This is a genomic window from Cupriavidus necator, assembly GCF_040578825.1.
GTDB classification, from domain to species: Bacteria; Pseudomonadota; Gammaproteobacteria; order Burkholderiales; family Burkholderiaceae; genus Cupriavidus; species Cupriavidus necator_E.
This window is the reverse complement of record NZ_JBEFLI010000032.1, coordinates 1-56,086: the sequence shown is the minus strand read 5'-3', so window position 1 is coordinate 56,086 and position 56,086 is coordinate 1. Positions and strand designations below refer to the sequence as shown.

Annotated in this window: 51 protein-coding genes, 1 tRNA gene and 2 pseudogenes; 26 read left to right on the top strand and 28 right to left on the bottom strand. The window is 66.9% G+C overall.

Going from position 1 to position 56,086, the window contains the following annotated elements; translation table 11 throughout:
• Positions 1 to 195: 195 nt before the first annotated feature.
• The 7 genes from AB1I47_RS17345 to AB1I47_RS17315 all read right to left on the bottom strand — a co-directional run bounded on the left by AB1I47_RS17345 (position 196) and on the right by AB1I47_RS17315 (position 8,025).
• Positions 196 to 1,185, bottom strand: a complete 990-nt coding sequence (locus tag AB1I47_RS17345; protein WP_354684974.1) for an L-threonylcarbamoyladenylate synthase — start codon at positions 1,183 to 1,185, stop codon at positions 196 to 198.
• A gap of 30 nt (positions 1,186 to 1,215) precedes the next feature.
• Positions 1,216 to 2,460 (bottom strand): 5-(carboxyamino)imidazole ribonucleotide synthase, encoded by a 1,245-nt coding sequence (locus AB1I47_RS17340; RefSeq protein ID WP_354684973.1) that lies wholly within the window; start codon positions 2,458 to 2,460, stop codon positions 1,216 to 1,218.
• Positions 2,461 to 2,489: 29 nt separating this feature from the next.
• Positions 2,490 to 2,951, bottom strand: coding sequence for a 5-(carboxyamino)imidazole ribonucleotide mutase (gene purE / locus AB1I47_RS17335; protein WP_407935853.1), 462 nt, complete (start codon positions 2,949 to 2,951; stop codon positions 2,490 to 2,492).
• A 194-nt stretch (positions 2,952 to 3,145) separates the two neighbouring features.
• The gene (locus tag AB1I47_RS17330; protein WP_354684971.1) at positions 3,146 to 4,054 is read right to left on the bottom strand and encodes a phosphoribosylaminoimidazolesuccinocarboxamide synthase; all 909 of its coding nucleotides are present in this window, start codon (positions 4,052 to 4,054) and stop codon (positions 3,146 to 3,148) included.
• A 103-nt stretch (positions 4,055 to 4,157) separates the two neighbouring features.
• Positions 4,158 to 5,222, bottom strand: a complete 1,065-nt coding sequence (gene fba / locus AB1I47_RS17325) for a class II fructose-bisphosphate aldolase (RefSeq protein WP_354684970.1) — start codon at positions 5,220 to 5,222, stop codon at positions 4,158 to 4,160.
• A gap of 64 nt (positions 5,223 to 5,286) precedes the next feature.
• Positions 5,287 to 6,723 carry a pyruvate kinase gene (gene pyk, locus AB1I47_RS17320; protein ID WP_354684969.1) on the bottom strand — a complete coding sequence of 479 codons (1,437 nt, stop codon included), beginning with the start codon at positions 6,721 to 6,723 and terminating at the stop codon, positions 5,287 to 5,289.
• Between the two features lie 105 nt (positions 6,724 to 6,828).
• Complete coding sequence (locus tag AB1I47_RS17315; RefSeq protein ID WP_354684968.1) at positions 6,829 to 8,025, bottom strand: phosphoglycerate kinase; 1,197 nt, start codon at positions 8,023 to 8,025, stop codon at positions 6,829 to 6,831.
• A gap of 362 nt (positions 8,026 to 8,387) precedes the next feature.
• On the opposite strand from AB1I47_RS17315, the gene AB1I47_RS17310 reads away from it, so the two are divergent.
• Positions 8,388 to 8,678, top strand: a complete 291-nt coding sequence (locus AB1I47_RS17310) for a hypothetical protein (protein ID WP_354684967.1) — start codon at positions 8,388 to 8,390, stop codon at positions 8,676 to 8,678.
• Positions 8,679 to 8,788: 110 nt separating this feature from the next.
• Positions 8,789 to 9,940, top strand: coding sequence for a helix-turn-helix transcriptional regulator (locus tag AB1I47_RS17305; protein WP_354684966.1), 1,152 nt, complete (start codon positions 8,789 to 8,791; stop codon positions 9,938 to 9,940).
• 33 nt (positions 9,941 to 9,973) lie between these two features.
• Here AB1I47_RS17305 and AB1I47_RS17300 read toward each other — a convergent pair whose 3' ends face one another.
• Complete coding sequence (locus AB1I47_RS17300) at positions 9,974 to 10,996, bottom strand: Bug family tripartite tricarboxylate transporter substrate binding protein (RefSeq protein ID WP_354684965.1); 1,023 nt, start codon at positions 10,994 to 10,996, stop codon at positions 9,974 to 9,976.
• Positions 10,997 to 11,150: 154 nt separating this feature from the next.
• On the bottom strand, positions 11,151 to 14,150 hold the full coding sequence (locus AB1I47_RS17295; RefSeq protein WP_354684964.1) for a DEAD/DEAH box helicase: 3,000 nt from the start codon (positions 14,148 to 14,150) through the stop codon (positions 11,151 to 11,153).
• Between the two features lie 220 nt (positions 14,151 to 14,370).
• Between AB1I47_RS17295 and AB1I47_RS17290 the strand changes: the two genes are divergently transcribed.
• The 6 genes from AB1I47_RS17290 (at position 14,371) to AB1I47_RS17265 (ending at position 18,991) form a co-directional block, all read left to right on the top strand.
• The gene (locus AB1I47_RS17290; RefSeq protein ID WP_354684963.1) at positions 14,371 to 15,291 is read left to right on the top strand and encodes a branched-chain amino acid transaminase; all 921 of its coding nucleotides are present in this window, start codon (positions 14,371 to 14,373) and stop codon (positions 15,289 to 15,291) included.
• Between the two features lie 94 nt (positions 15,292 to 15,385).
• Entirely contained in the window at positions 15,386 to 15,580 is a 195-nt protein-coding gene (locus AB1I47_RS17285; RefSeq protein ID WP_354684962.1) for a zinc-finger domain-containing protein, read from the top strand.
• Between the two features lie 112 nt (positions 15,581 to 15,692).
• Positions 15,693 to 16,727, top strand: a complete 1,035-nt coding sequence (waaF, locus tag AB1I47_RS17280) for a lipopolysaccharide heptosyltransferase II (RefSeq protein WP_354684961.1) — start codon at positions 15,693 to 15,695, stop codon at positions 16,725 to 16,727.
• A 21-nt stretch (positions 16,728 to 16,748) separates the two neighbouring features.
• Positions 16,749 to 17,189, top strand: a complete 441-nt coding sequence (locus AB1I47_RS17275; RefSeq protein WP_354684960.1) for a YybH family protein — start codon at positions 16,749 to 16,751, stop codon at positions 17,187 to 17,189.
• 67 nt (positions 17,190 to 17,256) lie between these two features.
• Complete coding sequence (locus AB1I47_RS17270) at positions 17,257 to 18,345, top strand: YheT family hydrolase (RefSeq protein ID WP_354684959.1); 1,089 nt, start codon at positions 17,257 to 17,259, stop codon at positions 18,343 to 18,345.
• Positions 18,346 to 18,391: 46 nt separating this feature from the next.
• Positions 18,392 to 18,991, top strand: coding sequence for a DUF2946 family protein (locus AB1I47_RS17265; protein WP_354684958.1), 600 nt, complete (start codon positions 18,392 to 18,394; stop codon positions 18,989 to 18,991).
• A 62-nt stretch (positions 18,992 to 19,053) separates the two neighbouring features.
• Here AB1I47_RS17265 and AB1I47_RS17260 read toward each other — a convergent pair whose 3' ends face one another.
• Complete coding sequence (locus AB1I47_RS17260) at positions 19,054 to 20,922, bottom strand: beta-barrel assembly-enhancing protease (protein WP_354684957.1); 1,869 nt, start codon at positions 20,920 to 20,922, stop codon at positions 19,054 to 19,056.
• 95 nt (positions 20,923 to 21,017) lie between these two features.
• Between AB1I47_RS17260 and moaC the strand changes: the two genes are divergently transcribed.
• The 4 genes and pseudogenes from moaC (at position 21,018) to AB1I47_RS17240 (ending at position 23,087) form a co-directional block, all read left to right on the top strand.
• Positions 21,018 to 21,503: a cyclic pyranopterin monophosphate synthase MoaC gene (moaC, locus tag AB1I47_RS17255; protein ID WP_354684956.1), complete on the top strand. Its 486-nt coding sequence runs from the start codon at positions 21,018 to 21,020 to the stop codon at positions 21,501 to 21,503.
• A 46-nt stretch (positions 21,504 to 21,549) separates the two neighbouring features.
• A pseudogene (locus AB1I47_RS17250) lies at positions 21,550 to 21,860 on the top strand (nitric oxide dioxygenase); the annotation flags it as partial.
• A gap of 249 nt (positions 21,861 to 22,109) precedes the next feature.
• Positions 22,110 to 22,556: a hypothetical protein gene (locus AB1I47_RS17245; protein WP_354684955.1), complete on the top strand. Its 447-nt coding sequence runs from the start codon at positions 22,110 to 22,112 to the stop codon at positions 22,554 to 22,556.
• A gap of 15 nt (positions 22,557 to 22,571) precedes the next feature.
• Complete coding sequence (locus tag AB1I47_RS17240) at positions 22,572 to 23,087, top strand: hypothetical protein (RefSeq protein WP_354684954.1); 516 nt, start codon at positions 22,572 to 22,574, stop codon at positions 23,085 to 23,087.
• Here the strand turns inward: AB1I47_RS17240 and AB1I47_RS17235 are convergent.
• The 8 genes from AB1I47_RS17235 to recA all read right to left on the bottom strand — a co-directional run bounded on the left by AB1I47_RS17235 (position 23,084) and on the right by recA (position 31,907).
• Complete coding sequence (locus AB1I47_RS17235) at positions 23,084 to 24,892, bottom strand: PglL family O-oligosaccharyltransferase (protein WP_354684953.1); 1,809 nt, start codon at positions 24,890 to 24,892, stop codon at positions 23,084 to 23,086. The genes AB1I47_RS17240 and AB1I47_RS17235 overlap by 4 nt on opposite strands.
• Positions 24,893 to 24,988: 96 nt before the next feature.
• Positions 24,989 to 25,495, bottom strand: coding sequence for a pilin (locus AB1I47_RS17230; RefSeq protein ID WP_354684952.1), 507 nt, complete (start codon positions 25,493 to 25,495; stop codon positions 24,989 to 24,991).
• Positions 25,496 to 26,037: 542 nt separating this feature from the next.
• Positions 26,038 to 26,733: a TerC family protein gene (locus AB1I47_RS17225; RefSeq protein ID WP_354684951.1), complete on the bottom strand. Its 696-nt coding sequence runs from the start codon at positions 26,731 to 26,733 to the stop codon at positions 26,038 to 26,040.
• A gap of 234 nt (positions 26,734 to 26,967) precedes the next feature.
• A complete protein-coding gene (sucD, locus tag AB1I47_RS17220; RefSeq protein WP_354684950.1) occupies positions 26,968 to 27,849 on the bottom strand; it encodes a succinate--CoA ligase subunit alpha in 882 nt (293 codons plus the stop codon).
• A gap of 99 nt (positions 27,850 to 27,948) precedes the next feature.
• The gene (sucC, locus tag AB1I47_RS17215) at positions 27,949 to 29,115 is read right to left on the bottom strand and encodes an ADP-forming succinate--CoA ligase subunit beta (RefSeq protein WP_354684949.1); all 1,167 of its coding nucleotides are present in this window, start codon (positions 29,113 to 29,115) and stop codon (positions 27,949 to 27,951) included.
• Positions 29,116 to 29,204: 89 nt separating this feature from the next.
• Positions 29,205 to 29,900, bottom strand: coding sequence for a DUF2889 domain-containing protein (locus tag AB1I47_RS17210; RefSeq protein ID WP_354684948.1), 696 nt, complete (start codon positions 29,898 to 29,900; stop codon positions 29,205 to 29,207).
• A 362-nt stretch (positions 29,901 to 30,262) separates the two neighbouring features.
• The gene (gene recX, locus AB1I47_RS17205; protein WP_354684947.1) at positions 30,263 to 30,736 is read right to left on the bottom strand and encodes a recombination regulator RecX; all 474 of its coding nucleotides are present in this window, start codon (positions 30,734 to 30,736) and stop codon (positions 30,263 to 30,265) included.
• 115 nt (positions 30,737 to 30,851) lie between these two features.
• Positions 30,852 to 31,907 carry a recombinase RecA gene (gene recA, locus AB1I47_RS17200; RefSeq protein ID WP_354684946.1) on the bottom strand — a complete coding sequence of 352 codons (1,056 nt, stop codon included), beginning with the start codon at positions 31,905 to 31,907 and terminating at the stop codon, positions 30,852 to 30,854.
• Positions 31,908 to 32,170: 263 nt separating this feature from the next.
• Between recA and AB1I47_RS17195 the strand changes: the two genes are divergently transcribed.
• The 14 genes from AB1I47_RS17195 to AB1I47_RS17130 all read left to right on the top strand — a co-directional run bounded on the left by AB1I47_RS17195 (position 32,171) and on the right by AB1I47_RS17130 (position 46,554).
• Positions 32,171 to 32,860 carry a response regulator transcription factor gene (locus tag AB1I47_RS17195; RefSeq protein WP_354684945.1) on the top strand — a complete coding sequence of 230 codons (690 nt, stop codon included), beginning with the start codon at positions 32,171 to 32,173 and terminating at the stop codon, positions 32,858 to 32,860.
• An 82-nt stretch (positions 32,861 to 32,942) separates the two neighbouring features.
• Positions 32,943 to 34,496, top strand: coding sequence for a sensor histidine kinase (locus tag AB1I47_RS17190; protein WP_354684944.1), 1,554 nt, complete (start codon positions 32,943 to 32,945; stop codon positions 34,494 to 34,496).
• Positions 34,493 to 34,834 (top strand): DUF4212 domain-containing protein, encoded by a 342-nt coding sequence (locus AB1I47_RS17185; protein WP_354684943.1) that lies wholly within the window; start codon positions 34,493 to 34,495, stop codon positions 34,832 to 34,834. Before AB1I47_RS17190 ends, AB1I47_RS17185 begins: the two co-directional genes overlap by 4 nt.
• A gap of 244 nt (positions 34,835 to 35,078) precedes the next feature.
• Complete coding sequence (locus AB1I47_RS17180) at positions 35,079 to 36,776, top strand: MFS transporter (RefSeq protein ID WP_354684942.1); 1,698 nt, start codon at positions 35,079 to 35,081, stop codon at positions 36,774 to 36,776.
• Between the two features lie 132 nt (positions 36,777 to 36,908).
• A tRNA-Met gene (locus AB1I47_RS17175) sits at positions 36,909 to 36,985 on the top strand.
• A 365-nt stretch (positions 36,986 to 37,350) separates the two neighbouring features.
• The gene (locus AB1I47_RS17170) at positions 37,351 to 39,555 is read left to right on the top strand and encodes a type VI secretion system Vgr family protein (RefSeq protein WP_354684941.1); all 2,205 of its coding nucleotides are present in this window, start codon (positions 37,351 to 37,353) and stop codon (positions 39,553 to 39,555) included.
• Positions 39,552 to 40,061, top strand: a complete 510-nt coding sequence (locus AB1I47_RS17165; RefSeq protein WP_354684940.1) for a DUF6484 domain-containing protein — start codon at positions 39,552 to 39,554, stop codon at positions 40,059 to 40,061. Before AB1I47_RS17170 ends, AB1I47_RS17165 begins: the two co-directional genes overlap by 4 nt.
• A 7-nt stretch (positions 40,062 to 40,068) precedes the next feature.
• Positions 40,069 to 41,220: a DUF2169 family type VI secretion system accessory protein gene (locus AB1I47_RS17160; protein ID WP_354684939.1), complete on the top strand. Its 1,152-nt coding sequence runs from the start codon at positions 40,069 to 40,071 to the stop codon at positions 41,218 to 41,220.
• Positions 41,217 to 42,302, top strand: coding sequence for a hypothetical protein (locus AB1I47_RS17155; protein ID WP_354684938.1), 1,086 nt, complete (start codon positions 41,217 to 41,219; stop codon positions 42,300 to 42,302). The genes AB1I47_RS17160 and AB1I47_RS17155 overlap by 4 nt, the downstream gene beginning before the upstream one ends.
• Positions 42,303 to 42,313: 11 nt before the next feature.
• Positions 42,314 to 42,700 carry a DUF4150 domain-containing protein gene (locus AB1I47_RS17150; RefSeq protein WP_354684937.1) on the top strand — a complete coding sequence of 129 codons (387 nt, stop codon included), beginning with the start codon at positions 42,314 to 42,316 and terminating at the stop codon, positions 42,698 to 42,700.
• A gap of 34 nt (positions 42,701 to 42,734) precedes the next feature.
• Positions 42,735 to 43,862, top strand: coding sequence for an HNH/endonuclease VII fold toxin-2 domain-containing protein (locus AB1I47_RS17145; RefSeq protein WP_354684936.1), 1,128 nt, complete (start codon positions 42,735 to 42,737; stop codon positions 43,860 to 43,862).
• 15 nt (positions 43,863 to 43,877) lie between these two features.
• Positions 43,878 to 44,867 (top strand): hypothetical protein, encoded by a 990-nt coding sequence (locus AB1I47_RS17140; protein WP_354684935.1) that lies wholly within the window; start codon positions 43,878 to 43,880, stop codon positions 44,865 to 44,867.
• On the top strand, positions 44,864 to 46,156 hold the full coding sequence (locus AB1I47_RS17135; RefSeq protein ID WP_354684934.1) for a HEAT repeat domain-containing protein: 1,293 nt from the start codon (positions 44,864 to 44,866) through the stop codon (positions 46,154 to 46,156). Before AB1I47_RS17140 ends, AB1I47_RS17135 begins: the two co-directional genes overlap by 4 nt.
• Before the next feature lie 2 nt (positions 46,157 to 46,158).
• A complete protein-coding gene (locus AB1I47_RS17130) occupies positions 46,159 to 46,554 on the top strand; it encodes a thioredoxin domain-containing protein (RefSeq protein ID WP_354684933.1) in 396 nt (131 codons plus the stop codon).
• A gap of 91 nt (positions 46,555 to 46,645) precedes the next feature.
• Here the strand turns inward: AB1I47_RS17130 and AB1I47_RS17125 are convergent, their stop codons facing one another.
• From AB1I47_RS17125 to AB1I47_RS17080, 10 genes and pseudogenes are all read right to left on the bottom strand, one after another.
• Positions 46,646 to 47,386 (bottom strand): GntR family transcriptional regulator, encoded by a 741-nt coding sequence (locus AB1I47_RS17125; RefSeq protein ID WP_354684932.1) that lies wholly within the window; start codon positions 47,384 to 47,386, stop codon positions 46,646 to 46,648.
• 101 nt (positions 47,387 to 47,487) lie between these two features.
• Positions 47,488 to 48,527: pseudogene (locus AB1I47_RS17120) on the bottom strand (Bug family tripartite tricarboxylate transporter substrate binding protein).
• A gap of 66 nt (positions 48,528 to 48,593) precedes the next feature.
• On the bottom strand, positions 48,594 to 49,610 hold the full coding sequence (locus tag AB1I47_RS17115) for an Ldh family oxidoreductase (RefSeq protein ID WP_354684990.1): 1,017 nt from the start codon (positions 49,608 to 49,610) through the stop codon (positions 48,594 to 48,596).
• Positions 49,610 to 50,542, bottom strand: a complete 933-nt coding sequence (locus AB1I47_RS17110) for a hydroxyacid dehydrogenase (protein WP_354684989.1) — start codon at positions 50,540 to 50,542, stop codon at positions 49,610 to 49,612. Before AB1I47_RS17110 ends, AB1I47_RS17115 begins: the two co-directional genes overlap by 1 nt.
• The gene (locus AB1I47_RS17105) at positions 50,542 to 51,717 is read right to left on the bottom strand and encodes a UxaA family hydrolase (RefSeq protein ID WP_354684931.1); all 1,176 of its coding nucleotides are present in this window, start codon (positions 51,715 to 51,717) and stop codon (positions 50,542 to 50,544) included. The genes AB1I47_RS17110 and AB1I47_RS17105 overlap by 1 nt, the downstream gene beginning before the upstream one ends.
• Before the next feature lie 52 nt (positions 51,718 to 51,769).
• Positions 51,770 to 52,051 carry a UxaA family hydrolase gene (locus tag AB1I47_RS17100; RefSeq protein WP_354684930.1) on the bottom strand — a complete coding sequence of 94 codons (282 nt, stop codon included), beginning with the start codon at positions 52,049 to 52,051 and terminating at the stop codon, positions 51,770 to 51,772.
• 373 nt (positions 52,052 to 52,424) lie between these two features.
• Complete coding sequence (gene mepK / locus AB1I47_RS17095; protein ID WP_354684929.1) at positions 52,425 to 52,994, bottom strand: peptidoglycan L,D-endopeptidase MepK; 570 nt, start codon at positions 52,992 to 52,994, stop codon at positions 52,425 to 52,427.
• Between the two features lie 31 nt (positions 52,995 to 53,025).
• Complete coding sequence (locus tag AB1I47_RS17090) at positions 53,026 to 54,729, bottom strand: L,D-transpeptidase family protein (RefSeq protein ID WP_407935852.1); 1,704 nt, start codon at positions 54,727 to 54,729, stop codon at positions 53,026 to 53,028.
• A gap of 154 nt (positions 54,730 to 54,883) precedes the next feature.
• The gene (locus tag AB1I47_RS17085; RefSeq protein WP_354684927.1) at positions 54,884 to 55,510 is read right to left on the bottom strand and encodes a response regulator transcription factor; all 627 of its coding nucleotides are present in this window, start codon (positions 55,508 to 55,510) and stop codon (positions 54,884 to 54,886) included.
• A gap of 176 nt (positions 55,511 to 55,686) precedes the next feature.
• On the bottom strand, positions 55,687 to 56,086 hold a 400-nt coding region (locus AB1I47_RS17080), incomplete at its 5' end, for a carboxymuconolactone decarboxylase family protein (RefSeq protein WP_354684926.1).

The window sequence follows — 56,086 nt, the reverse complement described above, 5'->3', positions numbered from 1 at the left end:
CCTCATCGCAAGGGATGTGCTGGTTGCTGTGCGACAGTTCGCCCGTGAGATATCCGACGTCTGCCCAAAAGGATCGTTGCTTCGAATCAACTTTTGGCCGCCTTCCCATGCGATTGGGAATTTTCCTGTGGTCAGCTGCCGGGCTGGCTCGCAGAGCGCTGGGGCACGGTGGTGCAGGCGGCAGAGGGCGCAGCCTTAGCCGCCAAACGCCGCCGCCGCCCTCTCCAACCGATCCCGCACCCCCGCCCAATCCTGCCCTTCAGGCAACGTCTCGAACACCAACTGCGAAAAACCCTGCTTGTCGAGCTTGCGCAGCAACCGGTACAGCTCCTGCGCATACGCGGCAGCATCGGCCGGCGCCTGCACCCACGTGCAGCGCTGATCGGCCAGCGGCGCGCGTCCTACCCATGCCACGCGCGCATCGGCCGGCAGGGCGACCAGCCGCGCGGCGGCGGCTTGCGCATCCGCCAGCAACAAGGGCGTGTGCGGCGCATAATGGGCCTTCAGGGTACCTGAAGCGCGCGGCGCGGCGGCATCGGGCGGCAACGGCGCCTCGCCCAGTACCTGCGCCAGCATCCCCACCGTGACGGCACCGGGTCGCAGCAAGACCGGCCCGACGCCGGCGCTCAGGCGCGACAGGTCGACGATGGTCGATTCGATCCCGACCTCGACCCCATCGCCTTCCAGCACATAGACCGCGTCGCCGAATTCATCCCGCACATGCTGCGCGGTGGTCGGGCTCACCTGCCCGAACTTGTTCGCCGAAGGCGCCGCAACTCCGCCGCGCCCACGCTTGAAGCGCGCCAGCAGCGCCTGCGCCACCGGATGCGACGGGCACCGCAAGCCAATGCTGTCCTGCCCTCCCGCCACCGCGGCATCGATATGCGCAGCACGCTTCAAAATCAGAGTGAGCGGCCCCGGCCAGAACGCATCGATCAGTTTCTGCGCGGCTTCCGGCACCTCGTCGGTCCAGTAGCTGATATCCGCGCCATCGACCACATGCACGATCACCGGGTGGTTGGACGGCCGTCCCTTCAGCGCGAAGATGCGGCCGACCGCCTCGGGATTCTCGGCGTCGGCGCCCAGTCCGTAGACCGTCTCGGTGGGGAAAGCGACCAGTTGTCCCGCCTCGAGCAGGCGGACGGCTTCATCGAGTTCAGCAGCCGTGGGCGTGCGCAGCGACATCGTGTTCCTTGCGTGGAATCAGAGCGGATATCAGAGCGGGATATGCAGCGCCTGCGCGGCCGCGGCAAAGGCTGCATCGGCCGCCTCGGCATGCTCGCCGATGCAGTTGACGTGGCCCATCTTGCGCGACGGACGCGCGTCGTTCTTGCCGTACAGGTGCAGCTTGGCGCCGGGCTGCGCCACCACCTCGTCCCACGCCGGCGTGCGTTCCAGCCCGAACTCGAACCAGACATCGCCCAGCAGGTTCAGCATCTTGCCGGCCGAATGCTGGCGCGTGTTGCCCAGCGGCAGCCGCGCCATCGCGCGCACCTGCTGCTCGAACTGGCTGGTCTCGCACACGTCCATGGTGATATGGCCGGAGTTGTGCGGGCGCGGCGCCATCTCGTTGGCGACCAGCGAGCCGTCGGTCAGCACGAAGAACTCGATGCACAGCACGCCCACATAACCCATCTCGGTGGCGATGGCCGCCGCGGCGGCACGGGCGCGGTTGGCGATCTCGGGCGAGACGCTGGTCGACGGCATCACCGTCGAGAACAGGATGCCGTCGCGATGCACGTTCTCCGCCAGCGGCCAGGTGGCCGTGGAACCGTCCGCGGCACGCGCGGCCAGCACCGAGACTTCATAGGCCAGCGGCAGCATCTGCTCCAGCACGCACGGCACGTGCTGCATGGCCTTCCACGCGGCGCGCACGTCGTCGCGCGTCTTCACGCGCGCCTGGCCCTTGCCGTCGTAGCCCATGCGCGCGGTTTTCAGGATGCCGGGCAGCACGTGGTCGGGCAGCTGGTCGACATCGGCGTCGTGCTGGATCACCCAGTGCGGGGCCGGCGGCACGCCGGTGCGCTCGGCGCAGGCGGCGAAGAACTTCTTCTCGCCGATGCGGTTCTGCGCGATCGACACGCAGTAGCCGCGCGGCGCGACAAAGGCGCCGAGCTGCTCGAGCCGGTCCAGCGACAGCGACGGCACGTTCTCGAACTCGGTGCTCACCGCCTGGCACAGCTTGCCCATCTCGGCCAGCGCGGCCTCGTCGGTGTACTGCGCGCAGATATGCTTGTCGGCCACCGCACCGGCCGGGCTGTCCTGGTCGGGATCGAGCACGCACACGCGATAGCCCATGGCCTGCGCCGCATGCGTGAACATGCGGCCGAGCTGGCCGCCGCCCAGCATGCCGAGCCACGCACCGGGCAGGATGGGCGCGTCGGGACGGTCGACACCGAATTCGGCGCGCGATTCCGGCGTGTGGGCTTCGGAGAGGTAGGGATGGATATCGGTGGGCATTGCTCGGTTCCGTGGGATGTCCGGAGAGATTACAGCGGCAGCGTCATCGCTCGCGCGGCTTCGGTCTGCTTCGCGCGGAAGGCTTCCAGCGCGTTGGCCAGCGCGTCATCGGTGGTCGCCAGCGTGGCGATCGCGTGCAGCGCGGCATTGGCCGCGCCCGCCTCGCCGATGGCGAAGGTGGCGACCGGCACGCCCTTGGGCATCTGCACGATCGACAGCAGCGAGTCCTCGCCGCGCAGGTACTTCGACGGCACCGGCACGCCGAACACCGGCACGATGGTCTTGGCGGCGATCATGCCCGGCAGGTGCGCGGCACCGCCGGCGCCGGCGATGATGGCGCGGATGCCGCGGCTGCGCGCGCTCTCGGCATAGCGGAACATGTCGTCGGCCATGCGGTGCGCGGACACCACCTGGGCCTCGAATGGCACGCCGAAATCCTTCAGCATGGCCACCGCGTGCTGCATCACGTCCCAGTCGGAACTGCTGCCCATCACGACGCCGACCAGCGGGTTTTGCGTATTACTCACTTCAAGATCCTTCTTGTTTGCTCCCCTCTCCCGCCTGCGGGAGAGGGGCCGGGGGAGAGGGCCGGCGCGTCCTGACACGTGGCGCCTTGCTAAACCACCCCTCGCCCCGGCCCTCCCCCCTGAGGGGAGAGGGAGAACACCGTCTGGGAGTCAAAAAATTACTTCAGTTCTTCGCCCGTCAGACGCGTCAGCGCCTCACGATACTTCGCCGCCGTCTTCTCGATCACGTCATCCGGCAGTTTCGGCGCGGGCGCGGTCTTCGGCCACGGCTTGCCGTCGATGCGCACGGCTTCCAGCCAGTCGCGCACGAACTGCTTGTCGAACGACGGCGGGTTGGTGCCCACCTGGTACGAATCGGCCGGCCAGAAGCGCGACGAATCGGCGGTCAGCACCTCGTCCATCAGCGTCAGCACGCCATTGTCGTCCAGGCCGAACTCGAACTTGGTGTCGGCGATGATGATGCCGCGCGTGGCGGCGAACTCGGCCGCTTCCTTGTACAGGCGGATCGAGATCTCGCGCATCTGGCGCGCCAGCGCGATGCCGATGCGGCCCTCGACCTCGGCGAACGAGATGTTCTCGTCGTGCTCGCCCATCTCGGCCTTGGCGGCCGGGGTGAAGATCGGCTCGGGCAGTTTCTGCGCGTTCTGCAGGCCCGGCGGCAGCTCAATGCCGCACACCTTGCCGGTGGCCTGGTAATCCTTCCAGCCGCTGCCGGCGAGGTAGCCGCGCACCACGGCTTCGACCAGGATGGGCTGCAGGCGCTTGACCACCACGGCGCGGCCCTTTACCTGCTCCACTTCCTCCGCCGCGACCACGGTTTCCGGCGCGATGCCGGTCTCGTGGTTCGGCACGATATGCGCGAGCTTCCTGAACCAGAAGCTCGCCATCTGGTTCAGCACGCGGCCCTTGTCGGGGATCGGCTCGCCCAGGATGACGTCGAAGGCCGACAGGCGGTCGGTGGTGACGATCAGCAGCTTGTCATCGCCGACGGCATAGTTGTCGCGCACCTTGCCGTGGCCCAGCAGCGGCAGCGATTGGATGGAGGACTGGTAGAGAGCGTTGGACATGATGGTTCCGATAAAACGGCGAAGCCGCCGGGCGCAAAATGCGTGCCGCGGCGGCCGGAACTGCAATCCGCCTTCCGCTTGCGAGGAAGGCGGACAAGGGACATTACTGCACGACCTGCGCCAGCTTGCCCGACTTGTACTGCTGCGCGACGTCGGTCAGCGAAACCGGCTTGATCTTGCTGGCCTGGCCTTCGCAGCCGAACGCGATGTAGCGCGCCTTGCACACCTGCTTGGCCGCTTCGCGGGCCGGCTTCAGGTATTCGCGCGGGTCGAACTTGCTCGGGTTCTCGGCGAAGAAGCGGCGGATCGCGCCGGTCATGGCCAGGCGGATGTCGGTGTCGATGTTGATCTTGCGCACGCCGTACTTGATCGCTTCCTGGATTTCCTCGACCGGCACGCCGTAGGTTTCCTTCATGTCGCCGCCGAACTTGCGGATCTCTTCCAGCAGCTCTTGCGGAACGGACGACGAGCCGTGCATCACCAGGTGGGTGTTGGGGATGCGGGCGTGGATTTCCTTGATGCGGCTGATCGCCAGGATATCGCCGGTGGGCTTGCGGGTGAACTTGTAGGCGCCGTGCGAGGTGCCGATGGCAATCGCCAGCGCGTCGAGCTGGGTGGCCTTGACGAAGTCGGCGGCCTGCTCCGGATCGGTCAGCAGCATCGAGTGGTCCAGCACGCCTGCGGCGCCGATGCCGTCTTCTTCGCCAGCTTCACCGGTTTCCAGCGAGCCCAGGCAGCCCAGTTCGCCTTCGACGGTCACGCCCACGGCGTGGGCCAGCTGCACCACCTTGCGGGTCACGTCGATGTTGTAGTCGTATTCGGCCGGGGTCTTGCCGTCTTCGCGCAGCGAGCCGTCCATCATCACCGACGAGAAGCCCAGGTCGATCGCGCCTTGGCAGATCGCCGGCGACTGGCCGTGGTCCTGGTGCATCACCACCGGAATATGGGGATAAGCCTCTACCGCGGCTTCGATCAGGTGGCGCAGGAAGTGTTCGCCGGCGTATTTGCGCGCGCCGGCCGAGGCTTGCATGATCACCGGCGCGTTGACCTCGTCGGCGGCCTGCATGATGGCCTGCACTTGTTCGAGGTTGTTGACGTTGAAGGCCGGCAGGCCGTAGCTGTTCTCGGCCGCGTGGTCCAGCAGCTGGCGCATCGATACGAGTGGCATGTCTAACTCCTAAATAAAAATGGGGTGTCTCTGCGTATTCTTCGGTCGGCGCTTGGTGCCCGAATCAGCTTCCTACCCTGACGATCTTCAGGGTATTGGTACCGCCCGGCTGGCCCATCGGCTCGCCGATGGTCAGCACGATGAAATCGCCCCGCTGCACCACGCCCTGCGCCAGCAGCAGTTCTTCGGCCTGCTCCAGCGCGGTATCGCGGTCGGCGCTGGACTGCAGCGGCAGCGGCACCACGTTGCGGTAGAGCTGCATCTTGCGCTGCGAGGCCAGGTTGGGCGTCATCGCGTAGATCGGCACATGGATGCGGTGGCGGCTCATCCACAACGCGGTGGCGCCGGAATCCGTCAGCGCGGCAATCGCCTTCACCTGCAAATGATAGGCGGTGAACAGCGCACCCATCGCCACGGACTGGTCGATGCGGGAAAAGGTCTGGTTCAGGAAGTCGGTGTCGAGCTGCACCACCTCCGACTTCTCGGCCTCGATGCAGACCGCGGCCATCGCCTCCACCGTCTCCACCGGATAGCGCCCGGCGGCGGTCTCGGCCGACAGCATCACGGCGTCGGTCCCGTCCAGCACGGCGTTGGCCACGTCGGAAACCTCGGCGCGTGTCGGCACCGGGTTGACGATCATGCTTTCCATCATCTGCGTGGCGGTGATGGTCAGCTTGTTGGCCTCGCGCGCCAGCTTGATCATGCGCTTCTGCAGCGCCGGCACCGCGGCATTGCCGACTTCCACGGCGAGGTCGCCACGGGCCACCATGATGCCGTCGGAGGCCTGCAGGATTTCTTCCAGCACGCCCGGGTGGATGGCCTCGGCGCGCTCGATCTTGGCGATCATGCGGGCCTTGTGGCCATGCGGCTGGCCGGCCACGGCGGCCAGCTGGCGCGCCATTTCCATGTCGGTGGCGTTCTTGGGAAAGCTCACCGCAACGTAGTCCGCGCCCAGGGCCATGGCGGTCTTGATGTCGTCCATGTCCTTGGCCGTCAGCGCCGGCGCCGACAGCCCGCCGCCCTGGCGGTTGATGCCCTTGTTGTTGGACAGCTCGCCGCCGACGCGCACGGTGGTGAAGATCTCGGTGCCGAACACGCGGTCCACCACCAGCACGATCAGGCCGTCATTGAGCAGCAGCAGGTCGCCCGGGCCGACATCGCGCGGCAGGTCCTGGTAGTCCAGGCCGGCGCGCTCCTCGTTGCCGAGCTTGCAACTGGAATCGAGGACGAAGGGCTCGCCCGCCTTCAGCGTGATCTTGCCGTGCTCGAACTTGCCGACGCGGATCTTGGGACCCTGCAGGTCGGCCATGATGGCCACCTCGCGCCCGCACGCCTGCGCCGCCTCGCGCACCAGCCGGGCGCGGTCGATATGGTCCTGCGCGGTGCCGTGCGAGAAATTCAGCCGCACCACGTCGACGCCCGCCGCGATCATGCGCGTGAGCACCTCCAGCGAGCTGGAGGCGGGGCCGATGGTGGCGACGATCTTGGTAGAACGGGTCATGCGCGACAATTCCTTGTTCAGAGCTCGATGGCCCGGGGACCCGGCAGCGTGCCGGGGCCGGCTGGTGCGTCAAACAGCGGCGTCAATCCGCAGCGTCAAGCCGCGTCAGCCAGCGGCGCGCTGTTCCAGCACTTCGAACGCGGGCAGCTTCTTGCCTTCCAGGAACTCCAGGAACGCGCCGCCGCCGGTGGAGATATAGCCCACGCGGTCGGCAATGCCGTACTTGGCGATGGCAGCCAGCGTGTCGCCGCCACCGGCGATCGAGAACGCGCTCGAATCGGCGATGGCTTCGGCGAGCACCTTGGTGCCGTTGCCGAACTGGTCGAACTCGAACACGCCCACCGGGCCGTTCCAGACGATGGTGCCGGCGGCCTTCAGTTGATCGGCCAGCTGCGCGGCGGTCTTCGGACCGATATCGAGGATCATGTCGTCGTCGGCGACGTCCTTGACGTCCTTGACCGTGGCCGTGGCGGTAGCGCTGAATTCCCTGGCGCACACCACGTCGACCGGGATCGGCACCGACGCGCCGCGCCTGGCCATGATGTCGATGATCGCCTTGGCGTCGCCGACCAGGTCGGCTTCGGCCAGCGACTTGCCGATCTTCAGCCCGGCGGCCAGCATGAAGGTATTGGCGATGCCGCCGCCCACGATCAGGTTGTCGACCTTGTCGGCCAGCGACTTCAGGATGGTCAGCTTGGTCGAGACCTTCGAGCCGGCCACGATCGCCACCAGCGGACGCGCCGGCTGCCCCAGCGCCTTGCCCAGCGCGTCGATCTCGGCGGCCAGCAGCGGGCCGGCGCAGGCGATCGGCGCGTATTTGGCGATGCCGTGGGTGGTGGCTTCGGCGCGGTGGGCGGTGCCGAACGCGTCATTGACGTAGACGTCGCAGAGCTTAGCCATCTTCTGCGCCAGTTCGTCGCTGTTCTTCTTCTCGCCCTTGTTCACGCGGCAGTTTTCCAGCAGCACTACCTGGCCGGGCGCCACCTCGACGCCGTCGACCCAGTTCTGCACCAGCGTCACCGGCTTGCCCAGCAGCTCGGACAGGCGCGTGGCGATCGGCGCCAGCGAATCCTCGGGCTTGAACTCGCCCTCGGTCGGGCGGCCCAGGTGCGACGTCACCATCACCGCGGCGCCAGCGGCCAGGCAGGCTTCGATCGCCGGTACCGAGGCGCGGATGCGGGTGTCCTCGGTGATATCGCCAGCGTCGTTCTGCGGCACGTTCAGGTCGGCACGGATGAACACCCGCTTGCCGGAGATTTTGCCTTGGGAAATCAGATCGGAAAGACGCAGGACAGTGGTCATGGCGGTGGATGGCGCGAGATTTCGCTGAAATTCGGGGAAACGGGCATTTTACCTGATCACGGTCAACGCTTTGACGATTCCGGCCCAAGGTATCGCATCATGTGCCGCTGCCGGCACAGCCCGGACGGGCGCATGCGGGCCGTGGACGCGGCATCCCTCCGAAGTAGGGGCCGGGCAATGTCCCCGTCTTCCCCCAAGTGCGGTAATGTATCCAAACGTCTGCTAGACCAGACACGTAGCACAGCCAGAGCCGTCCGATAGCGGCCGAACAATAAGCGGAAATAAGAAAAAACATCCCGGTGTGTGCGGGGGCGCACGGCCGGGGCCGCGCATTTTTTGTCGCGAATGCAGGGGGTAGTCAGATGAAAGAAGCCGACATCCACGGAGCCATCCGTGGCTGGTACGAGGGCATTTCCGATCCCGTTGCCGGGCAGCAGCGCCCGGGCACCCTGATGGAACTGGCAGGCATCGCCCATGCCTCGATGATGGTTCGCGTCCCCATACGCGACCACCTGCGGGACCACGTCACCGTCAACCGCATCGCCAACCCGGCCACCCGCCCGGTCAACGGCCAGCGCCTGCCCGAAGCCAGGCAGCAGCTGTTCCGCCACCAAACGGCGCGTTCACAGTTCCAAGCCGCGCCGCACACCTGAACCCGCTGGGGGGGCGTCCCCACGCCACGCCGGCCGGCGCAAGCCCGGCGGCCGGCTCTCGGCCACACGCATAAAGTACCAAAAGTACAAAAAGTAGAAGAAGGCAAGCCATGAGCGATACAGAGAGGCATATGCACGACACCATTCGCGCACTGTATGAGGGCATCTTCGATGCCGAGGCCTGGCAGCGCAGCCTGAGCGCGCTGTGCCAGGTCAGCGACAGCGTCCACGCCGCGCTGGTGGTGCTCGACACCGTCAATGAGCGCGTGCTGGTCAACCAGGTAGTCAATCCCGTGCCGGAGGAAGTGGCCGCCTACCACGAGTACTACGAAGCCCTCGACCCGGCACTGCCGTTCGCGCCGCGCATGCCGGTGGGAAGCTGGTATATCGATTCGCGCGAACTGGGCACGCAAACCATGCGCCATTCGCCCTTCTACGGCGAGTTCTTCCGCCAGTTCGGACTGGCGTCGCTGATGGCCTGCCTGGTCGAGCGCAAGCCCCACTATGAAGTGTTCCTGTCGCTGCAGCGGCCGCACGGGCGCAGCCTCTATCAGCCGGAGGATGCGCGCGCGCTCGACTGGGCCATCCCGCACGTGCGCCACGCCATGGCGCTGCGCGACCGCATCCACCAGGTCTCGGCGCTGGCGCACGCCTCCACCCAGATGATGGAGCGGCTGCCCTTTGGCATGATCGTGTTCCGCGACGACGGCAAGGCGCTGCTGGCGAACAGCATCGGCGAAGCCTGGGTGCGCCGGCTGCTGCCGGCGGTGTCGATCGAGACCAGCGCCGCGGCACTGTCGTCCGGGCCGTTGCGGCAGGACGAGTGGCGCCTGTCGCGCCCGTTTGCGGAGGCACTGCGCGCCGCCTGCGATCCGGCCAGCCTGCAGCCGGCGCAGGCGCTGCGCGCGGTCGATGGCGGTGGCCGCCAGGCACAGGTCATCCTGATGCCGCTGCCGCCGGCCCATCATCTCGCCATGGACTGGCAGCGCCCGAGCGTGATGGTGGCGATCCATGAACCCGGCATCGCGCCGGTGACGCTGCCGGCCGTGCTGCGCGATCTCTACGGGCTCACGCCCGCGGAGACGCGGCTGGCGATGCAGTTGTCAACGGGGATCGGGTTGCCGGAGGCGTGCGAGCTGATCGGCATCCGGCGCGAGACCGGGCGCACGCAGCTGAAGGCGATCTTCACCAAGACCGGGACCGGCACGCAGGCGCAGCTCGCGCATTTGCTGACGCGGCTGGGGGTGAGGCCGGAAGCTTGAGGGGGCGCGCGTGGCGCGCCCCGCGCTGACCGGTCAGTCGATCGAAGCGCCTACGTTCTTGACCACGCCCGCCCACTTCTGGCGGTCGGCCTTCACCGTGGCCCTGAACTGGTCTACCGACTCGATGCGCGGCGTGTTGCCGGCGTCGACCAGCTTCTGCCGGATCGCCGGCGTTTCCAGCGCCACCTTTACCGCGTCATTGATCTTGCGCGCGATCTTCGGATCCAGGCCCTTGGGACCGAAGAAACCGAACCAGATGGTGCTGTTGAAGCCCGGCACGCCGCTCTCGGCGATGGTCGGCACGTCGGGAATCACCTGCACGCGCTGTCTGGTGGTCACGCCCAGCAGCCGCACCTTGCCGGCGCGGTACTGCGGCAGCACGCTCTGCACCTGGTTGAAGATGCAGCAGACCTCGCCCTTCACCACCGCCTGCAGCGCATCCGGGCCGCCCTTGTAGGGCACGTGGACCATGTCGAGGCCGGCGCGCGCGTTGAACTCGGCAAACGCCAGGTGCGTGCCGGTGCCGTTGCCGGTCGACGCAAAGTTGTACTTGCCCGGGTTGGCCTTGACCTTCTCGATGAATTCCCTGACCGACTTCACGTCGATCACGGCCGGGTTGACGGTCAGTACGTTCGAGACCTCGACCAGCGGCGCGATCGGCGTGAAATCGGCCTCGGCGTCGAACGGCAGGTTCTTGTACAGCGCCGGGTTGATGCCATGCGTGGCGGCGGTGCCCAGCAACAGCGTGTAGCCGTCCGGCTTGGCATGCGCCACCACTTCGGAGGCGACATTGCCGCCGGCGCCCGGCCGGTAGTCATAGATGATGGTGGTCTTGAGCGACTTCTGCAGCGATTCCTGCAGCGTGCGGCCGACGATGTCGACGCCCGAACCGGCGGTGAAGCCCATCAGGATCGTCACCGGCTGCGTCGGCCATTCGCCCTGCGCGTGGGCCGGCGCGCTCACGGCAGCGGCGGCGCACAGCGCGGCCAGGCCGGCGCCCAGGCGGAAAGCGGAACGGAAGGACAAGCGCGGGAGCAGGCGGGACGAGATAGGCATGGGGGCACCGTCGGAGAAAGTCAGGACTGAACATGGGCCGGCCGGGATCTGAGCCCCGGGCCAACGTCACAAGATAGCAAGGTTCCTGCCAAAACCAAACGACCGAGTTCGCTTGAAGGTATGCCGTGCCGGCATATGCCTGCCCTGCGCACCATCAGCGCCGCAGCAGCCCCACCAGCTCGTCGATATCGGGCAGCGCCGCGCCGGTGCCCGCCGCAGCTTCGTCATCCGCCTCCAGCAGCCCGTCGGCCAGCGCGCGCTTGTCGCGGTGCAGGTCGACGATGCGCTCCTCGATGGTGCCGGCATGGATCAGCCGGTACACCGTCACGGGGCGCTGCTGGCCGATGCGGTGCGCGCGGCCCATGGCCTGGTCTTCGGCGGCGGGGTTCCACCACGGGTCGGCGATGATCACGTAGTCGGCCGCGGTCAGGTTCAGGCCGAAGCCGCCGGCCTTCAGGCTGATCAGGAACACGTCGCCCTCGCCCGCCTGGAATGCCGCCACGCGGCGCGTGCGCTCGGCCGCGGGGGTGGCGCCGTCCAGGTACTGGAAGGCCAGCCCGGCGCCCTCCAGCCCGCGGCGCAGCAGTTGCAGGAAATCGACAAACTGGCTGAACACCAGCGTCTTGTGGCCGCTGGCCGCGAGTTCGCCAGCCAATTCGACAAAGGCGAGCAGCTTGGCCCCCTCGCTCAGTTGGCCGCTGAGCTCCGGCGTCACCAGCCGCGGATCGCAGGCGGCGCGCCGCAGCCGCATCAGCTGCGCCAGCACGTGGATGCGCGCCTGCGCCTGGTGCTGGGCCTGCGCCAGCGCGCGCGCCCGCGCCCCGGCCGGCGCGCCGCGGGTAGCCTTGCGCGCGGCTTCCACCCGCGCCAGCGCGGATTCGGCCTCGGTCTGCGCCTGGCGGCGCAGCGCCTCGTAGTGCGCCGCCTCGACCGGTTCGGGCTCGACCCGGATCACCAGCTCCGTGCGCGGCGGCAGTTCGTCCAGCACCTGCGCCTTGGTCCGGCGCAGCACGAACGGCGCGATCATGCGGCGCAGCCGCAGGCGTGCCTCGCGCACGCCGCCACGCTCGATCGGGTTGGCGAAGTGTTCGTTGAAGCGGGCCAGCGAGCCCAGCAAACCCGGATTGCAGAAGCGCATCACCGACCATAGCTCGGCCAGCCGGTTTTCCACCGGCGTGCCGGTCAGCGCCATGCGAAAACCCGACGGCAGCTCGTACATCGCCTGCGCGCGCCGCGTGACCGCGTTCTTGAATGCCTGCGCCTCGTCGGCGACCACGGTGTGCCACTCGCGCGCGCAGAAGTCCTTGCGCGCCTGCTGCAGCAGCGTGTACGAAACGATCACCAGATCATGCGGGCCCGCCTGCGCCAGCAGGGCTTCGCGCTCGCCTTCCGCGTACACATGGACGTTGAGCGTGGGCGCGAAGCGGCGCGCTTCGGCGGCCCAGTTGCCGCAGACCGAGGTCGGCGCGATCACCAGCGCGGCGCCGCCGCCGGCACGGGCCACCATCACCGCCAGTGCCTGCAGGGTCTTGCCCAGGCCCATATCGTCGGCGAGGCAGGCACCGAGGCCGGAAGCGGCCAGCGTCATGGCCCAGCGGTAGCCGGCCTCCTGGTAGGGGCGCAGCTCGGCCGCCAGCGTCGGCGGTAGCGCGATCTCGGTCTCGCGCGCGGCGCGCAACCGCGCGATGCGCTGGCGGAAATGCGCGTCGGGGTCGATGCCGGCGCCGGCAAGCACATCGTCCAGCCACGGCGTGGCCATCTGCGGCACGCGGATGCCGTCAGGAACGCGTTCGCCGACGCCCGCCAGGTCCCGCAGCCGGCCCCGCAGCGTACGCGTCAGCGCCACGTAGACACCCTGCCCCATCGGCACGAAGCGTCCGGCGTGGCTGCCGGTCCAGTCGATCAGCTTCCCCAGCTCCAGCACCAGCCCCTCCGCCACGCGCAGCTCGCCGGCCAGCCGGTACCACGCGCCGCGGCTCTCGATCTGCACGCCGAGCTGCGGCAGGTCGGCCGGCAGCACGCGGATCTCCTTGCCGCGCGGCCATTCGACCGCCTGCACCGCGGGCAGCCCGGGCAGCGCCTCGACCACCGCGAGCGCGTCTTCCGGGTCGTCCAGCGTCCAGCTGTACTCGCCGCCCGGCGGCGACTGGGTCACCAGCACCGGCAGCGCGGCGAAGACTTCGGCCACGCTGGCCAGCTCGGCCTCCAGGTCGCGCTGCGTCGCGAGCGTCTCGCCGCGCACCGCGGCCATCAGGCGCTCGCGCCCCGCGCCGGGTGCGAGCCGCGGGCCGAGCGGGCCCAGCGGCGTCACCACCAGCCGCAGCGAGATGCCGCGGCCTACCGGCGCCACCTCGGCGCGCAGCCGCGTCTCGGCCTCCACCGTGCGCGTGCCGCCGGCCTGGTCGGCATGGATCTGGAAGTGCCTGGCCAGGGCGCGCAGCGTCCGGTCGAGCTGGGCCTGGCCGTCCTCGGGGATGGCCAGGCCATCGCCGATCAGCCGCGCCGCGTCGAACTGCGCCGGCGTGAAGCGGATCACGCGCAGCCGGTGCGGCCCGTCGCGCACCACCGTAAGCTGGCGCAGCGCCTCGGCCTCCTGGCGCGCGGCGGCGGGCAGCAAGGCCTCCATTGCCGGCGCCACGCGCACTGGCGGGAAGATGCGCAGCACGTAGCGGCCGGCGCTGTGCACGGCCTCCAGCGCGGGCGCGTCCTCCACCACCTCCAGCGTCTGCGTCGGCGCGTGCGCCAGCACCACACCGGGGTGCCCAACCAGCGCCATCGCCGCGGCAGCGCGATCGATCACATAGCGCCGGTTGTGGGACTGGTCGCGGCGGATGGCGCGGGCCACGCGGGCATCCCACGGCTCGAGCCGGTCGTCTTCGGCCACGCGCGCCAGCGGCACCGGCTTAGGCTTGCCCCAGCCGCGCGCGCCGCGCACCTGCTCGAGCGGCTCGATCGTGCCCGGCGCGCCGTCGGCATCCAGCGTCAGCGCCCATAGCAGCCGCCGCCCGCCTTCGGCCGCGGCCGCGGGCTCCGCGCCGGCGAGGGCGCGCAGCGCTTCCAGCGCCTGCTGCCAGCCGGGGCCGGAGGCGGGGCTGGTGCCGCGACCGTCGGGCGCCGGCGAGGATTCAGGGCCGGGATGTGGGGTTAAAGGCACGGGGTTAAAGGCACGGGGTCAAAGGCACGCCGGGTCAGGGACGGAAGAGCAGGCGCGATGGCGTGAACGGTAAGGCTGCGGCAAAAATTGGCGTCCACCATGCGGCAACCGCCCGGAAAAGAGGATTCTAGACCGCCGCGGGCCTTCCCCGCTTTGTGAGCCATGCCGCCGCGGCTTACAATGTTGTTTTTGCTACTTTGACGGCGCAAGGAGAACAGACATGTCGATGGCGGATCGCGACGGCAAGATTTGGATGGACGGCAAGCTGATCGAATGGCGCGACGCCAAGATCCACGTGCTGACGCATACGCTGCACTACGGCATGGGTGTGTTCGAGGGCGTGCGCGCCTACAAGACCCCCGAAGGCACCGCGATCTTCCGCCTGAAGGAGCACACCCGCCGTCTGTTCAATTCCGCCAAGATCTTCCAGATGGCGATGCCGTTCGACGAAGCCACGCTCGAGGCCGCCCAGCGCGAGGTCGTGCGCGCCAACAACCTGGAATCCTGCTATATCCGCCCGCTCGTGTGGATCGGCTCGGAAAAGCTGGGCGTGTCGGCCAAGGGCAACACCATCCACGTGGCGATCGCGGCCTGGCCGTGGGGCGCCTACCTGGGCGAGGAAGGCATGGAGCGCGGCATCCGCGTGAAGACCTCGTCGTTCACCCGCCACCACGTCAACGTGTCGCTGGTGCGCGCCAAGGCGAGCGGCTACTACATCAACTCGATCCTGGCCAACCAGGAAGCCACCGGGCTGGGCTACGACGAAGCGTTGCTGCTGGATACCGAAGGCTATGTCAGCGAAGGCTCGGGCGAGAACGTCTTTATCGTGCGCAACGGCGTGATCTATACCCCGGACCTGGCCTCGTGCCTGGACGGCATCACCCGCGACGCCACGCTGACGATCGCGCGCGACCTCGGCATCGAGGTGCGGGAAAAGCGCATCACCCGCGACGAGATGTACTGCGCCGACGAGGCCTTCTTCACCGGCACCGCCGCCGAAGTGACGCCGATCCGCGAACTGGACGACCGCATCATCGGCGAAGGCCGCCGCGGCCCGGTGACCAAGCAGATCCAGGACGCGTTCTTTGCCGCCGTGGGCGGCAAAGAAGAGAAGTACAAGAAGTGGCTGACGCTGGTCTGAGCACCTGCGGCCAGCGCTTTCGCGCCATGCGCCCGCAATTGCGGGCGCGGCACACCCCGTTTCACGGACAATAAGCTTCACTCCCTGCAACACCATGACGCAAACCGCCACCATCATCGAAATCGGCGCCGAAGACATTCCGCTGCACTGCCCCACCGCCAACACGCCGACATGGAACTACCATCCGCGCGTGTTCCTGGACGTGGCAGACACCGGCGAGGCCAAGTGCCCCTACTGCGGTACCGTCTACAAGCTCAAGCCGGGCACCGTGCTGAAGGGCCACCACTGACCCGAGCCGCCCGTTTTCGCACGACCCCGACGCTCCGGGCCGCCCGCAGGCGCCCCGGAGCGTCGGCGTTCCCGGCGTCCGCGCCGGCGTGCCGGCTCCAAGCGCCCCGCCCATGAAGAAAGCCCTCGTCATCGCCCCCAACTGGATCGGCGACGCCCTGATGGCGCAGCCGCTGTTCGCGCTGCTCAAGGCGCGCCATCCGCGCCTGGTCATCGACGCCCTCGCGCCCAAGTGGGTGGCGCCGGTGCTCGCGCGCATGCCCGAGATCGGCCGCGTGTTCCCGTCCGACCTCGCGCACGGCAAGCTGCAGCTGTCCGCACGGCTGATGTTCGCGCAGCAGCTCAAGAACGAAGGCTACGACCTCGCCTACGTGCTGCCGAACTCGCTCAAGTCGGCGCTGATCCCGTGGCTGGCCGGCATCCCGCTGCGCATCGGCTACCGCGGCGAAGCGCGCTTCGGCATGCTCAATATCCGCCACGCCAACCCGCCGCGCGACAAGCGCCCGCCGATGGTGGAGCACTACGCCCGCCTGGCGCTCAAGCCCGGCGCGCGCCTGCCTGAAAACATCCCGGAACCGCGCCTGCGCGTCGACCCCGCGCGCATGGCGGCCACCGCCGAGCGCTTCGGCATCGCCCCGCACGCGCGCGTGATCGCGTTCTGCCCGGGGGCCGAGTACGGCCCGGCCAAGCGTTGGCCGGCCAGCCATTTTGCCCAGCTCGCGCAGATGCTGCGGCGCTCCTACCCGTACGCGCAGATGATCACGCTGGGCTCGGCCAAGGATGCCGAGATCGCCAGCGAGATCGTCAGTGAAGCCCCGTTCGTGCGCAACCTGTGCGGCCAGACCTCGCTCGATGATGCCGTTGACCTGCTGGCGCTGTCCGAGGCCGCGGTCTGCAACGACTCCGGCCTGATGCACGTTACCGCGGCGCTGAACCGGCCCCAGGTATCGGTGTTCGGCTCGAGCGATCCGCGCCACACCCCGCCTCTGTCACAGGCTGCGAGTATCATGTGGCTGCAGCTCGAGTGCAGTCCGTGCTTCAAGCGCGAGTGCCCGCTGGGCCACCTGCGCTGCCTGAAAGAGATCGAACCAGAAATGGTGTTCGTCGAACTCCGCAAGCTGCTGCACCGGCCACGGCCGCAGCACTGACTTACCCCTGACACTGCCACCATGCCTCGTTTTGCCCGCCTGTTCGATTCCGCCGAAGACATCGTCGAAGCCTTTCGCGAGGCGCTAAAGCTGCGCGATGCCGAAGGCGCGCTGCGCCTGTGGCTGGACGAGGACTCGATCACCTGCGTGCTGCCCGACGGCCAGCGCCTGATCGGCCACGAGCAGCTGCGCCAGGCGTTCGCGCAGTTGCTGGAAGAGCAGCCGGTGCTGGTCGATGCGATCGAGACCAGCAGCCATGCCTCGATGGCGGTGTCGATCTTCGACGTGACCGAGGCGCTGCGCTTCGGCGGCGACCGGGTCGAGGCCGACCTGTACGTGCACACCACCTATGTGCTGATGCAGAACCACGAAGGCTGGCGCCTGGCGCATATCCACTGCAGCCCGGCCAACGCCGTGCAGGTTGCCGCGGTGGCGGCCGCACCGGGGCAGGCGCTGCACTGAAGCCGCATGGCCGCTTAGCGTCGCTTAGTGGCCTGCTGCTGCAATACCAGGCAAATTCCGAGCCGGCATGACGCAGCTTCCGCAACACCGCCTGCCGCATCCCGTGCAGGCGGACTCTCCCTCCCCCACGCCGGGGCATGCCTACGGCGACGGCCTGCTGATGCCCTGGTGGCTGCGCGGCGGCCATGCCCAGACCATCATCCCCGCCCGCTTCACCCGGCGTCCGCCGCGCGTCACCTTCCGCCGCGAGCGCTGGGACACCCCCGACCGCGACTTTATCGACCTGGACTGGACCACGCACGCGGTGCAGCCGGACACGCCGCTGGTGGTGATGTTCCATGGCCTGGAAGGCGATTCCGGCAGCCATTACGCGCAGGCGCTGATGCATGCGCTGTCATTGCGCGGCTGGCAGGGCGTGATCCCGCATTTCCGCGGCTGCTCGGGCGAGTTGAACCTGGCACCGCGCATGTACCATTCGGGCGATTCCGCCGAGGTCCGCTGGGTGCTGCAGCGTATGTCCCGGCACCACTGCGCCAACGGGCGCAAACTGCTGGTGGTGGGCATCTCGCTGGGCGGCAATGCGCTGCTGCGCTTGCTGGGCGAGGACGGCGGCGGCGCCAGCCATGTGCACGCGGCGGCGGCGATCTCGGCGCCGCTGGACCTGGCCGCCGGCGGCGCCGCGCTGTCCGTGGGCTTCAACATGGTCTATACGCGCATGTTCCTGCAGACGCTCAAGCGCAAGTCGCTGGCCAAGCTGGAGCAGTTTCCCGGCCTGTTCGACCGCGACGCCATGCTGGCCAGCCGCGACCTGTACGCGTTCGACAACGTGGTCACCGCGCCGCTGCACGGCTTTGCCGATACCTACGACTACTGGCGCCGCGCCGCCAGCAAACCCGTGCTGCGCGAGATCGCGGTGCCGACGCTGGTGCTCAACGCGCGCAACGATCCCTTCCTGCCCGGGCGGTACCTGCCCGGCCCGGCCGAGGTCAGCCCGCAGGTGTGGCTGGAGCAGCCCGAGCACGGCGGCCATGTCGGCTTCATGACCCCGCACGACGGCTGGCGGCGCCACCTGCCGCTGCTGCCCGACGGCCGCTTTGGCGGCCATATCGAATGGCTGCCGGCACGGATCCTGCGCTTTTTCGACAGCATGATGTGAGCGCGAGGCGGCGTGGCAAGCCACCCGCCCGCAGAGGAGACCCAACATGGACGACATCGTCAGGCAAGCGATGGCACGCTGGCCCAACGTGCCCAATGCCTATGGCTGGCTGGCGCTGGACCGCCGCGGCCAGTGGCGGCTGCGCAATGAGTATGCGCAAGCGCACGGGCTGTCGGGCGACCCGATCCGCCATGAGGCGCTGATCGGCTTTATCGAACGCAACTACCTGCGCGACGAGCGCGGTGCATGGTTCTTCCAGAACGGGCCGCAGCGGGTGTTCGTGTCGCTGGCGTATGCGCCGTGGATCGTGCGCCTGCATGAAGGCGCGCTGCGCACCACGACGCAGCAGGCCTTTGCGCTGGAAAGCTGCTACGCCGACGAGCATGGCAACGTGGTGCTGGCCGGTACCGTGGCAGGCATGGCCGAAGGCGCCCCGCCGGTGGTGCAGGCCGCGCTGCTGCACGACCATGACCTGGAACTGTTCAGCGGCGCCAGCACCTGGCACGGCGACGCCTGCGGTACCGACCTTGGGCTGTTCCACTACGCGGGGCGCGACATCCCGATCGAGCCGATCGCCGAGAGCGAGGTGCCCAAGCGCTTCGGGTTCGTGCGCCAGCCGGCGCCGCCGGCGGACCCCGCGGTCTGAGGACAGCGTGAGGACTGCCTGAGAACTGCCTGAGAACTGCCTGAGGACAGTCCGGCCCGCCGTCAGTTCGGCATGCCCTTGTTGTCCTGCTTGTCCTCGCGGTACTGGCGCTCGAGCTGGTGCAGCCGCGCGTCGACCTCGGACAGCGTATAGAAGTCGCCGTCGCCGGCCTTGCGCGCGATCTGCAGCTGTTCGATGGCGGCCTGGTAGGCACCGTCCATCGCATACTTCTCGGCCAGCGCCTGGTGCTGCTGCAGCCGCTTGCCCTGGCCCGCGTAGGCGCGCGCCAGCATCTCCCACCATTCGCTGCGGCTGGTCTCCTGGCGCGTGCGTTCGCGCAGGAAGCGCACCGCCTCGTCATAGCGGCCGGAGCCGACCAGCGTATCGGCATAGGCGACCGACACCGCGTGCGACAGGGGGAAGGCCTTCATCGACGCGCTGGCCTGGCTCAGCGCATCGGGCACGCGGCCCTGCGCGCGCGCCAGTTCCACCGCCATCACGTCCAGCATCGGGCTGCCGGAGCTGGCGCCGGGGATATTGCCGTACAGCCGCCGCGCTTCGGCCAGCTCCTGTTCGGCGGCGGGATAGCGGCCCAGCCGCTGCTCGGCGAAGGCAAGGCCGTAGTGCAGCGCCGGCGCCCGCACCGCCGACGCGCCCTGCAACTGCGCGCGCAGCGCGTTGCGCAGGGCCTGCAGGTCGCTCGGCGACGCTTCCTGGATCACGCGCGCGCGCATCCGCGCGAACTCGTACTCCGGTGTATTGGCGACCTTGCGCGCGCTGACACGCCTGACGCGGTCCTGCATGTCGGCGATCCGCTCCGAGGTCAGCGGGTGGGTGCGCACATACGACGGCACGGAGTTTTCCGCGGTGCCGGCCACGCGCTGCAGCCGCATGAAGAAGTCCGGCATGCCCTGCGGATCGAAGCCCGCCGCGGTCATGATCTGGAAGCCGACGCGGTCGGCCTCGCGCTCGGCGCCACGTGAGAACGACAGCTGGTTGGCAATGGCCGCGCCCTGCCCGCCCATCGCCAGCGCCGCCGCGGCATCCGGGCTGCGCGTGGCAGCGAGGCCCGCCAGTACCATCGACGCCAGCGCGATCCACATCGACTGGTCCTGCTGGGTGATGCCGCGCGCGATATGCCGCTGCATCACGTGGCCGATTTCGTGGCCCAGCACCGAGGCCAGTTCCGATTCGGTATCGGACTGCACCAGCAGACCCGTGTGCACGCCGATATAGCCGCCCGGCATCGCAAAGGCATTGATGCTGCGGTCGCGCACCGCGAACAGGTCGAAACCGGTGGCAAAGGTGCCGGCCCCGGTCGAGCCGGAGATGTTCTGGCGGCGCGCCGCCTGCACCAGCCGGTAGCCGAGCGCGTTCAGGTAGTCGCTCAGCAACGGGTCCGTCACGTACAGCGGGTCGCGGCGGATATCGCGCATGATGCGGTCGCCCAGCCGCTTTTCCATATCGGGCGACAGCGCGGCCGTGGACGGGTCGCCCAGGTCCGGGAGCTGGACGCCGCCGGCCTCCACCACCGCGTTGTTGGTGCGCAGGCCGAACTCGGATTTCTGGCCGGCCTTTACGCTGCGGTTCAGGTTGTCGTAGACCTGGTCGCTGGCTTCGGCGGAGATGGTGGGCGGAGGTGGCGCGGGGGCACGGCCGGTGGCCGCACTGGTGGTCGCGCCGGTGGAAGCAGTGGCGCTTGCCTGCGTGCCCGCTGCCGTCGACGTCCGCGGGGAACCCTGTGGCCACGCCGGCGCCGCGAAGGTCAGCGCCAGCAGTGCGGCCAGTGGCCGCCTCCAGGGTGCCCATGCGCCGCCGGCACGGGAACGGCCGGCGTCACCACGATGTGACGTGGAACCGGCCACGGCGGCATCCGCTGCGGCGCCCCGGCCGCGTGCGGCAGACCTGCGAAGCGATGGGTGTTTTGGCATGTTGCTATGATAGCGGCCTCCAGTAGCCGTTCCCATCGGATGGTTCTCACCCGCGCATACGGCGCCCTGCCGGAAGTCTTGTCGGACGTTTTGTTATGACCCAGCTTACCCATTTCGATACCGCCGGCCAGGCCCATATGGTCGACGTCGGCGACAAGGCCAGCACGCATCGCGTAGCCGTGGCCACCGGCACCATCACCATGCTGCCCGCCACCTTCGCGCTGGTGCGCGATGGCACCGCCAAGAAAGGCGACGTGCTCGGCATCGCCCGCGTGGCCGCGATCATGGCCACCAAGCGCACCGCCGACCTGATCCCGCTGTGCCACCCGATCGGCCTGACCAAGGTCGCGGTGGACTTCACGCTCGACGAGGCTGCCGCCACCATCGCCTGCACCGTGCGCACCGAAACCCGCGGCCAGACCGGCGTGGAAATGGAAGCGCTGACCGGCGTGCAGGTGGCCCTGCTGACGATCTACGACATGTGCAAGGCGGTGGACCGCGGCATGGTGATCGGCAATGTGAAGCTGCTGGAAAAGCATGGCGGCAAGTCGGGCGACTGGGTAGCGGGCGACACCAACTGATTGTTCGCGCGTAGCCGACCTGGATCTGGTCGCCGGAGTGCCGCCTGGCGCCCGCAATAGCGCCGTGCATGCGATGCGCGACCGGCTGCGCGAGGCCGCCAAGGAAAACAAAACTTTGATCTTTTTGTCTTCTATGACCAGCCGCTTGCGCAGGATGTGCAGGGCAAGGGCTATGACTACCCGGGACTTGTCGATGTGAAGCTGATCGAGAAATCGGTTGTTTTGCCCGATGCCGATTACTACATCTGCGGTCCGATCCCGTTTATGCGCATGCAGCATGATGCCCTCAGGAACATGGGCATCCCCGAGGCACGCATTCACTACGAAGTGTTTGGTCCGGATCTGTTCGCGGAATAGCGGGAAAACAGGGGAAGCGTTCAGGGCCATGCTTCTCCCAGCCATGGCTTCGTTGCGCCGTATCACAGGGTCTTACGCCACTGTCGTTCCCCGGTAATAAAAGTAACGCCGCATTTCCCCGTACGCCGCGCCGGCGCCGGCGCGTGACAATTTGGTATTCAATACGATTGCGGGCCGGCGCATTTCGCGGCCGGCAGTCTCTGCCTGTGACGTGCTGTTTCCGGCGCGCACGGGGATGAGGTGAATACCATGAACGGGCGCATGCTCTGCCAGCTGGTCCTGGCACTGGCGGCCACGGCCGCGAGCGGCGCCGCCCTTGCCGGGCGGGCCGATATCCACGATGCCGCGCTGCACGATAACGAAGCGCGCGGCGACTTTATCAAGACGCGCACCCGCGTCGGCGTGGGACTCTATTTCGGCCCCGGCATTGTCTTCGGCGGCTACCCGTACGGCTATCCCGCCTACCCCGCTCCCTATTACTACCCGCCCGCCGTGGTCACCGTGCCCGTGGCGCCGCCGCAGTATATCGAGCAGGGACCGAACGGCCCGGTGCCGGTCCCTGGCCCCGATGGTGTCGCGCCGCAGCAGCAGGGCTGGTGGTACCACTGCAACCAGCCCGAAGGCTACTACCCCTACGTGCAGTCCTGCCCCGGTGGCTGGCAGCGCGTACCGGCGCAGCCGCCGGCCAATTCCTGAAGCGGGGGTGACACCATGCATGCCCTGACGCGCGCCACGCTGGCCGTGGCCACCCTGATCCTCGGCGCCTGCGCCGTGATGCCTTCCGGCCCCAGCGTGATGGCGCTGCCGGGTACCGGCAAGAACTTCAACCAGTTCCGTGCCGACGACTATAACTGCCGCCAGTTCGCACTGGGCCGGGTCGGCGGCGTCAGCTCGGCGCAAGCCGCCAACAATGCCGCGCTCGGCAGTGCGGCGGTTGGCACCGCGCTGGGCGCGGCGGCTGGTGCGGCATTCGATGGCGGATCGGGTGCGGCAGTGGGCGCGGGTATCGGCCTGCTGACCGGCGCAGCGTTCGGCGCGAGCCATGCGCAGTACGCCGGGTATGGCACGCAGCGGCAATACGATGCGGCCTACGTCCAGTGCATGTACGCCAGCGGCAACCGCGTGCCGGTCGCCGGGCGCGTGGCCGCTGTACCGGCACCGGCGCCGGCGCCGCGCTACTACTACTATCCGCCTCCGCCGCCGGCGTACTACGTGCCGTACTACTAGTCCCGACGCCACTCCGACAGCCGGCGCGAGCGGTCCGCCACCCACGCGCAGAACGCCTGCGGGCGCTCGTCCGGCTTCAGCTCGCCGCACGCCTGCGCGATCGCGGCATACTGCGCCACTTCATCGCCCAGGTAATACCAGCGCAGCCGCTCCATCCACCGGCGCCCCTGCGCCGCATCGCCGGTCAGCGCCAGCAGCCACGCAGTGCGCGCGATCATCGTCGGTGTCGGCAACAAGTGCACCGCGGCGATATGGGCCGGCAGCAACTGCGCGGCGTTCTGAGGCGTGATGGTGGCCTGCCCCGCCGCATCGGCCTGCGCATGCTGGCGGAACCAGAATCGCGGCATCGGCAACGCCTGGCGGCCTGCGCTGCTGGCGTACTCGCGGGCCTCGGCGCGGCGATAGTCCTGCCACATCGACGCCAGCACCGCTGAGGCAACCACGGCAAACGCGATGGCGAGCCCCCTCGCCACCGAAACCGGCACGCGCCATTGCCCGAAGCCGGCGGGCTCGAGCCAGCCCAGCAGGAAGCAGAACGGCAGGAAGAAATACAGGTAATGCAGCGGGTATTCGAGCATCGAATGCGCGCACAGCATCGCCAGCCAGGCTAGCATCAGCACGGTCTGGCGGCGCTCGTCGGCATCCGCTTTCCAGATCCTGGCATGCACCACGCGCCAGAGCCAGGCGGCAAGAATCACCGCGACGCCAAGGGTCCCGGCGATACCGGTCTTGGCCAGCAGGTCGAGCACGGCATTGTGGGCATGCAGCGACATCTCCACCTTCACGCCGACCTGCGCCAGCTGCATGAACTGCGCCCAGCCGAACTCGCCCCAGCCCACCCCCAGCCACGGATGCGAGCGGAACATCGCCAGCGCATGCGCCCACAGCGCGCCGCGCGCCGACATCTGGTTTTCTGCCTCGAGCTGCGCGATGGTGTCGAACAGGCGCCAGTCGAAAGCCTGCCCGGCGACGCGGATGGCAAGCTGCAGGATCAGCAGCATCACCACCATCGCAACCGCGGCCACCACCAGCCCCGAGGTCCGCCGCATCGGGTCAGCCTCACGTGGCGTGCCGCGTGCAAGCCAGGCGGCAACCAGTGCGTATCCCGCTGCAAGCCCGACGTGCAGCACGCCGGTGCGCGAGCCGGACAGCACGATGCCGCTCTCCAGCAACGCCACCGCTGCCAGCCACATCGGAAAGCGCAGCTTGCCGCGCGAGGCCAGCCATACGGAAGCGGCCAGTGCCAGGCCGTGCACCGTGGCCTGGTGGTTGGGCTGGTTAAGGTTGCCCCACAGGCGGCGGTTGTCGTCGTAGAAGTAGGTGGAGACGAGGCCAAAGGCCCGTGGCTCGAGATGGAAGAGCTGCACCCATTGGGTGACGGTGCCCAGCAGGCCGGCGATGAGGAAGGCAATGGCGAAGGCGTCGCCAACGTCCTGCGTGCTGCCTGCCGGCGTGCGTCTGTACCACCATGCGGCGCATGTCACTGCGGTGCCCAGAAGCAACGTTAGGATGGTGATCAGGCGACTGCCGGTAACGTCGGCGTGGCCAAGGGCGGCGAGTATCAGGCTGATGAGGACCAGCCAGGGGAATAGCAGCGAGACCCACGGTAGGAGCGCGGAAGGTTCCGGGGTCAAGGCATCGGGCTTGCGGAGCGTTCGTACGGCGATGGCGGCGATGGCACACAGTGCGGCAGCCCATTCGCCGTAAAACGTTGCAAGCGGCAGCGTGTGCCGGGAAACCAGCAGCGGAACAACGGTTGCTGCGATGAGGGCGGCCGACGGGAGGCGGGTCCTGGACGGCTGCATTGAGGCGCCTGTTTAGGGGAAAAGGCGCATGATAGCTTGGGGTGGAGGTAAAGAAAAAGCGCCCGAAGGCGCTTTTTCCCCTAGACAGATCCCAGCTTAGACCCACTTCGCCACTTCAGTGGTACACGGCGCGGCAGCGGCGCTGGTGGTAACCACCCACGTCACAACGTTGCTACCTGCTGCGACGCCCGGCGTGAAGGTAATCGTCTGTCCATTGGCGCAACCACCAATGCCGGCCGCGGGCAATGTCACAACGATGGCACCTGTTGCTGCGGTCAAAGCGTATGCCGCGACTTCCGTGGTGGGGGTAGGTGCAGCGGAAAGGCCAAGACCGCCCGCCGTCTGCGCACCCGTCCAATTGTTCGCCGTAATGCCGGCGACCGCGCCGCCATTGAATTGAATATATTCCGCCACGGCCAGCTTGAGCGGTTGGACCGTCGCCGGGATCTTGGCCAGGCGGGCGCGGATGGTGTAGTCCTGATACTGCGGAATCGCGATCGCCGCCAAAATACCGATAATCGCCACCACGATCATCAGTTCGATCAGTGTAAAGCCCTTCTGGACACGACGGCCCAGCTTCTTCAGTTGTTGTACCCGTTGCATTTGATTTGACCCCTCGAAGAGATTTTGGTTAAGCGTTGCACGTCTTCGGTTTCGTGACGCGGGGACCAATGAGCAGTAAGTGTGCCAACAGCCTCCCCCATCGGTAGGGGGTAAAAAACGACAAAATTCGTCACCCACGAGGGGGAAGACAGCCGCGAGCGCCAAAATTTGTCACCTGGGGCTGCTAGCACCTGACAAAGCGACAAAAAGTGCGATCACTCACATGAGTTAGTTGGCCAGGGTACCGACAGGGACATCCTCAACAGCCAACAAAAAAGGCGACCAGTTGGCCGCCCTCAGGGGTGCTGACAGACATTTGCGAAGCGGGCCGACACCCGCGCAGAAGTAAAGCGTTTCTTCACACAAGCGCTGCACATAAGCCGCTATCCCTCGCGAACGCTCCCCTCTCCCGCGAAGTGGGAGAGGGGTGGGGGTGAGGGCTGGAGCGTCAACAGAGTAAAGCGTGTCGGTATGCCAGCGCCTGCCCTCACCCCCTCTCTCCCGCAAGCGAAAGGGGAGCAAACCGCCAGCAAGCGCGAGCGTCAGGCCGTCTGCGCCGCCTTGCGGCTCAACAGCTTCCCGATAATCACCACCAGAATCGCGCCCGCGGCACCAAACACCAGGTGGGCGTGCGGCACATGAACTTCGAACCAGGCCGCATCGACCGGATCACTGACCAGCATCTCACCCGCCAGGTAGCCCAACAGCGCGGCGCCCAGCACGATGATGACCGGGAAGCGTTCCATCACCTTCAGCAGCAAGGTGCTGCCGAACACGATCAGCGGAATCGACAGGCCCAGGCCCACGATCAGCAGCAGCAGCTGGCTGCCCTCCGGCCCCTTCTGCGCTGCGGCGGCCACGGCGACCACGTTGTCCAGCGACATCACGAGGTCGGCGATCAGGATGGTGCGGATCGCGGCCCAGATATTGTCCTTGGCGTCGTGGCCTTCCTCGTCGTCATCGCCGGTCAGCAGTTGCACGCCGATATAGACCAGCAGCAAGGCGCCGATGATCTTCAGGTACGGCAGGCTCAGCAGCTTGACCGCGGCCACGGTCAGCACCACGCGCATGATGATGGCGGCGGCGCTGCCCCAGAAGATGGCTTTCTTCTGCTGGGCGGGCGGCAGGTTGCGCGAGGCGAGCGCGATCACCACGGCGTTGTCGCCGGACAGGACGATATTGGTCAGGATGATCGATCCCAACGCAATCCAGAAAGTGGTGGAAGACAGCAGTTCCACGGCGGGGCTCCTCGAATTTTATTGGTGGCACACCCGTCATCTGACGGGATTTCGGATGTCTCAAAACACGGACATGACTGTTTAACCCACCAACCTTTCGATTAGATTTCAATTTTGTAATGTTCGATGCCGGGCATCGCTGAAACCGTCCGCCACAATGACAATGCCCCCGCACAGGCGGGGGCATTGTCCGGGTTCTTCATCCCCGCGCTGGCGGGAATGAGGAGGTACAACTTACAGCATTGCCTTCAGCAGGCGGCCCATCTCCGACGGGTTCTTGGTCACCTTGATACCGCAGGCTTCCATGATTTCCAGCTTGGCCTGCGCGGTATCGGCACCGCCCGAGATCAGCGCGCCGGCGTGGCCCATGCGCTTGCCCGGAGGCGCGGTCACGCCAGCGATGAAGCCAACCACCGGCTTCTTCATGTTGTCCTTGATCCAGTTGGCCGCGTTGGCTTCGTCCGGACCGCCGATCTCACCGATCATGACCACGGCGTCCGTATCCGGATCGTCGTTGAACATCTTCATCACGTCGATGTGCTTCAGGCCGTTGATGGGGTCGCCACCGATGCCGACGGCCGACGACTGGCCCAGGCCCAGCGCAGTGAGCTGGCCCACGGCTTCGTACGTCAGCGTGCCCGAGCGCGACACCACGCCGATGCGGCCCTTCTTGTGGATGTGACCCGGCATGATGCCGATCTTGATTTCGTCCGGCGTGATCAGGCCCGGGCAGTTCGGTCCCAGCAGCAGGGTCTTCTTGTTCTCGCGGCGCATGCGGTCCTTGACTTCCATCATGTCGCGCACGGGAATGCCTTCGGTAATGCAGACCACCAGGTCCAGGTCGGCGTCAACGGCTTCCCAGATCGCGGCAGCGGCGCCTGCGGGCGGCACGTAGATGACCGACACGGTGGCGCCGGTCTGGGCCTTGGCGTCCTTGACGCTGGCGTAGATGGGAATACCTTCGAAGTCTTCGCCAGCCTTCTTCGGGTTCACGCCTGCTACAAAGGCGTTCTTGCCGTTGGCGTAGTCGCGGCAGCCACGGGTGTGGAACTGGCCGGTCTTGCCGGTGATGCCCTGGGTGATGACCTTGGTGTCTTTGTTGATCAGAATCGACATACTGTAATCCTTTGCTTGGCTACGAGCGGCGCGCACAGGGGCTCAAGGGAGCGCCTGCGCACCGCTCGCGTTCGCGTATGGTTGCGTTCGTGCGACGGCTTACTTGCCAGCGGCAGCGGCCACCACCTTCTGGGCGGCTTCTTCCATCGTGTCGGCCGAGATGATGGGCAGGCCCGAGTCGGCCAGCATCTTCTTGCCGAGGTCTTCGTTGGTGCCCTTCATGCGCACGACCAGCGGCACCGTCAGGTGCACGGCCTTGGAAGCGGAGATCACGCCTTCGGCGATCACGTCGCAACGCATGATGCCGCCGAAGATGTTGACCAGGATGGCCTGCACGTTCGGGTTGCTCAGCATCAGCTTGAAGGCTTCGGTCACCTTCTCGGTGGTGGCACCGCCGCCCACGTCGAGGAAGTTGGCCGGCTCGCCGCCGAACAGCTTGATGGTGTCCATGGTGGCCATGGCCAGGCCGGCGCCGTTCACCAGGCAGCCGATGTTGCCGTCCAGCGAGATGTAGGCCAGGTCGAACTTCGAGGCTTCGATTTCGTTGGCGTCTTCTTCATCCAGGTCGCGGTAGGCGACGATCTCCGGGTGACGGAACAGCGCGTTCGAGTCGAAGTTGAACTTGGCGTCCAGCGCGATGACCTTGCCGTCGCCGGTCAGGATCAGCGGGTTGATTTCAGCCAGCGAAGCGTCGGTTTCATAGAACGCCTTGTACAGGCCTTGCAGGGCCTGGCGGGCTTGCGCCACGCTGGCGTCGGGCACGCCGATCTTGCGGGCGATGTCGTCGGCTTCAGCGTCGGTCAGGCCGACCGACGGCTCGATGATCAGGGTGTGGATCTTTTCCGGGCTGTGGGCAGCGACTTCTTCGATGTCCATGCCGCCTTCGCTCGAGGCCATCAGCGCGACCTTCTGCGAAACACGGTCCACCACCAGCGAAACGTACAGTTCCTTCTTGATGTCGGCGCCTTCTTCGATCAGCAGGCGGTTGACCTTCTTGCCTTCCGGACCGGTCTGGTGCGTGACCAGTTGCATGCCCAGGATGTTCGAAGCGTAGGTCTTGACGTCGTCGATGCTCTTGGCAACCTTCACGCCGCCGCCCTTGCCGCGGCCACCCGCATGAATCTGGGCCTTGACGACCCATACCGGGCCGCCGAGTTGTTCTGCGGCCTTCAGGGCCTCGTCAACCGAGAACGCGGGGATGCCGCGCGGAACCGGCACATTGTATTTGCGCAGGATTTCCTTGCCTTGATACTCATGGATATTCATGCGTGTTTCCTTTCGGGTAGGCGTAAAAGGTAGAAGGGAAGAATCTGAATGGAGACGAACTCTCTCGTCTGGCTGGCTAATCCTGAGAATCAGCCGGAGGTGCCGGTCGGCCGTTCGGCCGGGACAGCGTCGTTGCCGTCATTGCCGCGGTCGCCATTGGCCGCGGGCGGCGCCTGAGGCGCGGTCGCGACGGCAGGCGCTGCCTCGGCCCGTACCTTGGGCTTCGGCTGGTGACCATACCAGCGCGGGTAAAACTGTCGGACCACCTCGCCGTCGAAACGCAGGGCGTGGCAGCCGTTCAACTGATAGGGCGGCTCCGGATTCGGATCGTCCTCGCCGTTGTCGCGGATATTGATGACTTCGCCGGCAAAGGCCTGGATCGCCGTGGTCGGCAACACGCCGGCGGCCTCGGTCAGGTGCGAGCAGCCCTGCATGCCACCCAGGCGCTCGCGCACCGCCTTGCGGAAGCCCTTGAGCAGATTCAGCCCGATCAGCTTGCGGTAGGCCGGGCCGATGGTGTCGCACTGCGACGGGTACGGCACCCAGTCCGAGCACGCCTCGGCGTCCAGCACCGTCATGGCCTCGTCGATCGTGATGCGCAGCCACAGGTCGTGCAGGGGCTGACCCACCGGGCGGATGCGGTCGCCGGCAAGTTCGATGTCGCGGGGCTTGGTGTCGGTCAGGCGCACCTCGATATCCCACAGGCCGTCTTCTCTCTGGTACGCATCGGCCGTGATGGCACGGCGGTGACGCGGGGAGCGGTTGACGGGCTGGGACAGAGGCATGGCCAGGCTGGGAAAAACTGAAGAACCAACGGAAGAACCGGGGGCTGGATACGGCGGCGCCACGGCGCCAAATAATCCGGGGAGTTTAACATGCCGCGCTGCGCTGCCCGGGAACATCCTGCCGCGGCGACTGTCGGGTGTCGATTGTTGGCCGACCATGGCGCGGCGGCGAGGCGGGCGCGCGTGCCGCAATGCACCAGTACAAGCGGGAAAACGGCTGATGCAAGCCCGCAGCGGGCGTGTCCGCAAGGCAACAGCGGCTTGTGCATTGCAGTGAATACACCTGTCGACAGGTCGGGTAATCGCAGCGTAATCGTCGGCGGAACGGCTGGCGGAAAATTGCCTATCAGCCACTTCCCGCCTCAGCCCTCGCCATCCTCGCCCAGCATTTCGTCGGCGCCCGCGATGATCTTGCCGACCACCCCGCGCGAAAATCCCCGCGCCACCATAAAGCGGATCTGTTTGGCCCGCTCCTCCGGCGTCGCCGGAGGCGTGCCAAAGCGCTTGCGCCAGACCTCGCGCGCCCTGTCGGCCTCGGTGGCGCGCAGCCGCTCCTGCAGCTCGCCGAGCTGTTCGCTGTCCAGCTTGTGGGTCTTGGCTTCCTGCATCACGCGCGCGGTGCCATAGCGGGCGCCGCGGCGATGCACCAGGCTGTCGGCAAAGCGCTGGTTGGACAGCCAGTTCTCACGCTCGAGCGCGTCCAGCAGCTGATCGAGCTGCTCGGGCGATTCGGCATGCGGTGCCAGTTTGCGCGCCAGCTCGGCGCGGCTGTGCTCGCGGCGCGACAGGTAGCCGACGGCGCGAGCCTTCAAGGAAAGCGGGGGACGGGTTGCCATCGATAGTTACAGGCGTTGGCGCAGGCCATAGTCAAACAAGACAGGCAAAGCAAAAAGGCCGGCGCATCGGCGATGCCCCGGCCTTTCCGGCTGCTGCAGCGGCCCGCGCTGGCGCTTAGTCCTGCAGTGTTTCCGCCGGCAAGGTGTTCATCGCGACCACGCCCAGCGCCGCGCGCACCTTGTTCTCGATCTCGTCGGCGATGTCCGGGTTCTCGCGCAGGTATTCGCGCGCGTTGTCCTTGCCCTGGCCGATCTTGTCGCCGTTGTAGCTGTACCAGGCGCCCGACTTCTCGACGATCTTGGCGTCCACGCCCAGGTCGATGATCTCGCCCTGGCGCGAAATGCCCTGGCCATACAGGATGTCGAAGAACGCTTCGCGGAACGGGGGCGACACCTTGTTCTTGACCACCTTGACCTTGGTCTCGTTGCCGATCACGTCGTCGCCCTTCTTGATCGAGCCGATGCGGCGGATGTCCAGGCGCACCGAGGCGTAGAACTTCAGCGCGTTGCCGCCGGTGGTGGTTTCCGGCGAGCCGAACATCACGCCGATCTTCATGCGGATCTGGTTGATGAAGATCACCAGGCAATTGGTGCGCTTGATGGTGCCGGTCAGCTTGCGCAGCGCCTGGCTCATCAGGCGGGCCTGCAGGCCGGGCAGCGAATCGCCCATTTCGCCTTCGATTTCGGCCTTGGGCACCAGCGCCGCCACCGAGTCGATCACGATCAGGTCGATCGAGCCCGAGCGCACCAGCGCGTCGGTGATTTCCAGCGCCTGCTCGCCGGTGTCCGGCTGCGAGATCAGCAGGTCGCCGACGTTCACGCCCAGCTTGGAGGCGTAGCTGACGTCCAGCGCGTGCTCGGCGTCGATAAAGGCGCAGGTACCGCCCAGCTTCTGCATCTCGGCCACGACCTGCAGCGTCAGCGTGGTCTTGCCCGACGATTCCGGACCATAGATCTCGACCACGCGGCCACGCGGCAGCCCGCCAACGCCAAGCGCGATGTCCAGGCCGAGCGAACCGGTGGATACCACCTGGATGTCCTTCTCGACCTCGCCGTCGCCCAGGCGCATGATCGAGCCCTTGCCGAACTGCTTCTCGATCTGGGAGAGCGCGGCGGCAAGCGCCTTCTGCTTCTCGGCGCTCACGCCGGCACCTGCCTTCTTGTCGTCCATGGTCGTCCTTGAATCAATGGTGTATAAATAGGCCGCATGTGGCGCGATACCGGCATTTCGGTGTCAGCGCCCGGCCCGGCTGTCTGCGCGGCCCAGCTGCTCGAACGCGATGACGATCTCGATTGCACGAACGCAATGATGACGCGCCCGGCAGCCCGTGCGGAATGCGGGTACTGTATAAAAAAACAGTATGCTTGGCAAGCCCCATCGCCCCGATTCATCCGTTTCCCGGCGCCGGCTCTGCCGGCCAGGTGGAGACAACCATGCGCATTCTGATCGCCGAAGATGACGACGTGCTGGCCGATGGCCTGACGCGCTCGTTACGCCACTCCGGCTATGCCGTCGACCACGTCGCCAATGGGCTCGAGGCCGATTCGGCGCTGTCGACGCAGAGCTTCGACCTGCTGATCCTGGACTTGGGGTTGCCGCGCATGTCCGGGCTGGAGGTGCTCAAGCGCCTGCGCGCGCGCGGTGCGATGCTGCCGGTGCTGATCCTGACCGCCGCCGACAGCGTGGACGAGCGCGTCAAGGGCCTGGACCTGGGCGCCGACGACTATATGGCCAAGCCCTTCGCGCTGTCCGAGCTGGAGGCGCGCGTGCGCGCGCTGGTGCGCCGCGGCGCCGGCGGCGGCGCCACGCTGATGCGGCACGGGCCGCTGGCGTATGACCAGGTCGGGCGCATCGCCTACCTGAACGACCAGATGCTGGACCTGTCGGCGCGCGAGATCGGCCTGCTGGAAATCCTGCTGACCCGCAGCGGCCGGCTGGTGTCCAAGGAGCAGCTGGTCGACCACCTGTGCGAATGGGGCGAAGAGGTCAGCAACAACGCCATCGAAGTCTACGTGCACCGGCTGCGCAAGAAGATCGAGGTCGGCGGCATCCGCATCGCCACGGTGCGCGGGCTGGGCTACTGCCTGGAGAAATTCCAGCCGGCGGTCGCCACGCACCCCTGACCAACCCGTCCGCAGAACCCGCTTCCGCAGGCGAACCCGCGCGACCGGCACCGAGCACGAACCGTTCGCATAATCCGTCGAGATGAGCCTGCTGCAACTGCCCTGGCGGCGCCCGCACCGCGCCGCGCCGCCCTCCTCCGCTACGGCCGACGCCGATGCCGGCGACCAGGAGCTGGCCGATGCGCTGCCGCACCTGGAAGAAAGCACCGCGCATCCGGCGCCGCGCTCGCTGTTCGGTGAGATCCTCGACTGGATGCTGGCGCCGCTGCTGCTGCTGTGGCCGATGAGCATCGCGGTGACCTACCTGGTCGCCAAGTCGATCGCCAACGGCCCCTTCGACCGCGCGCTGGAAGCCAGTGCCATCGTACTGTCGCAACAGGTGCGCGAGGTCAACGGCCGCATCACGCTGCAGCTGCCGCTGTCGGCGCGCGAGATCCTGCGCGCCGACGAGACCGACAGCATCTACTACCAGGTGGTCGGCAAGCGCGGCGAGTACATCGCCGGCGACCAGGACCTGCCGCTGCCGTCCGAGGAAGACCAGGGTCATGCCGGCCTGGTGTCGCTGCGCGACGACCGCGTGGCAGGCAACGACGTGCGCGTGGCCTACACGTATATCGAGCTCAAGCATGTCAGCGGCACGCAGCCGGTGCTGGTGCAGGTGGCCGAGACCCTCGACAAGCGGGCGCGGCTGGCCAACGAGATCATCAAGGGCGTGATCCTGCCGCAGTTCGTGATCCTGCCGCTGGCGGTGGTGCTGGTGTGGTTCGGACTGTCGCGCGGGCTGCAGCCGCTGGCCGCGATCCAGCAGCGCATCCGCGCGCGCAATCCCGGCGACACCAGCCCGATCGACGAGCGCGCCGCGCCGCAGGAAATCACGCCGCTGGTGGGGTCGTTCAACGACCTGCTGGCGCGGCTGGACCAGTCGGTGCAGACGCAGAAGCGCTTTATCGCCGATGCCGCGCACCAGATGAAGACCCCGCTGGCGGGTCTGCGCATGCAGGCCGAGCTGGCGCAGCGCGAGCAGTCGCCCGAAGAGCTGCGGCGCTCGCTGGCGCAGATCGCCGGCAGCTCCGAGCGCACCGCGCACCTGGTCACGCAGCTGTTGTCGCTGGCGCGCATGGAGAACCTGGCCGGCACCGGCGGCATGGCGGCGCTCGATCTGTCAGCGCTGGCGCGCGAGGTGGTCAAGGACTGGCTGCCGCAGGCGTGGGCGCGCGAGATCGACCTGGGGCTCGATGCGGACGACCACCCGGTGATGGTGCAGGGCAACCGGCTGATGCTGACCGAGATGCTGAACAACCTGCTCGACAACGCCATCCGCTACACACCGCGTGGCGGCCATGCCACGGTACGAGTGAGCGCCGATGCCTTCGAGCCCTTCGCCTACCTCGACGTCGAAGACACCGGCCCGGGCATCCCGCCGGCCGAGCGCGAGCGCGTGATGGAACGCTTCTACCGCGTGCTTGGCACCAATAGCGAAGGCAGCGGGCTGGGCCTGGCCATCGTGCGCGAGATCGTGCAGCAGCATGGCGGCGAAGTCCGCATCGACGATCACGTCTACCAGCAATCGCCACGGCTGGCGGGCGCGCATTTCCGCGTGACGCTGCGCCGGCCAGCTGAAACCCCGCCCGCATGAACCAGAATCCCGCCCCCCGCTTTCCGGACGCCCGCCAGCGCGCGGCCTGGCACCGCAACCTGCGCTGGATCGCCGGGCTGCTGTGCGTCTGGTTCGTGGTCACGTTCGTGGTGGCCTGGTTCGCGCGCGAGCTGCGCTTCGACTTCTTCGGCTGGCCGTTCTCGTTCTGGGTCGGCGCGCAGGGGGCGCTGGTGATCTACGTGCTGATGGCCGCGCTCTACGCCTGGCGCATGAACCGCGCCGACGAGGAAGCTGACAGCGTCTCGGACAGCGAGCACGCTGCCGCGCCGCTGCCTTCGCAGGGCGCCTCGCGCGGCACCGGCGTCGATGCTGCATAGCCGCACGCCGGTAAAGCGCGCCATCGCGCCATGCGGGTCCCGGTGGCCCCTGCGGCGCAGCATCCCCGGCCGCGCCAGTGGCTAGCGTATACCCCGATATTTTTGGCAGTTCCGCGCAGCGATCTGTCAGAACGCAGTAAGTTTCGCCACCCACAATCCTCTGCAACTCAGGCAACCGGCCGGCGTTACGGGCCTTTCCCGCGCTGCCGCGCCCCGCCCGAGAATCCATTCCAGAGGAGACAACATGGCAAACGTGCAAAACGTTGCAGTGCCCGGAGGGGGCGCGCAAAACGCACCGATGACTGCCGAAGAGCGCAAGGTGATCTTTGCCTCATCGCTGGGCACGGTGTTCGAATGGTACGACTTTTATCTCTACGGCTCGCTGGCGGCGATCATCGCCAAGCAGTTCTTTGCCGGCCTGGACCCGACCTCGGCCTTCATCTTCGCGCTGCTCGCCTTTGCCGCCGGCTTTATCGTGCGGCCGTTCGGCGCGCTGGTGTTCGGGCGCCTGGGCGACATGATCGGCCGCAAGTACACCTTCCTGGTGACGATCCTGCTCATGGGCCTGTCGACCTTCATCGTCGGCCTGCTGCCCGGCTACGCCACCATCGGCTGGGCCGCGCCGATCATCCTGATCGCATTGCGCATGCTGCAGGGCCTGGCGCTCGGCGGCGAGTACGGCGGTGCCGCCACCTACGTGGCCGAGCACGCGCCGCATGGCAAGCGCGGCGCCTATACGTCGTGGATCCAGACCACGGCCACGCTGGGCCTGTTCCTGTCGCTGATCGTGATCCTGATGTGCCGCGAAATAACCGGTCCGAACTTCGAGGTCTGGGGCTGGCGCATCCCGTTCCTGCTGTCGATCCTGCTGCTCGGCGTGTCGGTGTACATCCGCCTGTCGATGAACGAATCGCCGGCATTCCAGCGCATGAAGGCCGAGGGCAAGACCTCCAAGGCCCCGCTGACCGAGTCCTTCGGCCAGTGGCGCAACCTGAAGATCGTGATCCTGGCCCTGCTCGGCCTGACCGCTGGCCAGGCCGTGGTCTGGTACACCGGCCAGTTCTACGCGCTGTTCTTCCTGACGCAGGTGCTCAAGGTCGATGCCAAGACGGCCAACCTGCTGATCGCCGGCGCACTGGTGATCGGCACGCCGTTCTTCATCTTCTTCGGCGCGCTGTCGGACAAGATCGGCCGCAAGTGGATCATCATGGCGGGCTGCGCGCTGGCCGTGCTGACCTACTTCCCGCTGTTCAAGGCGCTGACCCACTACGCCAACCCGGCGCTCGAGCGTGCCCAGCAAAGCGCGCAGATCGTCGTGACCGCCGATCCGAAACAGTGCTCGTTCCAGGGCAGCCCGATTGCGCGCGAGATCGATTTCCGCAGTTCCTGCGACATCGCCAAGCGCACGCTGGCCCAGGCCTCGGCGAGCTATGAGGTGGTGGAAGCTCCGGCCGGCACGGTGGCCTCGGTCAAGATCGGCGACAAGGAGATCAAGGCCTTCAACGCCCAGGTGGTCAACGGCCACAGCTTCGATGAGGCCAGCAAGCAGCAGATCGCAGCGTTCAAGAAGGAAGTAGGCAGCTCGATGGCCGCCGCCGGCTACCCCACCAAGGCCGACCCGGCACAGATGAACACGGTCATGGTGCTGGCGATCCTGGTCATCCTGGTGATCTACGTGACCATGGTGTACGGCCCGATCGCCGCCATGCTGGTGGAGCTGTTCCCGACCCGCATCCGCTACACCTCGATGTCGCTGCCGTATCACATCGGCAACGGCTGGTTCGGCGGCCTGCTGCCCACCATCTCGTTCGCGCTGGTGGCCCAGAACGGCAACATCTACTACGGCCTCTGGTATCCGATCATCATCGCAGCCATTACCTTCGTCATCGGTGCGCTGTTCATCCGCGAGACCAAGGACGTGAACATCTACGCCAACGACTGAGCGGTCGTGCGGCGATGACAGGAACGGCAGGCCATCCGGCCTGCCGTTTTTTATGGGCGGTTTGCCCCTGCAGAATTTTCGCGGGAAGGTGTTGACAGCCGCGAAAGCACAGGTATAATCTCAGTCTTCGTTGGCGAATTAGCTCAGTCGGTTAGAGCGACGGAATCATAATCCGCAGGTCCGGGGTTCGAGTCCCTGATTCGCCACCATCTTATTTTTGACGGCCCAGTGCTCAGCACGGGAAGTCATTGGCAGGTAAGCACCCCTCTGTGCCGTCAGGTACAGAGGGGTTTTGCTTTTGGGCTTCCCGGATTTGCGGCGCCCCCGACCCTGCCTCTCCAGCCCCCTTCCCTCCTGTCTCGATCGCCCACCGCGATAAAGATTTCCCTAATGCCTGCCTTTAGTTTGTCGAAGAGCGGGCATAAGGAATCCTGCTTAGAATTTTCCCTCTCAGTTTTGCCATATTTGCCAGTTAGCATCTGGTACGAAGAAGGCGGCCAACCGTGCCGCTCGACGCCGGGAGAAACACCGTGGATCTGTGGAGCTGGTTCTGGCCCGGCGTGGGGGAAGCCAAATGACAAACATGCTCGAAGCCGCCCGGGCCTTGCAGGCCCTGATGAACGGCCAGCGCCAGAACAAGCGCCTGCTGCGGCTGTCCTTTCCACACGATGACGGGCCCGCCGGCGCGCTGATGGTGGCGAACCGGCTGGAAGCCAGCGAGGGACTTTCCCGCGATTTCCGGTTCACGGTCGAGATCCTGTCCGACAACCCCGACATCGCGCTCAAGGACGTGATGGGCAGGATGGTCACCGTGGAACTGGTGCGCGAGGACGGCAGCCTGCGCTATTTCAACGGCTACGTGTTCGATTTCCGCTTCGTCAGGAACGATGCCGGCTTCTCCTATTACGACATGGTGCTGCTGCCATGGCTGGCCTTCCTGCGTTACCGGCGCGACAACTACCTGTTCCACGACAGGACCATCGAAGAGCAGACCACCAGCATCTTCGACGACTACGAAGTCCGGGACTGGACGACCAGGGCGCTGCACAACGACGAGCGCATGACCGAAGCCTGCCAGTTCGACGAGACCGATTACAACTACCTGCACCGGCGCTGGGAAGCCAAGGGCTGGCATTACTGGTACGAGCATCGCAAGGACGGCCATACCCTGGTGCTGTGCGGCGACAGTACCCAGGCCGAGCCCATCGACGGCGGCGGGCAGATGGCCTGGCAAGGCAAGAGCGGCGTCATCGACTGCGGCCTGACATCCTTCTCGCCGGTCCGCACGGTGGCCGCAACCGCGTATGCGGCGTCGAGCTTCGATTTCAAGAATCCCCGGCCGGTGCGCGCGGACGTGCCCACCGTGAACCGGCAGGGCCGGTTGCCGGAGCTGGAGGTCTACGAATATACCGGCGCCTACGGTTTCAAGGACGCCGCCGCGGGCCAGGACTTCGTGCGCCTGCGCATCGAGGAAATCGAAGCGGCGGGCAAGCACTTCGAGGCCAGCGGCGACGACGACCGCAGCCAGTGCGGCCGCACCTTCAGGCTCTCCGGGCGCATGGGACTGCCTGTCTCCGGCGCGGATGCGGAGGACGACGAGTTCCTTATCCTCGAGGCCAGGCATACGATCAGCAATAACTACGAGACGCGGGAAAGCCGCAAGTCCGACTACAGCAGCTCGCTCACCTGCATCCGCAAGAAGATCCCATGGCGCCCGGGCCGCGGCTTCAACAGCACGGAAGCGCGCATCTACGGACTGCAGACGGCCATCGTGGTCGGCCCCAAGGGCGAGGAAATCTACACCGACGAGTACGGCCGCGTGCGCGTGCAGTTCCATTGGGACCGCGAAGGCGGCTACAACGAGAAATCGTCGGCGTGGGTGCGCGTTGCCAGCACCTGGGCGGGGAGCAACTTCGGCTTCGTTGCGATCCCGCGGATCGGGCAGGAAGTCCTGGTGCAATGGCTGGACGGCAATCCGGACCGCCCGCTGATTACCGGCCGCGTCTATAACCAGGACAACATGCCGCCGTGGGAACTGCCGGCCAACAAGACGCAGACCGGCATCCTGTCGCGCTCCACCGAGGGTGCCTACGGCAATGCCAATGCGCTGCGCTTCGAGGACAAGAAGGGCGCCGAGGAAGTCTGGCTGCATGCCGAGAAGGACCAGCGCATCGAGGTCGAGAATAACGAGAGCCATTGGGTCGGCCACGACCGCAGCAAGACCATCGACCACGACGAGACCGTGCACGTCAAGCACGATCGCACGGAAACGGTCGACAACAACGAAACCATCACGGTGCACAACAACCGCGCCGAGCGGGTGGACCACAACGAGACCATCTCCATCGGCGAAAACCGTACCGAGGACGTCGGCCAGAACGAGACCGTCAAGATCGGCGACAACCGCAGCGTCACGATCGGCGGCAACAAGACCGAGACCATCGCCATGGCCAAGGCCGAGACCATCGGGCTGGCCAAGGCGCTGACCATCGGTCTCGGCTATCAGGTGAGCGTTGGCGGCGCGATGAACACCACCGTGGCGCTGGCCCAGTTCCAGCAGATCGGCCTGTCCAAGCAGACGCTGGTGGGCAAGAGCTACCACATTACGGTGGCCGACCAGTTCACCGTCACAGTCGGCAAATCGGTGCTGACCATGAAGTCCGACGGCACCATCACGCTCAACGGCCACACGCTGAGCGTGGGCACCAGCGGCGAGCAGGTCTATCACGCGGACGGCAACATCGTGATGAACGGCAAGAAGATCCAGGAGAACGGATGAAACCCGAAACCCGCGCCGCGGCCGCGCCCGTGCTGGAGGAAGCACCGGCATCCGCGCAGACGCTGCTTGACCACGTCGTCGCACGTTCGGCCCCGCCGCTTCGGGCCGAAGGCATCGCAGTCGGCCGGCTCGAGGCACTGGCTGCCGACGGTACGCCCAGCGTCAGCGTCGATGCCTGGGGTCTGGCCGGGTTGCATGCGCGCAGTCTCGTGCCGCTGAGTGCGCAGCATCTCGGGCAAGCGGTGGCGCTCGGCTTCGAGAGTGGCGATCCACGCCGGCCGGTGGTGCTTGGCTTCATGATCGTGCCGCAGCCGGCGGCAACGCCTGAAGCGCGCGTCGATGGAGAGCGGGTCATGCTGACCGCCGCACGTGAAATCGAACTGCGCTGCGGCGAGGCGGCGATCGTGCTGACGGCGGACGGCCAGATCCACTTGCGCGGCCACTACATCACCAGCTACGCCACGGCCACCCAGCGCATCCTGGGTGGGTCCGTGAACCTCAACTGAAGCGCACATGGAAGTCGTCGTCGCGGGCAGGCATCTCACCGGCAGCGCGGTCGTAGCGCTCGACGTGAGCGGGCGCGAACACCTGGTGCTGGTCGCCAAGGCAACCTGGAGCATCCCGGGTCCGGGCGAGCGGCCACGCCCGCTGCCGCCCGAGCCGTTGGCGGTGGCCGATGACTTTGCCGGCGAGCCGGGACAAAGCGCCCTGCTCTACGGCACCGACTTGGCGCGCTTCAAGCCCCGCTGCGACGTGCTGTTCAACGCCTGTGCCCACAGCCCGCATGGCCAGCCGGTGAATGAACTGCTGGTTGCCTGGCAGGTCGGGCCGCTCAGAAAGGGCCTGCGCGTGGTGGGCCCGCGTATCTGGCGCAAGCGGCTGGGGCTGGTCAGCCTGAGCCGGCCCGAGCCCTTTACGCGAATGCCGCTGCACTACGGGCTGGCCTTCGGCGGATCGCGCACCTATCGGACCGGGCGTGGCGACCAGGCCCGGGAACTGACCGAGGCTTGCCTGGCCAATCCCGATGGCATCGGCTGGTTCGGCAAGCACACGGTGGGCGACATCGACGGCGCCCCGGCGCCCTGCCTTGAGGCCCCCGATGACCCGGTCATGCAGCCGAATGGCAGGCACAAGCCGCAGGCGTTCTCGGCGATAGCACGGCACTGGGAACCGCGCCGGCAGTACGCGGGCACCTACGATGAGGCCTGGCAGAAGAACGTGTTTCCCTTCCTGCCCGAAGACTTCGACGAACGTTTTCACCAGTGCGCGCCGGAAGACCAGCAGATGGACTATCCAGGGGGCGGCGAGCCCGTGGTGCTGCGGCACCTGGTGGCCGGGCGCGATCATGTGCAGTTCCGCTTGCCGGCGCTGGATACCGTGCAGTTCCGCGTGCTGCGCAAGGACTACAGCACTGAAATGCCCCAGCCGGTCGTGGACACGCTGTATTTCGAGCCCGACGCTGGCCGCTTCTCGGCAGTCTGGCGCGCCAGCGTGCCGATTCGTCGCCGGCTGCATGAGTTCGCCGCCATCGCGATCGGTCCGGTCGACCTGGCCTGGTGGGAGGCGATGCAGGCCGGACAGGCGGGCGGGTGCGTCGGGTGCTCGGGACCGCGCGCGGCAGACACCGAAGCCGACGACGAAGACGCCGAAGAGGAAGACGCATGAGCACGGGATGGTGGAAGACGCTGACCGGGGAACGCGCCGCACCGCAACCGGAGGCGCGGCCGGCATTGCCGCTGCAGATCGAGTCCGCGGGCCTGTGCTGCGCGGTCGGCTACCACCTGCGCGCTGCCGCGTGTGCGATCCGCACCAACATGGACCACTTCCAGGACAGCGAATTCCGCACCGAGACCGGCCGCCCGGTCATCGTCGGCCGCCTGCCGGACAAGGACTGCTGGGGCACCGAGCGCGTCGCGCGCTGGCTCGTGCGAGCCGTATCGGACTGCTTGCGGGACCACGCGCATTTCGAACCCGGCCGCACGGCACTGGTCGTGCTCGGCCCGGAATTCGAGCGGCCCGATATGACGGACGAATCGTACTGGGACATCATCACCGCCGCCACGATTCAGCTGGGCATGCGCTTTCATGACAGCTCGCGCATCCTGCCGCTCGGCAAGGCGGGCCTGGCGCAGGCGCTGCAGTACGCCGGCGAGTGCCTGGCTGCACCGGACATCGACGGTGTGATCCTCGCCGCCGGCGACAGCCTGCTGAACGTCGCCGCGATCGAGCACTTCCTCGCGCAGGAACGCCTGTTCATTCCCGGCAACCGGGATGGATTCCTGCCTGCGGAAGGCGCGGCGGCACTGCTGCTGCGCCGCGCCGGCGCAGCGCAAGCCGGTGCCAGCATCACCGGCTATGGTCAGGCGACCGAAGCGGGCTTGTGGGACGGCACGATGCCGAACCGCGCGATGGGCCTCTCGGACGCCGTACGCGGCGCCTGCGCGCAGGCGGGAATTGCACCGCACGAACTCGCGTTCCGCGCCAGCGACCAGAACGGCGAATCCTGGCTGTCGAGGGAAGGCAGCAATGCGTTCACCCGTGTGATGGCAGGCGGGCCGCAACTGGCCCATCTCACGCTCGCCGACAAGCTCGGCGAAATCGGCGCGGCGACCGGCATCGCTGCCCTCGCCTACCTGAGCCTGGTGATGCCGCGCGCCGATTGCAGCCCCGGTGCCGCCGGCGTGGTTCATCTTTCCAACGACAACGGCCTGCGCTGCGCCGTGATCGTGCAACAGCAAGCCACGTAGGGAGCCGATGCATGGAAACCCATGTCTATGCCAACGACGACGAGATCTGCTCGAAGGCCGCCGACGGACGCTCGGTCGCGGGACCGGACCCGTGCTGGAGCCCGCCGCCGCCCTCGGCGGGTCCGGTGGTGGTGCCCTACACCAACACGGCCTTCGCCCGGAACCTGGAAAACGGCACGGCAACCGTCTTTATCTGCCGCAAGCCCGCGGCGATCCGGGACCAGTCCTACCTTGCCAGGAGCACCGGCAACGAACCTGCCACGCAGCAGTTCGCCAAGGGCGTGTCGTCCCATGTCATCAAGGGCAAAGCCTACTTCACCGACTGGTCGCCCAACGTCAAGTTCGAGGGGCTGAACGTGTGCCGCCATACCGATCCGATGACCCACAATCACTCGTGACGCGATGGCCGCCAATACACCGACGACCTATTACATGGACACGCCTGATGTGAAACGCAGGTGTGCCAGCGACTTCAGCAAGATCCAGCGCGAATGCGGCCCGGAAGACCAGCCGGATGAAAACGGCAAGAAGAAGGTCAGGCCGTCCATCCGCAAGCTGCTCGGGAAGAAGTACAAGGAAAAGGGCTATGACCGAACGCTGTCCAGGGGCGGCACCGACAACAGTTCCTGGATGAACGAGCACTGTGACTTCCTATGGATTCCGCCGGGGCCGAATTCGCACCAGGAATTCCTCGACAAGCTGAATTCGCTGAAGGGCGACCTGGCGGAGGCCGTCGAGGGCCAGTTGACGAAGATTGTCGATGCGGCCAAGGACAAGATCAAGCAGGAGGCGCTGGACCTGGCCGCAAAGAAGGCCGGACAAGGCGTCGCACGCGCGGGCGGCCGGTGGGCGGTGGGAGCCGCCGGCGCGGCGGCGGGCGGCGTCGGCGCCGTCGTGACCGAAGGGATTGCGACGATCTGGAACCTGTGGGACATGGCTTCCACCGGATACGACGTGGTGACCTCCGGCTATGACGCCTACAAGGAACTGGGGCGGCTGAACGACGTCCTCGATGACTACGGAAAGATCGGCGACGAACTGGAGCGGCTGGGCCAGCAGGCGCGTAACGACCCGCAAAAAGCGGTCGCCGACTTCATGCGAGCAGCGGCCCGTGTCAACCCTTGCGTGCGGGCGCGGCGCTGTTCGCTGGTGCCATATGGCAAGACCGGCGGCGCCGGCGGTGCCGGCTGCTGTCCCGGCCAGACGGGACACCATCTGATTCCCGATGCCGCGGTCAAGGATGCCGGCTGCAATGGCTACAACTACGAGGAGGCGCCGACGGTATGCGCGGAAGGCACCGGTAACAGCCACGGTGGTTCGCACCAGGCGCTGCATGACGAGCTCGATAAACGCATGAAGAAGCACGTTAACACGACACGGAGCCAAGCCATTACTTATGAAGATTATCGGGAGCATGCGATCAAGACCTTCCAGGAAACCTTTCCCGAGTCCGGCTGCGACAAGAAATGCCTGAGAGCGCAGCTCGACGCGCACTACAAGTGTCCGAATGACTTGAAAGCGGTATCGGGCAAGGGCGGCGGCTCCTCCGAAGAATTCTGAACTAAAGGAAGAGGAATGATGGACGTTCTATCGATTGACGAATACAAGAAGCGCTTTTCCGGCTTCGGCCTGCGGGACTGTGCCGTGCAAGATCGCAGGGTCTTCTACTTTGTGAAGCTCCAGGATTGGGACGATAACAAACCGCGCCCATTCGAGGAGGAGCTCGAAACCCGGCTGACCAGGCTCGAGCTTGGTGCGGAGCCACAATGGCGGACAGTGAAGCTCGAGGGATATGGTGGCCTGATGAGCTGCGGCCAACTGATCCCTGAGTTGATGTGCATTTGCGTTGACGCGGCGGGACAGGTCTTCAACAAGGGCTCAGGACCTGTCGAACATGAACAGAATATCCCCGGAGGGCTTGGCCAGGGTCCCAATCGGGGCGCGGTAACGCGCCTCAAGCAGCTCAACGGCTGGCTGTACGGCTCCGACAATGGCCGCAGCCTCTTCAAACGGCTGGACCGTAACCAATGGGTGGAAGTCGGCCCGTTGCCGCCTGACAGCGATGATGACGTCGGCTTCAAAGATTTCGATGCCTTCTCGGAAACCGACATCTACGCAGCCGGCGGCAAGGGCGACGTCTGGCACTACGACGGCAAGTCGTGGCACCAGGTCCCCTTCCCGTCCAATATGTGGATCGCGTCGGTCGGCTGTGGCCAGGACGGCTATGTCTATATCGGCGCTCAGAGCGGCAATGTCTTCCGTGGCCGCGGCAACGAATGGAAGCTGATCCACGAGGGCAATCTCAGCCTGCCCTTCAAGGACATGGTCTGGTTCAGCGACCGCGTCTACGCCACCAACGACTACGGCCTGTGGGAAATCGCTGACGGTGTCGTCCGGCAAAGCGAAGCGCCCATCGAGATCACCAACTGCTCGGGCAATCTCTCGGTCGGAGACGGCGTGATGCTGTTGGCCGGCCATTATGGTGCCGCCCTTCACGACGGCACCAGCTGGAACAGGCTGTTCAGCATTGCGGAGCTGCAACTTCAGGCAAAGCAAACCCCATGACCGACGTCATCGCGCCACTTGTGGCCCGCCACGCGAGCGACGCAGCGTTCTACTGGTTGCGGCTCGACCAGTCTGCGGGCTCTTTCCAGTTCACCCCGCCCCACTTCCGACGGTTCAACGACCGCCTCGATGCGCATCTTGAAGGATTGTCGGTCGCGGGCGCTGAAGGCATCCGGCCGGCGCTGGCCGCACTGGAGCGTTGGCAAAAGTCCGGCGAAGCCTTCGTCTGCACCTGGCTCGCGGGCCAGTACCCGGACGGCGACCTGCAAGAGACGCTGGAGAGCTATCTGGAACGGCTGCCCGATTCCCTGCTGCGCGGCGCCATTTCCGCGCTCGCGTGGCTGCCACCGGAGATCGCACAGCCCGCGCTCCATCGCTGGAGCCGGCCGCAAGCATCGGCACCGCTGCAGGTTGCGGCCCTGCGTACCGTCGCGCTGCTTGATGCCGGATGCGCCGGCGCACTGGCCTGCCCGCTTGCCGAATACGCCGCTTCGACCATTCCCTACGTACGTGCGGCAGCGTGCCGGGCGCTCGGCAGGCAAGCGCCGGACCACGCCGTGCCGCGGCTGCATGACGCGCTCGCCGACGAGGACATGGCCGTGCGCGCCGAGGCCGCCATCGCGCTGGCGGGCATGCCCAGACCGGGCGCAGCCGGTGCCGTGCTGTGGCACTGCGTTGCCGCCCAGGCCGCCATCCAAGGCAACGCGACCGGCTGGTATCGCATGCAGGCGACCCGGCGCCTGGATCGGTGGACGCGATATCTTGCCTGGCTGGCACCCCTCGGCCACCCTGACCTGCCCGCGCTGTTTGACCACCTGCCGCCCCGCGTCGGCCTGACCTTCGCCCTCTATCACGGCGACGCCGCCCATCTCGACCGTGTCATTGCCGCGCTGGCCGACGAGGAGACCGCGCGCTATGCCGGCTGGATCTGGCAGGCACTGACCGGCGTCGATCTGGAGGCCGCCGGACTGACCTTGCCCGAGCCCGACGCCCCGCCGACGCGCGGCCCGCTCAGCGATGCGCAGTCCGATGCCGACAATGGCCTGCCATTACCCGATGCGGCGGCCGTCGCAACCCACGCCGTCGCCATCCGCCCCGGCACGCGCAGCCTCCTCGGGCGCGAACTCACGGTCACCGATGCCATCGAGCTGCTGCGCGTCGCACCTCAGGCAATCCGCAGCGTCGCCGCGCAATTCCTGCGCATGACCTGGCCCGGCGTTTCCCCTCACATCCGGGCCAGCGCGCGGGTACAGCAGCTGCAGCTTGCTGCGCTGCAGTCAGCGCTGTAGCCATGACCACCCTGCTCGATCCATGGACCCATGCGCGCGAAATCGCGCAGCGATTGCGCCATCAGTCGGCACGCCTCATCGTAGTCCTGGGCGCGGAAAGCTGGTGCGAGAAGTGCCGTACCTTCCGCCCGGTGTTCGATGCCAGCGCCAGCAACGCCGGACCGCACGACGTCTGGCTATGGCTCGACATGGAAGACCACGCCGAGTTCATCGGACCTTTCCTACCGCCCGGCTTGCCGATGCTGCTCGCGTATGAAGGCAACCAGCTCACGCGCGCGCAGGTGCTCGATCACCAGGGCACGGCGCTGGACGGTGTGCTTGCAGACGGACGGGCTCAGGCCGGTCTGGCCGATCCGGGCATCCTGACGCGGATCGTGCGGGAGGATTGGGCGCCGTAGCGGATCGGCGCTACAAGGCACTGCTCTGCATTTCATCGGTGCCACGCTGTGCAAAGACGGCCGCCGTTCCCCTGCAACGATAAAACCGGCCCTACGGCTGCGACAACGTGAACTCATGCCGGCTGGTGTCCAGCCGCGACACGCGATACTCGATGCGCTCGTCGTGGTACGACGAAGCCACGCGCAGGATTTTCAGCAGCGGACTGCCGACGGGAACGCCGAGCAAGGCGTGGTCGTCCTCGTCGGCCAGCGCGGAGCGCAGCCGTTCCTCGGTGCGGATGATATTGATGCCGTAGGCGTCCTGGTAGAAGTTGTAGAGCGTATTGGGACGCTCGCGCAACTGCTTTTCGGTCAGGCCCTTGAAGCGCTCTTCCGGCACGGTGATGGCGTCGATCATCATCGGCGTGCCTTCCAGCGACAGGACGTTGGTGAAGCGGAACACCGGCTCGCCTACGGTCAGCCCCAGCGCGGCCGCCGCTTCCTTGTCGGCCTTGGCGCGGCGGAACCGGGCCAGCCGTACGGTGGGATATTCCCGATGACCGTCCTGGCGCACGATGCGGAAGAAGCGGAAGAAGTGATCTTCCTGCCGATGCGTGGCGACGTAGGTGCCGCGGCCCTGGTGGCGGATCATGATGCCTTCGGCCACCAGTTCGTCGATCGCCTTGCGCAGCGTGCCGATCGAAACGCCGAAGCGCTCGATCAGCTTGCGCTCTGACGGAATCGCTTCGCCGGGCTTCCACTCTCCCTCCGCCAGCGCGGAGAGAATGGCCTGCTTTACGTCCTTGTAGAGGACACCGCCGATCGCACTGCCTGCATCAAATCTGGCACCCACCTTGAGATCCTTGTCGGAGTTCCCGCGCCGCCGGCCAACCTGGAGCGCGGGTCGGTTCATCTGGTTAAGCCGGATCATACCGCCATGCCGAATCGCATCGATCATTCGGCGCGAATGTGCTTCTCTTCGATCAGCCTGGCCCAGCGTGTCACCTCGCCGTTGAAGTACTCGGCAAAGGGCCCGCTGGTCTGCGGCGCCGGGGTGAAGCCTGAGGCCACAATGCGCTCGCGCAGCGCGTCTGACTGGAGCATGCGCGCCACCGATGCCGACACCTTGTCTACGATCGGCCGGGGCGTGCCGGCCGGCATCATCAGCCCGGTCCAGTTCTCGACGATCAGGTCGGGAAACCCTGCTTCGGCCACCGTGGGCACATCGGGCAGCAGCGGATGCCGCTCGCGCGTGGTCACCGCCAGCGCGCGCAGCTTGCCGCCCTTCACATAGGCGAGCGACTCCGGGAAGTTGGAGAACACCACGTCGATCTGCCCGCCGATAAGATCCGTCATCGACGGCGCCCCGCCCTTGTACGGCACATGGGTCAGGTTGGCGCCGGTCTGGCTTTCGAACAGCGCCATGGTCAGGTGCGGCGGCGTGCCGTTGCCGCTGGAGCCGGCATTGAGCTTGCCCTTTTGCGCCGCCGCGGCCAGCTCCTTCATCGACCTGATCGGCGAGCTGGCCGGCACCACCACCAGCATCGGCGACGAGGCGATGCGTGCCACCGGCACCAGATCCTTCTGCATGCTGAACGGCAGCCTGGGGAACAGCGTGACGTTGGACGCATGCGTCAGCGTGACCGCAAGCCAGGTATAGCCGTCGGCCGGCGCCTTGGCGACCTGGTCGGCGCCGATATTGGAATGGCGCCATTGCCGCCGGGCTTGTTGTCGACCACCACGGGCCGCTTCCATTCCTCGGAAAGCTGATGCCCGACCAGCCGGGCCATGATGTCGGTCAGCCCGCCGGCCGAGAACGGCACCACATAGCGGATCGGCTTGCCAGGATAGTCGCTGGCGGGAACGGATGCCTGCGCGGCGCCCTGGGCCGCGGCCGGTGCGCTGGCCAGACCAGCCAGCGTGGATACTGCGGACAATGCGACTAGAGCGCCGGTACCGTACCTGAGCGCAGTGCGAATCAAACCTCGATACATGGTGTGTCTCCGTTTTATGGTCGCCGGCCCGTCGTCGCGGGTCTGCTGTCGTTGTGGAATAAATCTCTAGGCGCGGCCCTCCTCGCCTGCCAGCGCGCGCAGCTCGGTAAGCAATGCGTCGGCAATCTCGATACCATGGGCCCTGGCTTCGGCCTGTGCGGCATCGCGCCGTGCGCCGGGCAGTCGCGTGCCCGCGTCGTCGAGCATCGCCCGCAGCAGCGCCTCGACGCGGTCGGCGTAGGCGTCGGTCCCGGCGAAGGCGCCAGGGTCCAGCACCATGAAGAGCTGGCCGATGCGCGGGCGGTTGCCGGCGGCGGTGAAGAACGAGTCGGCCTCGGCACCGAACTGCGCACCCGCCAGCGAGGTCACCAGCAGCTCCACCATCAGCGCGAGCATCGCACCCTTGACGCCGCCTGCCGGCAGCATCGAGCCGCGCAGCGCGGCCTGCGCATCGGTGGTGGGCTGGCCGGCCTCGTCCAGGCCCCAGCCCAGCGGGATCGGCTTGCCTTGCTGCGCGGCCACCATGATCTTGCCGCGCGCCACTTCAGACAGCGACAGGTCGATCACCACCGGCGCGTGGCCGCGGCGCGGAAACACCGCCGCAATGGGATTAGTGCCGAACAGCGGGCGCCGTCCGCCCCATGCCGGCATCGCGGCAGGCGAGTTGCCCATCGCAATGCCCACCATGCCGGCGCGCGCGACCGCGTCGAGCGGCAGCGCCGCGGCGCCGAAGTGGTGGCTGTTGGTAACCGCCGCGACGCCCACGCCGGTATCCCTGGCGCGCCGCATCGCTTCGTCGATCGCCAGGTCGCATGCAGGGAAGGCGAAACCGCAGCCGGCATCGACCAATGCGGCACTCGCCTTGCCGGCACGCACCGCGGGCTTTGCATGCCCGTCGACACGATCCGCATGCAGATGCGCCACATACATCGGCACACGCGACACACCGTGCGACGCCAGTCCGTGCGCATCGGCTGTTGCCAGTGCGGCGGCCGTCGCGCCGGCCTGCAGTTCGCTGGCCCCGGCGCGGCGCAGTGCGGCCTTGGCCAGCCGCTCCAGTTCTTCCCTCGGCACGCGGCTTATCACAGGGCCTCCAGCGTCTGGCGCACTTGCTGCGCGATCATCATCGAGACCCGCGCATTGGCCTCGCGCGTCACGCCGCCGATATGCGGGGTCAGGATCAGGTTGGGCACGCCCGCAAGCACGCTGTCTGGCGGCAGCGGTTCGCGCTCGAAGACATCGAGCGCAGCGCCGGCCAGATGCCCGTCGCGAAGCGCCTGCGCCAGCGCGGCCTCGTCGACCACGCCGCCGCGCGCGGTGTTGATCAGCACGGCTTGCGGTTTCATGCCAGCGATCCGCTGCGCGTCGATCAGGTGCCGGGTAGCGGCGACCAGCGGCACATGCAGGCTCACTGCATCGGCCTGCGCCAGCAGCGTGTCGAGCGGGACACTGCGCACGCCGGTCCGCGCCCACACCGGGTCGTCCGGCGCGAGCATCGGATCGCACGCCACCGCCTCCATGCCGAAGGCCTGCGCCAGCGCCGCCGCCTGCCTGCCGATGTCGCCGAAGCCGACCAGCCCCAGTGTCTTGCCGAGCGCCTCCCTGCCCTCCGACAAACGCGCACGCGGCCACTGGCCGGCGGCGACGTCAGCGCTGCTGACATAAGCGCCGCGTAGCAGCACCGCGGCGGTGGTGACCACATACTCGGCCACCGAGCGCGCGTTGGCGCCGGCGGCGGGGATTACGCGGATGCCGCGCGCGCGGCAGGCCTCGACATCGATATTGTCGAGCCCGACCCCGAGCCGGCCGACCACGCGCAGCGATGGCGCGCTCTGCAGCAGCGCCGCGTCGACCCGGGTGCGGTTGCGCACGATCAGCGCGTGCGCGCCGGGCAGCGCCCCGAGCAGGTCGGCGCGGCGCTCCACCCAGGCCGGCTCATACTGAAGCTCGAAGCCCGGGCGCAGCGCCTGCACCGCGGCGGCGTCCATGAATTCGCTGATGCAGATGCGCTTCATCATGCCGACTCGTGGATGCGGGTCAGCACGAACTCGCGGTGGCCCAGCGCCTCCGCCGCGGTCCAGCGGCCGTTGACGGTGGCCAGCATGCACTCGAGCAGCTTGTCGCCGGTCTGCTCCAGCGTCAGCTCGCGTTGCAGCAGGCCGGAGCAATCGACATCCATGTGCTCGCTCATCAGCCGCACCGTACGCGGGTTGGCGCACAGCTTGATCACCGGCACGATCGGGTTGCCGATCACGTTGCCCTGCCCGGTGGGGAAGAAATGCACCACATACCCTGCAGCCGCGCACAGCGTCACCATCTCGGCCGCGGCCGACGACGAATCCATGAACCACAGTCCCGGATGGGTCGGCTCCTCGGCCTTGTCCAGCACGCCGTCGACCGTGCATGTCTTGCCGATCTTCTGGATATTGCCGAGCGCCTTCTCTTCGATGGTGGTCAGGCCGCCGGCGATATTGCCCTTGGTCGGCTGCGACTCGGACAGGTCCGAAGTCTTCCAGCGGTCGATCATGCCCTGGTAGCGCTCGAACATCGCCATGAACTGGTGGCGCACCTCGTCGTTGGCGCAGCGCGCTGCGACGATATGCTCGCCACCGGTCAGCTCGGAGGTTTCGCCGAATACCAGCGTGGTACCGAGCGGATGGAGCTTGTCGAAGGCATTGCCGACGGTGGGGTTGGCGCCGCAGCCCGAGGTGGTATCCGACTCGCCGCACTTGGTCGATACCCACAGCTCGTTGATCGGGCACGCCACACGGTGCAGCGCCGTGGCGTACTGCACGTACTCCTTCGCCGCCTTCGACGCACGCATGATGGTGTCGTGGTCGCCATGGCCTTCGATGCCGAAGCCGACCACCGGCTTGCCGGTCTTTGCAATGCCGTCTACGACCTGCCTGGTCCAGCCGTCTTCGATGCCGATCACCACCACGGCGGCGACATTGGGATTGCTGCCCGCACCGATCAGCGTGCGGAAATGCAGGTCGAGGTCGGGCCCGAACTGCAGGCGGCCGTACGGGTGCGGGATCGCCATGGTGCCCTTGATGGCGGCGGCAACGGCTTCGGCGGCGGCATTGGACAGGTCGTCCAGCGGCAGGATGATGACGTGGTTGCGCACACCGACGCGACCGTTGTCGCGGCGGTAGCCCCAGAAGGTGGTGTTTTGATCGATCACGGACATGGCTTGAGTCTCGGGTATGTGGTGGGGAGATGAGAGGAAGCGCGCGCCAGGCTTACCAGCGCTTGGTCTTGATGTTGTGCACGTGGGCGTGCTCACCCGCCTTGATCGGCGCCACCACCTTGCCGATGTCGATGCCGTACTTGTAGACCGTGTCGTTGGGCGCCATGTCGCGCAACGCCACCTTGTGCCCGATCGGGATCGGCTGCAGTGCCGTCACGTTGATGATCTTGTCTTCATCCATGATCCAGGCGTTGAGCGTGGTGCCGGGCTGGATCCCCTCCACCACGGCCACCGCCACCGTGTCCTTCGCGTCGTGCAGCACTACATGAATCATTGTTGTCTCCTCGCTGTGGGTCGTCGGTGAAATCAGCATAGGAGACGGAATGATGCATGTCAACCAACTCATATATATGAGTTGGTTGAGAAAAAAGCGCAGAACGCGGGATGGTGGTCGAAGCTATGCAGTGGGGAGAAGTTAAAACCGCGGCGGCGGCACTCGCCGAGAATGCCGAAAATCGGGGGCTTACACTGCCCGGAGGATTACCGTAGGGACCGGCGTCGCCTTTTCATGGCGACGAATTTGAAGACCCGCTCGCAGGTCCCCTTCCCCGCCTTGCGGAAGAGGGCCAGGGTGAGGGCCGTGAGCATCGCAGCCTTGTGCGTCATCGGTCGAAAGGCATGGCCTTTCTCACCCCGCCAGACCAGTCTTACCAGTAGCGCACGCGCCCGGTATCGAGATGGACGAACTGGTCGCCCTGGTAGAACCCCACACCACCGGCCTGCAATGTCTTGGCCGCGTCGCGCACATCGGCAAGCGGAACGCCTGGCACTCGGATATCGATAGCCTTGCCGTCCATATGGAGGCTGTGCCTGGCTACGCCGCCGCCGCGCGAAGTACGCAGGCGCGAATTGGTTGCGGGGCTGCGGTATCCCGAGATAACCTGGAACGGCTTGTCGGTGGCGAGTTCGCGGCGCACCCGGAACAGCACTTCAAAAAGCTGCGGATCCATCACGCCAACCTGGCCCGAATAGTGATCGCGCAAAAATCCGTTGAGCGACGTCAGCGCGTCGGGCAGGAAACGGTCGCCGACGGCGTAGACCAGCGAAATATGCTCGCCGGTATGGGTATGGTCGAAAGCCAGCTTGCGCGCGTCCGGCAAGCTTGCCAGGCCAGCCAGCGCCTTGCGCGGCGCCAGCGGCATCAGGCCCGCGGCGAGTGCCAGCGTGCCGGTGGTATGTAGAAAGCGGCGGCGTGCCTTGCGCGTCGCGTCAGTCATGAATGCGTCCTCTGAAAGTGCTAGTGGCGCCTCACGGGGTGGTACCTGAAGCGCGTGCCATAGGTGGCGGCGTGGGGCGCGCGGGGCGTTGCCGCAGCGCCTTGTCCAACAATTTATCGTGACCGTAGAGGTCAGGCAGAAAGGATACACGACCATCGGCTCTCGCGATGGCCGTGCCATAAGCCAATACCACCGGCAGGGGTTCTTGCAGGCGCACTGTGGTCGACTTGCCCTTCGCCATCGCTTCGCGGATGCGCGCTTCGGTCCACTCGGGCATGTCGTGCATCACAAACTGTGCGAGTGCCACCGGCGATTCGACGCGAATGCAGCCGTGGCTGAAGTCGCGCCGGTCGCGCTTGAAGAGCTGCGGCGACGGCGTGTGGTGCAGGTAGATGTTCTCGTTGTTGGGGAACATGAACTTGATATCTCCCAGCGCATTCATCGGCCCGGGCCGCTGGCGGATGCGCATCCGGCCATTGAGCACGGCGTCGAGGTTCTCCTCCGACAGCGTCGTCACCGCCTTGCCGTCACCGGTGACAAACTCCAGCCCCTGCCGGTTGAAATACGCCGGATCGCTGCGCAGGCGCGGGATGGTTTCGCGCTTGGCAATCGACGGCGGTACGTTCCAGTACGGGCTGAATTCGATAAAGCGCATGTCTTCGGCAAACAAGGGCGTGCGCGTGTCCAGCGCCTTGCCGACGATAACCTTCATCTCCAGCTTGATGTCGAGTTTGCCGTCGCGCACTTCATAGGCGCGCAGCATGAACTCCGGCACATTGACGACGATCATGCGGGGCCCGTCCAGCGGTGTCCAGCGCAGGCGCTCCATGGTTAGTTCGATCTGCCGCACACGGCTGGCGATCGGCACATTGAGCTGCGCCAGCGTGCCCTGCCCGATCACGCCGTCGGGCTGCAGTCCGTGCCGCGACTGGAACGCCTTGACCCCGGCAACCAGCGCGCCTTCGTAGCGCGCCGGCGCCTGCGTGCCCGCTGGCAGGTCGCCCAATGCCACCAGGCGTGCGGCCAGTGCCGCAGTGCCATCCCAGGACTGGCCGGGCGTGAGCTTGCGGCCCGGCAGCGGCGGCAGTGGCTTTGACCAGACCGGCTGCTTCTCGATGTCGCGATAGCGGGCCAGCGTCTGGCGCAGCGTCCCATACAGCGGGAACGAAGGCGCGGCCTGCTTGATGGCACCGGGCAGCCGGTGCTGCGTGACGGCATCGCGCAGCCATGTGGCGGCATCGAAGGGACGGTCGGTATGCGGGGAGAAATTGGCATGCACGGCGCGCGGGTTGACGCGGCCGGCATGCAGGTCGGACAGCATCCGCTCCATTGCCGCGGTCAGCGCAGCATCCAGCCGTGCCGCAGCGTCGGGCGCGAGGGGCGGGCCGCTCGCGGCCTGAGACACCGCCTGGCGCAGCGCCTCGGCATCATAGTCGTGGGGGTCGAGTCCGTCGGTGGCAACGCCCGCAAGCGCCTCTACGGCCTGGCGCGCTTCAGGCACGGGCCGCCCCTTCGCGAACCAGAGCGGCCCTGGCGGGGCCGGCTGCGGCGCCGACGCTTGCGGGGCAGACGCCGGTGGCAGCTGTGCGAACGCGGATGGCGCCAGCGCGGCAGCCACGCAGACCAGCGCGGCAGCACCGACATTGCGCACAGCCAAAAGGAAAGGTTTTCGGGCAGCCGCGGCTGCGGAGGGAGCGCGGTTTGCGCGGATTGCAGCGGTCAGGGACAGGGGCATCGAGCGGATGGGTCACATTCGTCGTACACGCCCACAGTCTACCCGTGTTGGTGCGACGGCGCGGCAAACCCGATGGCAAGCGCGCGGCACCAGTCACCTCCGATGCGACCTGCACGCAGGGAGGGCGAGCTCCGGCCGAACTCACCACACCAACTCACCACACCATCTGATGCCGGCGCGCGTAGTCCACCATCTCGACCAGCGAGCCGACATTGAGCTTGGCCATGATATTGGCCTTGTGCGTGCTGACGGTCTTGCTGCTGATCAGCAGCTCGGCGGCGATCGCCTTGTTGGAATGGCCGCGTGCAAGGTACTGCAGGATCGTGACCTCGCGGTTGCTGAGCCGCGATAGTCCGGCATCCTGGCCCTGCCCCAGGCGGCGCGCGGCCTCCAGCGTATGCATGGGAAACATCAGGTAGCCGCTGAGCACGCCGCGCACGGCCTGCAACACCTCCGGCAGGCCGCGCTGCTTGGCGACAAAGCCGTGCGCGCCTGCGCGCAGCGCACGCACCGGCGCCGGGGTGCCATCGGTGGCGGCCAGCACCAGCACGTGCACCGCGGGGAAGGTGGCCGAGACGCGCCGCACGAAGTCGATGCCGGGATTGCCGAAGTGCTCGGCGTCAACCAGCACCAGCGCCGGCCGGTGTTCGCGAACCAGCATGAAGGCCTCGCCCACGCCGTCGGTTTCCAGCACGCGGGGGGTGTCCAGTTCAGCCGCAAGCTGGTCGCAAAGCGTGGTGCGGTACGTTGAAGGCTCGTCGACGATCAGCGCGTGATGCAATTGGGGCTCCTTGACAGCTTGGTTCGCTGTCAAGGTTAAGGGGCGCGGCGGATCCTGAAGCGCCGAATCCTCGCTGCGCAGGCGCAGCAGAATCTGAGCGGCCGTCAGGCTTTTCTGTATCGTCGGACGCGCGTCGCGTCACACCAGCCCGCTTGCCCCCTTGCCTCCCTTGTCCGCTAGCCCTTGGCGGCGTCGAGCACCTCGGTCAGCTTGCGGCTCGCGTCCAGCGCCGCGGGGAAGCCGCAGTAGACCGCGCTGTGCACCATCAGCTCGCGCAGTTCCTGCGGCGTGACGCCGTTGGCCAGGGCGCCGCGCAGGTGTCCGGCCAGCTCCTGCGGACGGTTCAGCGCGATCAGCATCGACACCGTGGCCAGGCTGCGCTGCTTGCGGTCCAGCCCCTCGCGGATCCAGACCGTGCCCCACGCGAATTCCGTGACAAGCTGCTGCAGGCTGGTGTCGCCCTGCTGCGCGGCGGCGTCCAGCGCGCGCTGCACGTGGCCGGCGCCGAGGACCTCGGTGCGGACTTCGAGGCCGGCCCCGCAGGCAGGCGTGGGGCTGTAGGCGGGAGGGTGGGTG

Excerpts from the sequence above, each read along its gene's own strand:
- AB1I47_RS17340 (WP_354684973.1), bottom strand. The coding sequence starts at position 2,460 with ATGCCCACCGATATCCATCCCTACCTCTCCGAAGCCCACACGCCGGAA.
- AB1I47_RS17265 (WP_354684958.1), top strand. The coding sequence starts at position 18,392 with ATGGACGACATCGTCAGGCAAGCGATGGCACGCTGGCCCAACGTGCCC.
- sucC (WP_354684949.1), bottom strand. The coding sequence starts at position 29,115 with ATGAATATCCATGAGTATCAAGGCAAGGAAATCCTGCGCAAATACAAT.
- AB1I47_RS17275 (WP_354684960.1), top strand. The coding sequence starts at position 16,749 with ATGCCTCGTTTTGCCCGCCTGTTCGATTCCGCCGAAGACATCGTCGAA.
- AB1I47_RS17190 (WP_354684944.1), top strand. The coding sequence starts at position 32,943 with ATGAGCCTGCTGCAACTGCCCTGGCGGCGCCCGCACCGCGCCGCGCCG.
- pyk (WP_354684969.1), bottom strand. The coding sequence starts at position 6,723 with ATGACCCGTTCTACCAAGATCGTCGCCACCATCGGCCCCGCCTCCAGC.
- AB1I47_RS17110 (WP_354684989.1), bottom strand. The coding sequence starts at position 50,542 with ATGAAGCGCATCTGCATCAGCGAATTCATGGACGCCGCCGCGGTGCAG.
- AB1I47_RS17170 (WP_354684941.1), top strand. The coding sequence starts at position 37,351 with ATGACAAACATGCTCGAAGCCGCCCGGGCCTTGCAGGCCCTGATGAAC.
- purE (WP_407935853.1), bottom strand. The coding sequence starts at position 2,951 with ATGGGCAGCAGTTCCGACTGGGACGTGATGCAGCACGCGGTGGCCATG.
- sucD (WP_354684950.1), bottom strand. The coding sequence starts at position 27,849 with ATGTCGATTCTGATCAACAAAGACACCAAGGTCATCACCCAGGGCATC.
- AB1I47_RS17160 (WP_354684939.1), top strand. The coding sequence starts at position 40,069 with ATGGAAGTCGTCGTCGCGGGCAGGCATCTCACCGGCAGCGCGGTCGTA.
- AB1I47_RS17330 (WP_354684971.1), bottom strand. The coding sequence starts at position 4,054 with ATGTCCAACGCTCTCTACCAGTCCTCCATCCAATCGCTGCCGCTGCTG.
- waaF (WP_354684961.1), top strand. The coding sequence starts at position 15,693 with ATGAAGAAAGCCCTCGTCATCGCCCCCAACTGGATCGGCGACGCCCTG.
- AB1I47_RS17305 (WP_354684966.1), top strand. The coding sequence starts at position 8,789 with ATGAGCGATACAGAGAGGCATATGCACGACACCATTCGCGCACTGTAT.
- AB1I47_RS17155 (WP_354684938.1), top strand. The coding sequence starts at position 41,217 with ATGAGCACGGGATGGTGGAAGACGCTGACCGGGGAACGCGCCGCACCG.
- mepK (WP_354684929.1), bottom strand. The coding sequence starts at position 52,994 with ATGACTGACGCGACGCGCAAGGCACGCCGCCGCTTTCTACATACCACC.
- AB1I47_RS17270 (WP_354684959.1), top strand. The coding sequence starts at position 17,257 with ATGACGCAGCTTCCGCAACACCGCCTGCCGCATCCCGTGCAGGCGGAC.
- AB1I47_RS17100 (WP_354684930.1), bottom strand. The coding sequence starts at position 52,051 with ATGATTCATGTAGTGCTGCACGACGCGAAGGACACGGTGGCGGTGGCC.
- AB1I47_RS17195 (WP_354684945.1), top strand. The coding sequence starts at position 32,171 with ATGCGCATTCTGATCGCCGAAGATGACGACGTGCTGGCCGATGGCCTG.
- recA (WP_354684946.1), bottom strand. The coding sequence starts at position 31,907 with ATGGACGACAAGAAGGCAGGTGCCGGCGTGAGCGCCGAGAAGCAGAAG.
- AB1I47_RS17150 (WP_354684937.1), top strand. The coding sequence starts at position 42,314 with ATGGAAACCCATGTCTATGCCAACGACGACGAGATCTGCTCGAAGGCC.
- AB1I47_RS17285 (WP_354684962.1), top strand. The coding sequence starts at position 15,386 with ATGACGCAAACCGCCACCATCATCGAAATCGGCGCCGAAGACATTCCG.
- AB1I47_RS17315 (WP_354684968.1), bottom strand. The coding sequence starts at position 8,025 with ATGACCACTGTCCTGCGTCTTTCCGATCTGATTTCCCAAGGCAAAATC.
- AB1I47_RS17210 (WP_354684948.1), bottom strand. The coding sequence starts at position 29,900 with ATGCCTCTGTCCCAGCCCGTCAACCGCTCCCCGCGTCACCGCCGTGCC.
- AB1I47_RS17345 (WP_354684974.1), bottom strand. The coding sequence starts at position 1,185 with ATGTCGCTGCGCACGCCCACGGCTGCTGAACTCGATGAAGCCGTCCGC.
- AB1I47_RS17290 (WP_354684963.1), top strand. The coding sequence starts at position 14,371 with ATGTCGATGGCGGATCGCGACGGCAAGATTTGGATGGACGGCAAGCTG.
- AB1I47_RS17105 (WP_354684931.1), bottom strand. The coding sequence starts at position 51,717 with ATGTCCGTGATCGATCAAAACACCACCTTCTGGGGCTACCGCCGCGAC.
- AB1I47_RS17230 (WP_354684952.1), bottom strand. The coding sequence starts at position 25,495 with ATGCAACGGGTACAACAACTGAAGAAGCTGGGCCGTCGTGTCCAGAAG.
- AB1I47_RS17260 (WP_354684957.1), bottom strand. The coding sequence starts at position 20,922 with ATGCCAAAACACCCATCGCTTCGCAGGTCTGCCGCACGCGGCCGGGGC.
- AB1I47_RS17140 (WP_354684935.1), top strand. The coding sequence starts at position 43,878 with ATGATGGACGTTCTATCGATTGACGAATACAAGAAGCGCTTTTCCGGC.
- AB1I47_RS17240 (WP_354684954.1), top strand. The coding sequence starts at position 22,572 with ATGCATGCCCTGACGCGCGCCACGCTGGCCGTGGCCACCCTGATCCTC.
- AB1I47_RS17090 (WP_407935852.1), bottom strand. The coding sequence starts at position 54,729 with ATGCCCCTGTCCCTGACCGCTGCAATCCGCGCAAACCGCGCTCCCTCC.
- AB1I47_RS17300 (WP_354684965.1), bottom strand. The coding sequence starts at position 10,996 with ATGCCTATCTCGTCCCGCCTGCTCCCGCGCTTGTCCTTCCGTTCCGCT.
- AB1I47_RS17185 (WP_354684943.1), top strand. The coding sequence starts at position 34,493 with ATGAACCAGAATCCCGCCCCCCGCTTTCCGGACGCCCGCCAGCGCGCG.
- AB1I47_RS17145 (WP_354684936.1), top strand. The coding sequence starts at position 42,735 with ATGGACACGCCTGATGTGAAACGCAGGTGTGCCAGCGACTTCAGCAAG.
- fba (WP_354684970.1), bottom strand. The coding sequence starts at position 5,222 with ATGCCACTCGTATCGATGCGCCAGCTGCTGGACCACGCGGCCGAGAAC.
- AB1I47_RS17310 (WP_354684967.1), top strand. The coding sequence starts at position 8,388 with ATGAAAGAAGCCGACATCCACGGAGCCATCCGTGGCTGGTACGAGGGC.
- AB1I47_RS17180 (WP_354684942.1), top strand. The coding sequence starts at position 35,079 with ATGGCAAACGTGCAAAACGTTGCAGTGCCCGGAGGGGGCGCGCAAAAC.
- moaC (WP_354684956.1), top strand. The coding sequence starts at position 21,018 with ATGACCCAGCTTACCCATTTCGATACCGCCGGCCAGGCCCATATGGTC.
- AB1I47_RS17235 (WP_354684953.1), bottom strand. The coding sequence starts at position 24,892 with ATGCAGCCGTCCAGGACCCGCCTCCCGTCGGCCGCCCTCATCGCAGCA.
- AB1I47_RS17135 (WP_354684934.1), top strand. The coding sequence starts at position 44,864 with ATGACCGACGTCATCGCGCCACTTGTGGCCCGCCACGCGAGCGACGCA.
- AB1I47_RS17165 (WP_354684940.1), top strand. The coding sequence starts at position 39,552 with ATGAAACCCGAAACCCGCGCCGCGGCCGCGCCCGTGCTGGAGGAAGCA.
- AB1I47_RS17245 (WP_354684955.1), top strand. The coding sequence starts at position 22,110 with ATGAACGGGCGCATGCTCTGCCAGCTGGTCCTGGCACTGGCGGCCACG.
- recX (WP_354684947.1), bottom strand. The coding sequence starts at position 30,736 with ATGGCAACCCGTCCCCCGCTTTCCTTGAAGGCTCGCGCCGTCGGCTAC.
- AB1I47_RS17130 (WP_354684933.1), top strand. The coding sequence starts at position 46,159 with ATGACCACCCTGCTCGATCCATGGACCCATGCGCGCGAAATCGCGCAG.